The following is a 51,808-nucleotide window of genomic DNA, read 5'->3' on the forward strand; positions in this document are numbered from 1 at the left end:
GCGAACTCGCCCTGCCAGTAGTTCTGGATGCTGTTCACCGTCGCCAGGATCCGGCAGTCCTGCCGCTTGTTTGCGTCCGCGCCGGTCTTGCAGGTCGAGGTCTGTGCCGTGCCGGTGGCCTTCCCCGCCGCCGGCGCACTGCTGCTGTGCGAGTTGCTGAACATGGACGGGTCCAGCCCCAGCACCAGGGCCACTATCAGGCCGACGATGCCGACCGCGCCGCCGCCGATCGCCACGGCGCCCCCGGGGATGCCGCGGCGGTCCTCCACCTGCGAGCCGTCCAGCTGGGCGTCGTCGTCGAATTCCATCCCTGTCTCACCTCTGTAACAGTCCGTCGGCCGGTCGAAGCCGTACCTTAGCGGGCCGTAACGACCGGGAGACGGCCTGCCGACGCAGGTCGCAACCGGTTGTGTCGGAACCGTATAAGGCGTGCGGCGGCGGCGTGGCGCGTTCGAATCCAGCTGAATTCCGTCGGGGCCGGACGGTACGCTCCGGCCGTGTCCTTCAATCCGCTGCGCACTCTGTCGCCCCGATCGGTACTGCCCGCCGCCGCCGCACTGCTGGTCCTCGCGGCAGGCGCGGCGGCCCACGCCAACCGCCCGCAACCGTTCGGGGACAAGGTCCTGCCCGGAGCGGCGGACGCCAGCCCGGTCGGCGCACAGTCGGCCAGCACCGGCGACCTGGACCTGAAGGTCGGCCCCGGCGTGGAGGCCTACTCGAGGGGCACCGGCGAACACCTGTGGTCCTACCGCCGCGACGGCGCCACCGCGCTCTACCTGACCATGGTCGGTGAGGACGCGGCCGTGGTCTGGGACGACGGCATGGTCACCTCCGTCAACCCGGCCGACCACTCCGTCCGCTGGCACCGCAGCGTCCCCGGCCTCGCCGACTGGCTGCGCGCCGACGGCGAACCCGGCGCGGCCGACCGCACCGACGAGCAGCGCCAGGCCCTCGCCGTGCAACGCGCCGCCGCCGCCCTGCACCCCTCCGCCGACTCCAAGGCCGACGCGTTCGTCACCGTGGTCACCCCCGGCCTGCTGATGGGCTTCCGCGACCGCGACGGCGACCTGCGCTTCAACTCCCGCCCCCCGGCGGGCTGCACCTTCGACCCGGCCCGCACCGCCCAGAGCGAGGACGCCGTCCTGGTGCCGCGGGTCTGCGTGCCCACCAACGGCGCCGCCCGCCAACTGCCCGGCGGCGTCATGGTGTTCGCGCTCAACGCGCCAGGCAACTTCCTCAACACCGGCCCCGACGTGAAGATGCGCCCACTGGACCGCCACCGCATCGCGATCGACGACGGCCCGGTGATCGGCACCTGGGTCTACGACACCACCCGCGGCGGCCGGGAGACCAACTGCGGTGCTTCGATGCCGTTCGCGGCGTCGACGCCCACCTGCGAGAAGTGACCCGGTGGGTTCGCGCCCTCCCACGCCCCCGGAAAACGTCTCGCGCGCTCCCGTAGACTGAAGCGAATGGCTGAGTGCCATCCCCACGTCTAGGAGTGACCCCAGCCATGATTACCGCGAACGCCCTGGAGCTTCGTGCCGGCGCCCGCATCCTGATCGAGTCGGCCAGTTTCCGGATCGCCCCGGGCGACCGGATCGGTCTGGTCGGCCGTAACGGTGCGGGCAAGACCACGCTCACCAAGGTGCTCGCGGGCGAGGGTCTGCCGGCGGGCGGTACCGTCACCCGCTCCGGCGAGGTCGGTTACCTGCCGCAGGACCCGCGTACCGGCGACCTCGACGTGCTCGCCCGGGACCGCATCCTGTCCGCCCGTGGCCTCGACACCGTGCTCAAGAAGATGCGCGAGAACGAGGAGCGGATGGCCAACGGCAAGGGCGCCACCCGCGACAACGCGATGAAGAAGTACGCCCGGCTGGAGACCGAGTTCCTCACCAAGGGCGGCTACGCCGCCGAGGCCGAGGCCGCCACCATCGCCGCCGCCCTCGGCCTGCCGGACCGGATCCTCGGCCAGGAGCTGCACACCCTCTCCGGTGGTCAGCGCCGCCGCGTCGAGCTGGCCCGGATCCTGTTCTCGGACGCCGACATCCTGCTGCTCGACGAGCCCACCAACCACCTCGACGCGGACTCGATCGCCTGGCTGCGGGACTTCCTGAAGACCTACAAGGGCGGCTTCATCGTCATCTCGCACGACGTCGACCTGGTCGAGACGGTCGTCAACAAGGTCTTCTACCTGGACGCCAACCGCTCCGCGATCGACGTCTACAACATGGGCTGGAAGCAGTACCAGCAGCAGCGCGAGGACGACGAGAAGCGCCGCAAGCGCGAGCGCGCCAACGCCGAGAAGAAGGCCGCGACCCTCAACTCGCAGGCCGACAAGATGCGCGCCAAGGCCACCAAGACCGTCGCCGCGCAGAACATGGCCCGCCGCGCCGAGAAGCTGCTCTCCGGCCTGGAGCAGGTCCGGGTCTCCGACAAGGTCGCCAAGCTGCGCTTCCCGGACCCGGCCCCGTGCGGCAAGACCCCGCTCACGGCCGAGGGCCTGTCGAAGTCGTACGGCTCGCTGGAGATCTTCACCGACGTGGGCCTGGCGATCGACCGCGGCTCCCGGGTGGTCATCCTCGGCCTCAACGGCGCCGGCAAGACCACCCTGCTGCGGATGCTGGCCGGCGTGGAGAAGCCGGACACCGGCGAGGTGATCCCGGGCCACGGCCTGAAGATCGGCTACTACGCCCAGGAGCACGAGACGCTCGACCCCGAGCGCACCGTGCTGGAGAACATGCGCTCCGCCGCGCCCGACACCGACCTGGTGCAGATCCGGAAGATCCTCGGCTCCTTCCTGTTCTCCGGCGACGACGTCGACAAGCCGGCCGGGGTGCTCTCCGGCGGTGAGAAGACCCGGCTCGCGCTGGCGTCGCTGGTGGTCTCCAGCGCCAACGTGCTGCTGCTCGACGAGCCCACCAACAACCTCGACCCGGCCAGCCGCGAGGAGATCCTCGGCGCGCTGCGCACCTTCACCGGCGCGGTCGTCCTGGTCACCCACGACGAGGGCGCGGTGGACGCGCTCCAGCCCGAGCGGATCATCCTGCTCCCCGACGGCGTCGAGGACCTGTGGAGCCCCGCCTACCACGACCTGGTGTCGCTCGCCTGAACCCCGGAGGTCCGAAGGCAACCGGCGAGTAGACGCCGGGTCGGCCGTCGGTACGAGGGGAACCGGTCGTCCGTCCAATCCGGGAACGCCCGGGCCCGCACAGCCGTTGGCTCTGCAGGCCCGGGCCGTTTCGTGCCCGCCCGGCGGGCTGAGCAGCGGATTCGCTCACCGAAGCGAATCGCGGAGGGGCGCGCACACCCTCCGTGAGCGCCCTGGTGCGCAGCGAACACCACCGGACGAGCCCGCTTTCCGGTGACGGACCTTGTCGAATGGGTGGCCAGGAGCCTTGCAATGGGTGATCATGGGAATCTGACTGATCACCTCTACGAGGAGGCACGGGTGGCCGAGACTCTGAAAAAGGGCAGCCGGGTGACAGGTGCCGCGCGTGAAAAGCTCGCGGCCGATCTCAAGAAGAAGTACGACTCCGGCGCGAGCATTCGCGCCCTCGCGGAGGAGACGGGCCGTTCCTACGGTTTCGTCCACCGGATGCTCAGCGAGTCCGGGGTCAACCTTCGAGGTCGTGGCGGTGCCACGCGCGGCAAGGGCAAAGCCGCTGCGGCCGCCGGTTCCTGACGGTCCATCACCTCAGGCGGGCGGTGCTCGAGCAGCCCCGGCCGCCCATGCTGCACCAGCACGCTGCTCGCCAACGCACGACGTTCCACACGGATCGGCGGCCGGGTTCTCCCGAGCCGCCGACCGCCGTTTCCGGGCCCTTGCGCCTCGTATTCCGCGAGCATTCCACCGGCATTCCTGTACGTGGATCCGGTGCTTTGTTACTCTCCAGTAGCCCGTCGGGGTCGGCGGGCGTCCCCGCCCTGTCGCTGGAGGTAGCACCGCCATGACCACCCACATCCCCGACGCCGACCGCACCGCGTGGGAACAGGCCGGCGTCCGCCTCGACCTGGACGGCGAACTCGCCACCGTCACGCTCTGCGACCCCAAGCGCCGCAACGCCCAGACCCCCGCCATGTGGCGCGCCCTCGCCGCGATCGGCCGCGCCCTGCCCGGCACCGTCCGGGTCGCCCTCCTCCAGGCCGAGGGCACCTCCTTCTCGGCCGGCCTCGACCGCGCCATGTTCACCCCCGAGGGCATCCCCGGCGAAACCGGCTTCCTCCAGCTCGCCGCCTCCCCCGACGCCGAACTCGACGCCACCATCGCCTTCTACCAGGAAGCCTTCACCTGGTGGCGCCGCACCGACCTGATCTCGATCGCCGCCGTGCAGGGCCACGCCGTCGGCGCCGGCTTCCAGCTCGCCCTCGCCTGCGACCTGCGCGTCGTCGCCGAGGACGTCCAGTTCGCCATGAAGGAAACCTCCCTCGGCCTGGTCCCCGACCTCACCGGCACCAAGCCCCTCACCGACCTGGTCGGCTACGCCCGCGCCCTGGAAATCTGCGCCACCGGCCGCCGAGTCGGCGCCGAAGAGGCCGTCGCCACGGGCCTCGCCAACGTCGCCGTCCCGGCCGCGGAGCTCACCGCCACGGCGAAGGACCTGGCGGCGGCGCTGTTGGCTGCGCCGCGGAACGCCGTCATCGAGACGAAGGCGCTGCTGCAAGGTGCGGGCGACCGCACGTACGAGCAGCAGCGGGCGGCGGAGCGAGAGTCGCAGGCGCGACGCCTCCGGGACCTCGCGGGGCTGTAACAACCAGCGGCGCGGGGGACTGCGCGAACCAGGGAGAGCACAACCAGGGGCGCGGGGAACTGCGCGACAAGCGCAAGCCCGTCCGTGAGGTCGCGATCAAGTGCAAGTCATTGCCCTGCGTCGCGATCTTGCGGTTGGGGTCTTCCGCTTCGCGCAGTTCCCCGCGCCCCTGTCTTCCGCACCCGCTAGCGCAGTGCGTGGCGGAATGTCAGGGTTGGGGGTGATTTGGGATATAGCTGGACCCGACCCCAGGAGGCCCGACATGGCGCAGCCACACACCCCCACGCCCGCGGATCTGCAGAAGGGCGCGGTGGAGGCGCAGACGGCGGGTGATGAGCGGGGGCGGACGGCGCTCGCGGTCGGGGTGGTGGAGAAGATCGCGGGGATGGCGGCGCGGGAGGTGGCGGGGATCCATGCGTTGGGGTCGGGGTTCTCGCGGACGTTCGGGGCGATGCGGGACCGGGTGCCGGGGTCGAAGTCGAGTGTGGGGCGGGGGATCAAGGCGGAGGTCGGCGAGAAGCAGACCGCCATCGACATCGCGCTGGTGGTCGAGTACGGGGTGGTGATTCCCCGGCTGGCGAGTGAGGTGCGGGCGAACATCATCGAGGCGGTGGAGCGGATGACCGGCCTGGAGGTGGTCGAGGTGAACATCGCCGTGAACGACGTCCACCTGCCGGACGAGCTGGACGAGGTGGAGGAAGAGGAAGCCTCGTCCTCGGGCCGGCGCCCGCGGGTGCAGTGAGTTTCCGGGACGGACTGCGAAGGAGCGGCGGATGAACCTGGCATTGGTGGGCATGCTGGCCGGCATGGCCCTCGGCTTCGCCGGCTACTTCGGCGGGTTCGCGGCGTTCCTGCTGGTCGCGGCGCTCGGGGCAGTGGGATTCGTGGTGGGCCGGCTGGTCGAGGGGGATCTGGAGCTCGGTGAGCTGGGTGAGTTGCTGCGCGGCCGGGACCGGCGGCGCTGATGGCGTACTCGGGGGCGGTCGCGGGCCCGCCCGCGCAGCGTGGCGGTGAGCGGATCGCCGACCGGGTGTACCGCCGGATCGCGGCCCGGGCCGTCGCCGACGCGCTCGCCCCGGCGTGGCGGGGCCGTCCGGGGCCGGGGCCGCAGCCGAAGGCATCGGCGCTGTACACGCACGGCCGGGTCCGGCTCACCCTGCATGTGGAGCTGCCGTTCCCGTGCGACGTCGCGGCGCTGGCCCGGACGGCGCGGGACGCGGCGTGCGAGCGGGTCGCCGAGCTGACCGGCACCGTCGTCAGCTCGGCCGAGGTGATCGTGGACCGCCTGCACCCGGCGGGCCTGCGATGAGTGCGACGGCGAAGGAGCTGCGCAAGCGCAGTGCCGCCTCGTGGCTGCGGTCCGAGCGCGGAGTGGTGACGGCGCTGGTGGTGGCGGTCGTAGTGGTGGCCGCGGGGACGCTGCTGTACGACGTGATCGCGGTGCGCTCCGGCGGTCAGGCCCGGCCGTGGCGGCGGGAGTTGGCGCACCAGTTGGAGACCCGGCAGCTCGACGACCCGTGGGTGCTGGGCTTCGCCGCCGGGGCCGTCCTGCTCGGGCTGGTGCTGCTGACGCTGGCGTTCCGGCGCGGGCTGCGCGGCTGGCTCGCGCTGGAGCCGCGCGGTACGGCGATCCACCGCAGCGCGGTCGCCGCGCTGATCTCGCTGCGGGCCCAGGAGCACGCGGACCTGCACCACTGGCAGGTGAAGGTGGGGCGGTGGCGCACCCGGGTGACGGTCGCCGGAACCACCGACCCGGCCGCGGTGGAACGCCACCTGCGGGACGAGCTGGGCCGGATCCCGATGGCCGGCCCGCACCGGCTGGACGTCCGCACCCGGGCGGTCCGGGAGCGTCACCACCGCCGTGAACTGGCCGAGTTGGAGCCGCCCCGATGAGTCGACGTGTCGTCAACCGCGCGGTGTTGGTGGTATCGCACCGGCTGGACGTCCGCACCCGGGCGGTCCGGGAGCGTCACCACCGCCGTGAACTGGCCGAGTTGGAGCCGCCCCGATGAGTCGACGTGTCGTCAACCGCGCGGTGTTGGTGGTATCGCACCGGCTGGACGTCCGCACCCGGGCGGTCCGGGAGCGTCACCACCGCCGTGAACTGGCCGAGTTGGAGCCGCCCCGATGAGTCGACGTGTCGTCAACCGCGCGGTGTTGGTGGTATCGCACCGGCTGGACGTCCGCACCCGGGCGGTCCGGGAACGTCACCACCGCCGTGAACTGGCCGAGTTGGAGCCGCCCCGATGAGTCGACGTGTCGTCAACCGCGCGGTGTTGGTGGTATCGCACCGGCTGGACGTCCGCACCCGGGCGGTCCGGGAACGTCACCACCGCCGTGAACTGGCCGAGTTGGAGCCGCCCCGATGAGTCGACGTGTCGTCAACCGCGCGGTGTTGGTGGTATCGCACCGGCTGGACGTCCGCACCCGGGCGGTCCGGGAACGTCACCACCGCCGTGAACTGGCCGAGTTGGAGCCGCCCCGATGAGTCGACGTGCCGTCAACCGGGCCATTCTGGCCGTGGTCGGACTCCTGCTGCTGACCGGCGGAGCACTGGTGTTGCTCGGCGGGCTGGATGTCTACCGGCACCTCGGGATCACCCCGCCGCACTGGTGGCCGCTTACCTCGCCCGACCAGCCGGTGGTCAGCGCCACCAGCCGCACCCGCTGGACCGACCGCGACTGGTGGTGGCCGGTGGCGATCGCGGTGCCCGCGCTGGTGGTGCTTGGCGGGCTGTGGTGGCTGTTCTCGCAGCTGCGCCGCGGCGGCCCGGCCGGCCTCGACCTGCCGTCCCCCGCGGCGCCCGGGCAGCCGCACTTCGCACTGCACGTGCGCAGCCGGGCCGTCGAGGACGCGATCGAGACGGAGCTCATCGCCCATCCGGCGGTCGATCGCGTCACCGTCCGGGTCACCGGCGCCGCCCGCCGCCCCGAGGTGCACACCGCCCTGCGGCTCGTCCCCGGCGCCGACACCGCCGCCTTGATCGACACCTACCGCACCGGCCCGGTCGAACGCGCCCGCCGCTCCCTCGGCCTGGCCGCCCTCCCCGCCGAACTCCGCCTCCGGGTGGCCCGCCCCCGCAAGGCCCGCACGAAGAAGACCCCGCGGGTCCGCTGAGACCGGAGAGATCCGCACCGCTTTGCCGAACGGCCGGTCCGCCGGGTCGAACGGCAGTACGGTGACTGACTGTTCGTGAGTCGGTCGTATGCGTGCGGGGGCAGCAAATGCGGGGGTGGCGGAACGGGCCGCTGGCGGTGCCGGGGTTCCGGCTGCTGGTGGTCGGGCAGTTCGCGTCGATGGTGGGGGACTACTGCTACGCCGTCGCGCTGCCCTGGCTGGTGCTGGGCGGCCGCGGCGGGACGGCCCAACTCGGCACTGTGCTGGCGTGCTACGGCATCGCCCGGGTGGCGACCATTCCGCTCGGCGGCATCCTCGCCGACCGCTACGGGGGCCGCCGCATCATGCTCGGCGCGGACGTCGTCCGGGCCCTCGCGATCGGCGCGCTCGCCGCGGTCGCTGCGGCGGGCGAGCCCGGACTGCTCCAACTCGCGCCGCTGGCCGTGGTGTTGGGGGCCGGCTCCGGGCTGTTCCTGCCCGCCTCGTACACCCTGCTGCCCGCCCTGCTCCCGGCCGAACAGCTCGGCCGCGGCAACGCTCTGTCCTCGATGGCCAACCAGTTCGGCGGCGTGCTCGGCCCGTCCATCGGCGGCATTCTGGTCGCGCTGTGGGGATCGACCCCGGCGCTCGCCGTCGATGCCGGGTCCTTCCTGCTCTCCGCCGCCGTGCTGCTGGGCCTGCGGCCCCGCAAGGCCGATCCAGTTGCCGAGGGCAGCCCGTCGGAGGCGGAGACGGACGGCCCAGGGTTCGCCGACGTGCTGCGGCGCGGCCGGCTGCTGCACGTGGTGATGGTCGTCGCCCTGGTCTGCAACCTCGCCTTCAACGGCACCATGGAGGTCGCCCTCCCCGACTGGGCACACGGCTCGCTCGGCGCCGCGGACTACGGCATCCTGCTGACGGTGCTCAGCATCGGCTCCCTGGTCGGCTCGGCAATCGCCGCGAAGGCCCCGGCCACCCAGCAGCCCGCCCGCCTGTTCGCGCTGCTCGCGGTGGTGATGGGCATCGGCCTGGCCGGCGTCCCGTACGCGGGCGGCGCGATCGGCGCGGGCGCGTGCATAGCCGTCTACAGCGTGGCCAGCGGCTGGCAGAACATCGTCGCCGTGACGATGCTTCAGACCTGGACGCCCACCCGCCTGCTGGGCCGGGTGATGAGCATGGTGATGCTCGCCGTCACCGGCTCCTTCCCCATCTCGGTCGCCGCCGCCGGTCTGATCGTCCACCGCATCGGCCCCGCCCCGTTCTTCCCCGTCGCCGGCCTCACCATCGCCGTCACCGTGGCCCTCGCCCTCGCCCAACCGGCCTTCCGTCGCCACCGGCACGGGCAGGCGTTTGCCGGCTGAGGGAGCGCAACCGTGGGCGTGGGGAACTGCGCGGGGTGGAAGGCTGCCACCGGCAAGATCGCGCCCCAGGGCAATGACTTGCACCTGGGGCGCGACCTTGCTGGCAGTCACTCCCTCTCGCCCTACAGGCCCCGCGTCGCGCCGCCGTCCACCGGCACCATCACGCCCGTCAGGTAGGACGCGGCCGGGGAGAGCAGGAACGCCGCGGTGCGGCCGAATTCCGCCGGGGTGCCGTAGCGGCGGAGGGGGATGTTGACGGTGGCGGCTTCGCGGGCGGCGGCGGGGTCGGGGGTGAGGGAGTCGAGTTCGCGGACGCGGTCGGTGTCGATGCGGCCGGGGAGGAGGCCGAGGACCCGGATGCCGCGGGGGCCGAGTTCGTCGGCGAGGGTCTTGGCGGCCATGGCGAGGCCGGGGCGCAGGCCGTTGGAGATGCCGAGGCCGGGGATCGGCTGGCGGACGGAGGTGGACAGGACGAAGGCGATGACGCCGCCGGAGGGGAGGCGTTCGGCGGCGGCGCGGGCCAGGCGGATGGCGCCGAGGAAGACGGAGTCGAACGCCGCGCCCCAGGCTTCGTCGCTGGCGGTGGCGACCGGCCCGGCGGCGGGGCCGCCGACGCTGATCAGCATGCCGTCGAAGCCGCCGAAGCGGCTGGTCGCGGCGTCGATCAGACGCCCCGGGGTGGCCGGGTCGGCGTTGTCGGCGACCACGCCGTACGCGTGGTCGCCGAGGGCGTGGGCCGCGGCGGCGACCGATTCTTCGGTGCGGCCGGTGACGACGACGCGGGCGCCCTCGGCGATCAGCTGTGCGGCGGTGGCGTGGCCGAGTCCCCGGGTCGAGCCGGTGACCACGTACACCTTGTCCTTGAGTCCGAGATCCATACCGACCATTCTGACCGGTCGTCCTGGCGGGGTGAGGGAGGGTCAGCCCACCGGGATGCCGGGGTTGACCAGGGCGGCGGGGCCGGTGACGGTGTTGTCGGCGGTGACGGTGACGGGGCAGCCGGTCCGGTCGTAGTTCGTGACGTCGATCGCGTACTTGGCGGGGTTGCGGCCGGTCGCGCCGGTGAGGTCGGAGTGGTTGTTGCGGAACACGGTGCCGCAGCCCCAGCCGGGGAGCTGGCTGTGGGTCTGGTAGCCGTCGTTCACGGTGCGGACGCCGGTGTTGTTCTCGATGACGTAGCCGTTGCCCTTCACGTCGACCCAGGAGTCGTCGTAGTTGACGCCGGTCAGGCCGTTGCCGTCGAAGCGGTTGCCGGAGATCAGGCCGCCGGTGGTGCCCTCCTTGAGGTCGATGTTCTCGCCGCCGATGTTCGGGCCGATCACGTTGTTGAGGATCTGCACGTAGTCGCTGCGGTCGGTGAGGGTGTTGGCGGTTCCGACGTACACGCCTTCGCCCTTGCCGTCGTGGGCGGTGCCGGTGTCGTGGACGGTGGAGCCGCGCAGCACGCCGTGGCTGGAGGAGGTGCGGAAGTGCACGCCCTCCATGGTGGTGTGGTGGACGGTGACGCCGTCGAGCACCACCCAGTCGGAGGCGTCCAGCACGATGCCCTTCTGCGCGCCCGTGACGGTGAGTCCCTGGACGGTCCAGTAGGGGGCGCCGTTCAGCGACAGGCCGTAGCCGCCGCCGGTGGGGGTGGTGAGGACGGCGCGCGGGGAGCCGGTGAGGGTGATCCGGGCGGCGGCGGTGCCCGCGGCGGTGATCTTGAAGTTGCCGGTGTAGGTGCCGTCGGCGAGCTGGATGGTCCGGCCGGGGACGGCGGCGTTCAGCGCGGCCTGGAGTTCCTTGCCGGTGGAGACCTTGACGGTGTCGCCGGCCAACGGGGACGGGGCGGCGCCGGCCGGGGCGGGGAGCAGCGCGAGGGCGGCGGCGCCGAGGCAGAGGGCGGTGGCGGCGGCCCGGATGCGGAGGGTGCGGTGCGTCATGACGGTGCGCTCCAGAGGGGGGAAGAGCGGATCAGGACAACGGCATCCGCCAATGTGGACTGGACCAATGCGGGCCGTCAACGGGTGCGTATCGGCCAGCTGCGGTCACCGGGTACCGCGACGGGTGTCAATGGCGCGCGGCCGGGAACCGTCCGAAGATGGGGAGGACCGGACCACCCACCCGAGGTGCTGCGCATGGAAAGTAGGCGGTTGCCGAACATCGACGGCGTCGCGGCCGCCCTGGTCGACGGCGACGGTCGCGTCGTCGGGTGGACCGCCGCCGCCGAGCAGCTGCTCGCGCTGGACGCGGCCCAGGTCACCGGCCGCCCCGCCCGCGAGCTGCTCGCCGACGAGAGCGAGGAGCGCCTGCTCGACCGCGGGTCCGGCGAGGTACGGCTGCGCACCGGCTCCGGGGTTCCGCTGGAGGTCTCGTACCAGGTGCTGCCGCTGGCCGGCGAGGGCAGCGAGGTACGCGCCCTGGTGCTGGCCACCCCCGCCGACACGGTCGCCCAGCGGCGCCAGGACGAGGCGTTCACCCGGGAGCTGTTCCTGCAGGACCAGCTCGGCCTCGCCGTGTTCGACACCGACCTGCGGCTGCTGCGCACCAACAGCCACCTACTGCCCTACACCGGCCTGCCCGACGGTCTGACCGGCTCCAAGCTGCACGACTACCTGCAGCCCGAGGACGCCGACGCCGCCGAGGCGCTGCTGCGGCACGTGGTCACCACCGGGGAGCCGGTGGTGCGCACCGCGCTGCGGATCCGCCCGCTGGACGACCCCCGCAGCGCGGTGGTGATGGAGATCCAGGCGTTCCGGCTGCAGGCCCTGGACGGCAAGGTGATCGGCGTGACCGCGCTGTTCGGCGACGTCACCGAGGTGTACCGGTACCGGCGGCGGGCCGACGTGCTGCACCGGGCCACCGCCGCCGTCGGCAGCTCGCTGTCGGTGGCCGGCACCGCCGAGGACCTGGCCGGGGTGCTGGTCCCCGGGCTCGGCGACCGCGTCGAGGTGGACATCGCCGAGGCCGTGTTCACCGGCGACGAACCGCAGCCCGACACCGAAGGCCGGCTCGCCGTCCGCCGCACCGCCACCGCCGGGCCGCCGCGCACCGACGGCCGGCCGCTCGGTCCGCTGGGCCGGGAGGTGCTCGGCGCCCCGCTCGCGTCGACCCCGGAACCGCCGTCGATGAGCGCCCCGCTACAGGCCCGCAGCGGCCCGCTCGGCCGGGTCACCGTCCACCGCGACCCCGCCGAGGGCGCCTACCAGCGCGAGGACCTGGAGCTGCTCCGGGAGATCGCCGCCCGGTCCTCGCTCGCCCTGGACAACGCCCGCCGCTACACCCGTGAGCACCGGGCCGCCGTCGGACTCCAGCGCAGCCTGCTGCCGCCCGCCGAGACCACCGTGCCCGCCGCCACCACCGCCAGCGTCTACCGGCCCACCGACACCGCGACCGGCGTCGGCGGCGACTGGTTCGACGTCATCCCGCTCTCCTCCGCCCGGGTCGCCCTGGTGGCCGGCGACGTGGTCGGCCACGGACTCCAGGCCAGCGCCACCATGGGCCGGCTGCGCACCGCCGTCCGCACCCTCGCCGACCTGGACCTGGAACCCGACGAACTGCTGGTGCACCTGGACGACCTGGTCTCCCAGCTGGTCGTCGAGGGCAGCGAGGAGGAACGCGAACGCGGCGTCGCCGACCCGTCCGGGGCGACCTGCGTGTACGTCGTCTACGACCCGGTGGCCGGGCTCTGCCAGGCCGCCAGTGCCGGGCACCCGCCGCCCGCGCTGGTCCACCCCGACGGGCAGGTCGAGTACCTGCCGGTCAGCCCGGGGCCGCCGCTGGGCGTCGGCGGGCTGCCGTTCGAGACCGCCGAGTGCGCGCCGCGGGCCGGCAGCGTGCTGGCGCTGTACACCGACGGGCTGATCGAGGGCGGCAACGGCGGCGACGTCGACGAGGGCATGGACCAGCTCGCCACCCAGCTCCGCGAGGCCGACCTGCGCGGCGACCTGGCCGCCGCCGGGCGGGCGATCGTCGCCGAGATGGCCACCGCCGGGCAGAGCGACGACGTCACGCTGCTGCTGGCCCGGCTGCACCCGGTGCCGGCCGAGGACACCGCCGCCTGGACCATCGAGGCCGACCCGGCGGCGGTCGCCGGGGTGCGCGAGTCGGCCAGCCGCACCCTGGAGCAGTGGGGTCTCGGCGAGCTGGTGTTCACCACCGAACTGGTACTCAGCGAACTCGTCACCAACGCGATCCGGTACGCGGGCGGGCCGGTCATGGTGCGCCTGATCCGCTCCTCGGTGCTGACCTGCGAGGTGTCCGACCCGAGCGCCACCCAGCCGCGGATGCGCCGGGCCCGGCTCACCGACGAGGGCGGACGCGGCCTGTACCTGGTCGCCCAGCTCACCGAACGCTGGGGCAGCCGCTACACCCGCAGCGGCAAGACCATCTGGGCCGAGCAACGGCTCGACCCGCCGCCGCTCAGCTGGTAGGTCCTGAGCTGATCAGCCGGCGGCGCCGACCAGTTCGTCCTCGGCCGCCACCGGCTTCGCCGCGTGCTGCTTGGCCTCGCGGCGGGCCAGCACGACCAGGCCGGTCGGGATCAGCGTGGTGAACAGCCACCACTGGATGGCGTACGCCATGTGCGGGCCGATGTCGGTGTGGCCGGGCTCGGTGAGCAGGGTGGGGGAGGCGCCGGCGGCGGGCTGGGAGGAAGCCAGCTCCAGGTAGCCGCCGAGCACGGTGGTGCCGGAGAACTTGGCCTGCTCCTCGGTGTTGATCACCTTGTACATCCGGTCGGGCAGGCCGCCGCGGTTCTTCAGGCCCACCTTGGCGTAGGTCTCGTCGGCGCGCAGCCGCCCGGTCACCGTCACGTCGCCGTCCGGCGGGGCGGGCACGGCGGGGAAGTCGGCGGCGCCCGCGCCGGACTCCACCCAGCCGCGGTTGACCAGCACCGAGCCCTTGCCGTCGGCCAGCACCAGCGGGGTGATCACGAAGTAGCCGATGGAGCTGCCGCCCGGCTCGGTGCGGCCGCGGATGACCACCTCGTGCGCGGTGTCGTAGTGCCCCTGCGCGGTGACGGTGCGCCACACCTCGCCGCCCGGGACCGACCAGCCCGGCGAGGACAGCGAGTCGAAGGCGACCGGCGGGCTGCCCAGGTTCCGGGCCACCAGGTCGTTGCGGGCCACCCGCGCCTCGTGGCGGTGGTACTGCCAGAAACCCAACCGGATCATGGTCGGGATCAGCACCAGCGCCAGCAGGACGATGACCGCCCAGCGCGCGGACAGCAGGAATCGGTACACACCCGGCACGCTAATCCTCCTTACCGTCGCGTCACGCACCGGGGTGCGGCGCGACCTCCCGCAGCAGCTGCAGGAACGCGTCCTCACCGACCACCGGGGTGCCGTACTCGCGGGCCTTGCGGGCCTTGCCGCTCCACGAGGTGGGCTCGTTGGTGACCAGCAGGCTGGTGAGCCGGCTCACCGAGGAGGCGATGTGCAGGCCCGCCTCGATCATCCGGTCCTCCAGCAGTTCACGATCGGTGGCGGTGTCGCCGGTGATCGCCACCCGCATGCCCTGCATCAGCGGCGAGCCGTCCACCCAGCGCCCCGGGTTCGGGTACGGGCAGGCCGGGCGCTTGCGGGAGGGCCGGTACGAGCTGCTCCAGGAGCCGCGGGACGGCCCGGCCGGGGCGCTCTCGCCGAGGTCGGTGACGGCCACGCAGGTGGTCAGCGGCAGCGGCACCCCGCCGCTGCGGGCCAGCGCCAGCGAGGGGCGGAACACCTCGGCGAGCACCCGGGCGTCGTCCAGCGCGTGGTGTGCCTGGCGCTGGCTGACCCCGAAGTGGGCGGCCAGCGAGGAGAGTTTGCCGTTCGGCAGGGGCAGCCGCAGGTCGCGGGCCAGCACCATGGTGCACAGCCGCTGCTCGACGGGGGCACGCAGGCCGGCCCGGGAGAACTCGCGGGAGATCATGTTCCAGTCGAACAGCGCGTTGTGCGCGACCATCACCCGGTCGCGCAGCCGCTCGGCGAACTCGTCGGCGACCTCCGGGAAGGTCGGCGCGCCCTCCAGGACCTCGCTGGTCAGGCCGTGGATCCAGACCGGGCCGGGATCCCGCTCCGGGTTGACCAGGGTGTACCAGTGGTCGGTGACCTCACCGTCCGGGTCGAGCTGGTAGATGCCCGCCGAGATCACCCGGTCCGAGCGCCCGAGTCCGGTGGTCTCCACGTCGACCACCGCGAAGCCGCGCCCGGCGTCCCCGCCGGGGCCGGTGCGCTGTGCCGGGAGCGGCGAGGTGGGGAATGGCGCGTACATAGCGCACCACTTTACGGGGAACGGGGGACGGCTCAGGCCGGAACGGTCGCCCGGACGGCCGTTCTAGAGTGGCAAGTGGGTGCGAACCAGGCACCCGACCTCTGCAACGAAGGACAACCCTCATGCGCGCCACCGTGATCCACGGCCCCCAGGACATCCGGATCGAGGAGGTGCCCGACCCCCGGATCCAGCGGCCCACCGACGCCGTGGTGCGGGTGCTGAACGCCTGCATCTGCGGCAGCGACCTGTGGGCGTACCGCGGTGTGGCCAAGCGCCAGGCCGGGCAGCGGATCGGGCACGAGTTCCTCGGCTTCGTCGAGGAGGTCGGTTCCGAGGTGCGCGATCTCACAGTCGGCGACCTGGTGGTGGCCCCGTTCGTCTGGTCGGACGGCGTGTGCGAGTACTGCCGCGAGGGCCTGCAGACCTCCTGCCCGCACGGCGGGTTCTGGGGCATCCCCGGCTCGGACGGCGGGCAGGGCGAGGCGGTCCGGGTGCCGTTCGCGGACGGCACGCTGGTGAAGCTGCCCAAGGAGGCCGCCGGCGACGAGAAGCTGCTGCCGGCCCTGCTGGCGCTGTCCGACGTGATGGCGACCGGGCACCACGCCGCGGTGTCGGCGGGCGTGCGGCCCGGCGCGACCGTCGCGGTGGTCGGCGACGGCGCGGTCGGCCTGTGCGGCGTGCTGGCCGCGCACCGGCTCGGCGCCGGCCGGATCATCGCGCTCGGCCGCCACGAGGGCCGCACCGCGATCGCCCGCACCTTCGGCGCCACCGACGTGGTGCCGGAGCGCGGCGAGGCGGCGATCGAGGCGGTGCGCGAGCTGACCGGCGGTTTCGGCGCGCATGCCGTGCTGGAGGCCGTCGGCACCGAGGAGTCGATGCGCACCGCCATCTCGATCGCCCGCGACGGCGGCGCGGTCGGCTACGTCGGCGTGCCGCACGGCGGCAGCGCGGGCGTGGACATCGGCCAGATGTTCAACCGGAACGTCTCGGTGCGCGGCGGCGTCGCGCCCGCCCGGGCGTACATCCCCGAGCTGCTGCCCGACGTGCTGTCCGGGGCGATCGACCCGGGCATCGTGTTCGACCGGACGGTGGACCTGGACGGGGTGCCCGAGGGTTACCGGGCGATGGACGAGCGGACGGCGCTGAAGGTGCGCATCGCCTTCTGAGCCTTTCTCTGCGCCTTCTCAGCGGGCGTTGATTGACTGATTGTCAGACCGGGGCGGCCGAGACGGGCCGCCCCGGTCCTGCGTTCCGGTCAGATTTCGACCGGATCGTGCACGGGATCTTCTCGCGGCCGCACCCCGGATCTACCATGCTCCGCACTCCGCACTCCGCACGACACGACCCATGCCCATCCGATCGTCCGTCGCACCGAAGACGTCAGGAGGCACCGCCGTGACACCCCCGCACGACACCGTCCCGGAACCGTTCACCCGCATCGAGGAATCACCGGAGTTCGGCCAACTGCGCAGCTCCTTCCGGAACTTCGCCTTCCCCGTCACGGCCGGATTCGTCCTCTGGTACCTGCTGTACGTCCTGCTCTCCTGCTACGCGCCCGGGCTGATGAACACCAAGGTGGCCGGCAACATCAACCTGGCCCTGGTGCTCGGCCTGCTCCAGTTCGCCAGCACCTTCGCCATCGCCGCCTGGTACGCCCGCCACGCCGGCCGCCGGCTCGACCCGGCCGCCGCCGCCATACGCGACCGCGCCACCGCCGCTGTCGTCGGGGAGAGTGCCGAATGATCCAGCTGGCCGGCTCCGCGAGCGAGCACCGCACCCTGATCATGTCGCTGTTCGGGGTCTTCGTGATCGTCACCCTCGGCATCACGCTGTGGGCCGGACGCCAGACCAAGGACGCCGCCGACTTCTACGCCGGCGGCCGTGCCTTCACCGGCTTCCAGAACGGCCTGGCGATCTCCGGTGACTACATGTCCGCCGCGTCCTTCCTCGGTATCGCCGGACTCATCGCGCTGTACGGCTACGACGGCTTCCTCTACTCCATCGGCTTCCTGGTCGCCTGGCTGGTCGCGCTGCTGCTGGTCGCCGAACCGCTGCGCAACTCCGGCCGCTACACCATGGCCGACGCGCTCGCCTTCCGGATGCGCCAGCGGCCCGTGCGCACCGCCGCCGGCATCTCCACCATCGTGGTGTCGATCTTCTACCTGCTCGCCCAGATGGTCGGCGCCGGCACCCTGGTCGCCCTGCTGCTCGGCGTCAGCGGCGACGGCGCCAAACGCTGGACCATCGTGGCGGTCGGCGCGCTGATGGTGGTCTACGTGACCGTCGGCGGCATGAAGGGCACCACCTGGGTGCAGATCGTCAAAGCCGTGCTGCTGATCGCCGGCGCCGCGACGATGACCTTCATGGTGCTGGCCAAGTACCACTTCAACCTGTCCGGCCTGCTCGGCGCCGCCGCCGACGCCAGCGGCAAGGGCCACGCCTTCCTCGAACCGGGACTCAAATACGGCGTCACCGGCACCACCAAACTCGACTTCCTCAGCCTCGGCATCGCCCTCGTCCTCGGTACCGCCGGACTGCCGCACATCCTGGTCCGCTTCTACACCGTCCCCACCGCGAAAGCCGCCCGGAAGTCCGTGCTCTGGGCGATCGGCATCATCGGCGTCTTCTACCTGATGACGCTCGCCCTCGGCTTCGGCGCCGCCGCCCTGGTCGGCCCCAAGACCATCAAGGCCTCCAACGCGGCCGGCAACACCGCCGCCCCGCTGCTCGCCGAACAACTCGGCGGCGGGGCCGGCTCCACCGGCGGTGCCGTGCTGCTCGCGGTGATCTCCGCCGTCGCCTTCGCCACCATCCTCGCCGTGGTCGCCGGACTCACCCTGGCCTCCTCCTCGTCCTTCGCCCACGACCTCTGGGCCAACGTGATCCGGCGCGGGAAGGCGAGCGAGAAGGAGGAGGTGGCCAGCGCCAAGCTCGCCGCCGTCGCGATCGGCGCCATCGCCATCGTGCTGTCGATCTTCGCCGACAAGCTGAACGCCGCCGCCCTGGTCGCGCTGGCCTTCGCGGTCGCCGCCTCGGCCAACCTGCCCACGCTGCTGTACTCGCTGTTCTGGAAGCGGTTCAACACCGTCGGCGCGGTCTCCGCCACCTACGCGGGCCTGATCACCTCCGTCACCCTGGTGATCTTCTCGCCGGTGGTCTCAGGCAACCCCAAGACCTCGCTCTTCCCGCACAGCGACTTCCACTGGTTCCCGCTGGAGAACCCCGGCTTGATCTCCATCCCGGTCGGCTTCCTGGCCGGCGCGATCGGCACCTGGCTGGCCCGCGAGCAGGCCGACCCCGCGAAGTACGCCGAACTGGAAGTCCGTTCACTCACCGGGCTGGGCGCGGACTAGGTCGTGTCCCGCGCCCGGTTAAGCTGGCCCGGCCGCTGGGTGGCGGCCGGGCCGGTGCGGCTCTTCGAGGAAGGGCGGGACCGGGATGCTCCTCGACACCTACGGTCGACAGGCCGTCGACCTGCGGGTCTCCCTCACCGACCGGTGCAACCTGCGCTGCACCTACTGCATGCCCGAAGAGGGCCTGGACTGGCTCGGAAAGTCCGACCTGCTCACCGACGAGGAGATCGTCCGGCTGATCGGACTCGCCGTCGGGACCCTCGGCGTCCGCGAAGTCCGCTTCACCGGCGGCGAACCGCTGCTGCGGCCCGGGCTGGTCTCCATCATCGCCGCGTGTGCCGAGCTGGAGCCCCGCCCCGAGATCTCCCTCACCACCAACGGCATCGGCCTCGCCCGGGTGGCAACCGCCTTGCGGGACGCCGGAGTCGACCGGGTCAACGTCTCGATCGACACCCTGAACCCCGACACCTTCGCGAAGCTGACGCGCCGCCGCCGCCACCAGGACGTCCTGGACGGGCTGCTCGCCGCCGAGGCCGCCGGGCTGCGGCCGGTCAAGCTCAACGCCGTCCTGATGCGCGGCGTCAACGACCACGAGGCCGCCGACCTGCTCGCCTGGGCGATCGAGCACCGCTACCAGCTGCGGTTCATCGAACAGATGCCGCTGGACGCCCAACACGGCTGGGACCGCTCGCAGATGGTCACCGCCGAGGAGATCCTCGCCCTGCTGCGCACGCGTTTTTCGTTGACTCCCGAACCGTCCTCGGTGCGCGGCGCGGCCCCCGCCGAGCGCTGGCTGGTCGACGGCGGTCCCGCGACGGTCGGCGTCATCGCCTCCGTCACCCGCCCGTTCTGCCGCGCCTGCGACCGCACCCGGCTCACCGCCGACGGCCAGGTCCGCAACTGCCTCTTCGCGACCGGCGAGACCGACCTGCGTGGCGCGCTGCGGGCGGGCGCGAGCGACGCGGAGCTGGCCGAGCTGTGGCGGGCGGCGATGTGGGGCAAGAAGGCCGGCGCGGGCATCGACGCTCCGGAGTTCCTCCAGCCCGAACGGCCGATGTCGGCGATCGGCGGTTAGCTTCGGAGGTGGCGGCTCACGTCGCCGACCAGCGTGGCGCGGAAGCGCCGCTCCACGAACCGCCACTGCCCGTCGCGGCGCTCGAAGCGGTCGTGGTACCGGCCGCAGACGATGGCCTGCAACGGCAGCTCCGGGAGCGACTGGAACACCGTGACGTAGGAGCGGGCCGACGCCGTACCCGCCTCCTCGTCGACCTCGACGGCGAGGTTGGTGGTCACGTGCTGGGTGCGCGGGGTGCCGTCGGCGTACACGATCAGCATGCCCCGGAACATCCGCTCGATCGCGTCCCGCCCGCGCACCGGGTCGCCGCTGCCGGTGAAGGCGGCGTCCGCGAGGAGGGCGCCGAGGCCGGCGAAGTCCCCGTCGTCCACCAGCTCGGCGTACCGGGCGATCAGGTTCTCGACCGCGTGGCGGCCGGATGCCGCGCCGGGCGCGGGAAGATCATTCACGGACCTCACTGTAGGCGCACCGCCTGACGTGCCGTCATTCGGCGCCGTTCCCCGACGGCTTCGCGAACCTCTTCCCGTGCCAACTCGGGTTCGACGGCGGGTGGCTGGAACCGGTGGCCGGCCAACCGGACGTGCTCCTCCCAGCGGTCCTGCCAGAACTCGACTGTCCACCCCGGCCACCGCTTCGGCATCTCGTACGCCTCCGCAGTCGCCGCCAGCGTCCACCAGCCCACCCGGCGCCGCGCCGGATCGATGTGCACCCCCGCATCGGCCGCCACCCGGCACACCCCGTGCTCGGGGGCGCCCGCCAGCCAGTTGAGCAGTGCGGCCCCCTCGCCGATCGGATGGTCGTCGACGTGCGCCACCATGAAGCACTGGTCGGAGCCGACCGTCACCACCGCGGCCAGCGGCGCCGGGTGGGCAAGGTCCTCGTCGTCGGGTTCCAGCAACGCAACGGGCCAGATGGTGCGTTCGCGATCCCGGACGAACTCCGGGTCCAGGCCCAGGTAGGCCCGCACCTCCGCGTTCCCGTCGTACAGCCAGCGCACCTCCCAGCCCGCCCACGCCTCCCGCAGCAGCTCCAACGTGGCGGCACGGTGGCGGAGTTCGGTGCTCGGGCCCTCCCAGGCGAACAGCAGCAGTACCTTCCGGCCCAGATCGATCAGCGCCGCGCCCATGCAGATCACGTCGTCCAGCCACCAATCGGTCACCCGCAGCCCCTCGACCATCGCGAGGGTCGCCTCGGGCCCCGCCAGCAGGTCGACGTCGAGCCACACGGCGCCGAAGCGGGACAGGTACAGCTCGTGCTCGCCGCTCTCGCGGACCACGACGAAGTTTGCTCGATCGGCCATGGGGTGAGGATGACTGCCGCCCGGTGGCGGCCGCCAGCGAATTAGGGTGCCTGACCGAGCAGGCCGAGTGCGGTGGCGGCGCGGGCGGCGGCGGGGGAGGTGGTCAGTTCGTGGAGGTATTCGCGGAGGGTGTCGTGGGTGTCGGGGGCGTTCGGGACGGCGAGGAACTCGGCTATCGGGGGGCCGAGCTCGCCGTCCTGGACTGCCACCGCGTGCAGCACCGCCAGGGCCGCCCGGGAGGCCGCGAGGGTGGGGGGGACTGCGGCCAGCAGCGCGTCCCAGGCCGGGGTGGAGGCCTCGCGGCCGTGCTCGTACAGCTGCGTGACGGCCTCTTCGCGGAGCACGCCGGGGGCGGTCGGTTCCAGCCGGGCGGCCTGGTCCAGGGCTTCCCGGGCGGGTTGCCACTTGCCCTGCCGGCGGAGCACCGCGACGAGTGCGCAGTGGGTGCCGATCTCGTAGGGGGAGAGTGCGAGGGACGCCCTGAGATCGGTGACGGCTGCGTCGAGGCGGCCCGCACGCCGGTGGAGTTCGGCGCGGTCGCGCAGCAGCCAGGGGGAGTCGGGCTCGATGGTGAGGGCGGCGTCGAAGTCGGTGAGGGCCAAGTCGTGGCGGCCGGTCTGTTGGTGCAGGTGGGCGCGTTCGAGGAGGGCCCAGTGGAAGCCGGGGTCGATGGCGAGGGCGGCGTCGAGGTCGGCGGACGCCTGGTCGGGGCAGCCGGTTCGCCGGTGCGACTTCGCGCGGTGCAGCAGCGCCCAGATGTGCTGCGGGTCGATGGCGACGGCGGCGCTGAAGTTGGCGATCGCCTCCGGGTGGCGGGTCGCGTCCTGATGGATCTCGCCGCGGTAGAAGTGGGCCCAGGGATCGGCGGGGTTGATGGCGAGCGCCGCGTCGAGGTCGGCGAGGGCCAGGTCGAGACGGCCCTCCCGGCAGTGGGTGCGGCCTCGCCAGACCAGGGCGATGAAGTCGTTGGGGTTGAGGGCGATGGCGGAGGTGAAATCGGCGACGGCCTGGCCGTACCGTCCCGCCCGGCTGTGCGCCTCGCCGCGGTCGCGCAGAACGACGGGGTTGTCCGGGTCGAGCGCGAGGGCGGCGTCCAGGTCGGCGACCGCGTGGGAGAGCCGGCCTGATTGGTAGTGCGTCTTGCCGCGTTCGCCCAGGGCCCAGACGTAGCCGGGGTTGACGGAGAGCGCGGCGGTGAAGTCGCTGATCGCCTGTTCCGGGCGGTCGGCGAGTCGGTGGGCGATGCCGCGTTCGCACAGGGCCCAGGCGTTGAAGGGATCGAGGGCGAGGGCGGCGTCGAAGTCGCCGATGGCGAGGTCGATCCGGTGCGCCGCGCCTTGGGCCAGGCCTCGGCGGATCAGGGCCGAGCCGTGCTCGGGTTCGAGGGCGAGGGCGGCGGTGAAGTCGGCGATCGCGCGGTCGAACCGGCCTGCCGTGTGGTGCACCTGGCCGCGTTCGGACAGTGCCCAACTGTCCTCCGGGTCGAGGACCACCGCGGCGTCGAGGTCGGCCAGCGCCTCGTCCAGCCGGCCGACCAGGCGCAGGACCCAGCCCCGGTAGTAGAACGCGTCGGAGTGTTCCTGCCTGGTGGCCACGGTCGTCGCGCGGTCGGAGACGGCGGCCGCCAGGCGGTCCGGGTGCTCGCGGGCCGCGAGCACCTCGGCGGCGAACGGGGTGCGGGCGAGCGCCGCGTCCAGGTCGGCCAGTGCCAGGTCGCGGTGGCCGAGGTAGCAGCGCACGCGGCCGCGCTGGATCAGTGCGGGCAGCAGGTCGGGGGCGAGCAGCAGGGCCTGGTCCAGCAGGACGAGCGCCGCGGGGTCCTCGTTCTGCTGGATCGACCGGTGGCCCTGCCCGGTCAGCGCCCGGGCCCGGAGGCGGGCGGGCAGGCCGGGGGCGGCCAGGGCGGTGAGAACGGTCTCGGCCGGGTCGGGGGTGGTGAGGGCGGTGTGCAGCAGCTCGGACCAGCGGGTGAGGTCGGCGTCGGCGGTGTCGCGGGCGGCCAGGGTGAGGAGTTCGGCCCAGGCGGTGAGAGAGTCGGGGGAGTGGTCGGCGGCCTCCGCGAGGCGGTGGAGCGCCGGCGGCAGCTGGGTGGTCGGGGCGGCGCAGAGCAGGTGGTAGGTCTCGTCGAGGAGGTGGCGGAGCCAGCGGGCGTTGCTGCGGAGCCGGGACGGCGGGAGCTCGGCCTGGAGGGCTTCGCAGGCAGCCGCGTGGTGCCGGGCGAGGCGGGTGTGCCCGCTTCGCCAGGCGTGCGGGGCGCGGATGCGGTGGTGGCGCAGGAGGCTGGCGCGGACGACGGCGTGGTACTGGTGGGCGTCGCCGTGGGCGGTGACGAAGGGCTGGTCGAGGAGCCAGTCCCAGCCGGGGGCGGTCGGGTCGTCCACGGCGAGGCAGAAGAGGTCGCGGTCGAGGCGGGGCGGGAGGGCGGCGGCGAGGACGGTCTCGCGCAGGGCGGGTTCGGGGATCCACTGGAGGAAGCGCTGAACTGCCTTGTCGACGGCGTCCGTTCCGGCGTCGGCGACCTCCTCGGCGGAGTGCGGGTCGGTGCCCGCGAGCAGGGCCAGCAGCAGCGGCAGGCCGAGGGACATCCGGACGATGGCGTCGATCGCGTCGGGGGAGTGCACGCCGCGGCTCGCCAGCAGGTCGCGGGCCTCCTGCTCGGTGAAGGCTTCGAGGGCGACGTCCACCACGGCGGAGCGCAGGCGGGCCCAGTCGCGTTCGGCGAGTTCGTCGCGGCCGGCCAGCACGACGATCACGTCGAGCGGGAGATCGCCATAGGTACCGTCGATCAACTCGCGCAGCCAGCCGTCCAGGTGGCGGCCGGTGATCTCCCAGGTGTCGAGGAAGAGCACCACCCAGGGGACGGGTTCGCGGTCGCAGAGGTGGGCGAGTTCGGTGACGAACGCCCGGCTGAGGGTGGCGAGTTCGGAGTCGCCGGTGGGTCGGCGGCGGCGGACGGCGGCGATCAGGCGGTCGGTGCTCTCGGCGACGGTCTCGGGGGTGGTGAAGGCGGCGGAGCCGGGAACGAAGGTGTTGGCCGCGCCGAGAGCGGCGTGGGCGACCACCCGGGCGGGCAGCGAAGGCAGGTCGGCCGGGGTGGCCTGGGCCCGCCGGTACTGTTCCAGGGCCTTGTCGAAGTCCTTGAACGGGGCCTCCGGCGAGGCGAGTTGGGCGGCGAGCGCGGCCAGCGCGGTGTCGACGCCCTGCACGTCGGTGTCGTCGATCAGCGCGGTGCGCCCGCCCGCCCGGCCGGCCGTCTCCCGCCACTGGGCGATCAGGGTGGACTTGCCGATGCCGCCGACGCCCCGGACGTGGAACAGGAAGTCGGCGGGGTCGGGCCCGGCCTCCGGGTCGGGGTTCTTGCGCAGGTTGTCGGCGAACAGGGCGAGTTGGGCCCGGCGTCCGACGAACTGGGAGTCGACGCGGCGGCGCAGCGCCTCCGCCCGGGACATTCGCCTTGCACCACGAGACACCGCATCCCCCCAAGCACCGAAACGCAGACCACGCTACTGGGTGCGGGGGAGCGGGCGGCGCGTTACGCGGAGAAGGGCTCGGTGTCCTTCAGGAAGCCCCGGACGGCGAGGAACTGGCTGAGGGAGTCGCGGTGTTCGTCGCAGGCCAGCCAGGTTTTGCGGCGGTCGGGGGTGTGGAGCTTGGGGTTGTTCCACAGCAGGGTCCAGGTGGCGAGTGCGCGGCAGCCCTTGGCGGAGCACTTCGGGGGGCCGGCCGGGCTTTCGGGGCCGGTGGGGGTGCCGAAGAGGGGGTGCGCGGTGTCCATGGGTCCGATCCTATGCCCGGGCATGACGACGCCGGGCAGCCACGGGGGGAGCTGCCCGGCGTCGGTCCGTCGCTCCGACGGGGGATGCGGAGCGCTCTGGAAGTATGGCACGGCAACGGGCTCGGAAGCTCGTCCGTCCAGTGATTAATTTGAGGATCGTCTGAGCTTTCAGACGGTCAGACCGTCGCATGAACGGTCATATCGGACAGCGGAATTGAGGGATTCTCAATCCTGTGGCCGGTTCTCGGTGGCGGCGGCCGCCGCCCCGCCGCCGCCCGTCCCGCCGGGGCCGAGCATCAGCTGGGTGTCGGGGGCGAAGTCGAACGTCGAGGGCAGGCCGGGGGCGCGCTCGCGGCCCGCGTTGGCGATCAGGACCGCGAAGTACGGGAGCAGCACGCCGCCGGCCAGCGCGGCGAAGGCGAGCCAGCGCTGGACGTCCCAGAGGATGACGGCGAGCAGGACGCACACGGTGCGGATCAGCATGGAGATCACGTAGCGGCGCTGCCGGCCCCGGACGTCCTCGCTGAGGCTGCTGCGGGCACCGGTGATCCGGAAGACCTGGTCGTCGTCCGCGCTCTTGCGCATGGGTCCATCCATCCATCGGTTCCGGGCTCCCTACGGTCGTCCACGGTAACCCCGCTGATGCCGGACGGACCCACGTGGGGTCCGTCCGGTGGTCAGGCGGTGCGGCGCAGGTACTGGACGGGTACGGCGTCGGTGAGCCAGACACCGTTCGCAGACACCCGGAATTCGTGGCCGGCGGCGGCCATCGCCGCCGCATCGACCTCCAGCACCACGGGGCGGCCGTGCCGGGAGCCGACCTTGACGGCCGTCCCGGTGTCGGCGGAGAGGTGGACGTCCTGCCGGGCCATCGGGCGCAGGCCCTCGGCCAGGATGTACGGGAGGTTGCGCTCGGCGGTGCCGTGGAACAGCACGTCGGGCGGGGTGGTGGCGGGCAGGCCGAGGTCGACGTCGACGGTGTGGCCCTGGCTGGCCCGGATGGAGCGGCCGTCCTCGGAGTAGGCGAAGCGGCGCTTGTTGTTGGTGGCGACCACGTGGTCGAGCTGGGCGCGGCTGAGCCGCCGGCCGTGCCGGCCGAGCGCGGCGAGCAGGGTGTCGATCTCCACCCAGCCCGCCGCGTCCAGGGTGACCCCGATGGCGCCCGGGTCGTGTCGCAGGATGCGGCTGAGCATCTTCGACGTCTTGACGGTGTGCTTTTCGTCCATCGGGATCCCCCCAGGGGTTCGGCCGGCCGGTCAGGAGGCCTGACTGACCGAGCTCATGTTGAAGTCGGGCACGCGCACCGGCGGCATCGCGGCCCGGGTGAACCAGTCGCCCCACTCGCGGGGCAGGCAGCGTTCGGTGCGGCCGGCCTCGGTGATCCGGCCGAGCAGGTCGACCGGGGACTCGTTGAAGCGGAAGTTGTTGACCGCGCCGACCACTTCGCCGTTCTCGACCAGGTAGACGCCGTCCCGGGTGAGGCCGGTGAGCAGCAGGGTGGCCGGGTCGACCTCGCGGATGTACCAGAGGCAGGTGAGCAGCAGGCCGCGCTCGGTGCTGGCGACCATCTCCTCCAGCGTCGGCGCGTCGGGCGCGGAGGTCTCCAGCACCAGGTTGTCGATCGGCGGGGTGAGCGGGAGGCCGGCCAGGCCCGCGGAGTGGCGGGTGGTCAGCAGGTGGGTGAGCTTGCCGTCGCGCAGCCAGTCGGTGCCGGTCAGCGGCGCGCCGTTGTCGAACACCGAGTCGTTCTCGCCGGAGGAGTGGGTGAGCACGAACGGGGCGGCCTGGATACCGGGTTCGGCCGGGTCGGAGCGCAGGGTGAGCGGCAGCGGGCTGAGCTGCTCGCCGATCCGGGTGCCTCCGCCGGGCTTGGAGAACACCGAGCGGCCCTCGACGGCGTCCCGCGCGCCGGACGACCAGGACATGTAGACCAGCAGGTCGGCGACGGCGGACGGCGACAGCAGCGTCTCGTAGCGGCCGGCCGGCAGGTCGATCTTCTTGCGGCCCCAGCCGAGGCGGCGGGTCAGGTCGGTGTGCAGGGCGGTGACGTCGACGTCCGTGAAGTCCTGGGTGGCGGCGCCGGCCCAGGCGGAGCCGGTCAGGTCGGCGGTCTTGGCGTTCAGCTCGACGGTGCCGGTGGGCTGGTCGTGGCGCAGCCGCAGGCCGGTGGAGCTGCCCAGGTAGGAGGAGACCATCTCGTGCCGGGCGAAGCCGTACAGCAGCTCGCCATTGGCGCGGGCGCGGCCGAAGGCCTCGCCGAGGGCGGGCGCGAACGCGTCGAACACGCCGATGTCGGTGACCTGCGGGGCCTCGGTGAAGCGCGGGTCGGCCGGTCGGGCGGTGATCAGCGGTTGGGCGTCCTCGGCGGGTTCGGCGGCCCGGGCGGCGGCCTCGGAGGCGCGCACCAGCTGCTCGACCTCGTCGAGCGTGACGGCCTCCTGGGCGACCACGCCGGCGGCGGTGCCCTGCGCGCCGTTCACGGTGGAGATCACGGTGAGCCGCCGGCCGCGGGTGACGCCGTTGGTGGTGAGCGCGTTGCCGGCCCAGCGCAGGTTGGCGGTGGACTCCTCGTCGGCGATCACCACGCAGCCGTCGGCGCGGGACAGTTCGAGGGCGCGTTCCACCAGCTCGTGGGGGTGCGTGAGGGACATCAGTGACCCGCCTCCTGCTGGGTGTTGAGCACGTTGACCTGACGGAACAGCGCGGACGGGCAGCCGTGGCTGACCGCGGCGACCTGGCCCGGCTGGGCCTTGCCGCAGTTGAAGGCCCCGCCGAGCACGTACGTCTGCGGGCCGCCGACGGCGCTCATCGAGCCCCAGAAGTCGGTGGTGGTGGCCTGGTAGGCGAAGTCCTTGACCTGCCCGGCGAGTTCGCCGCCCCGGATGGCGTAGGCGCGCTGCCCGGTGAACTGGAAGTTGTAGCGCTGCATGTCGATCGACCAGGAGCGGTCGCCGACGATGAACAGGCCGTTCTCCACCTGGGAGATCAGGCCGGCGGTGTCGGGGCCGTCGGCGGCGGGCTGGAGCGAGACGTTGGCCATCCGCTGCACCGGCACGTGCGCCGGGGAGTCCGCGTAGGCGCAGCCGTTGGAGCGCTCGAAACCCTTCAACTTGGCCATCGGACGGTCGAGTTGGTATCCGACCAGGACGCCGTCGCGGATCAGGTCCCAGGACTGGGTGGCCACGCCCTCGTCATCGTACCCGATGGTGGCCAGGCCGTTCTCGGCCGTCCGGTCGCCCGTGACGTGCATCAGCTCGGAGCCGTACTTCAGGCTGCCGAGCTGGTCGAAGGTGGCGAACGAGGTGCCCGCATAGGCGGCCTCGTAGCCCAGCGCGCGGTCCAGCTCGGTGGCGTGGCCGATCGACTCGTGGATGGTCAGCCACAGGTTGGACGGGTCGATCACCAGGTCGTAGCGGCCCGCGGTGACGCTCGGCGCGCGCATCTTCTGCGCCAGCAGCTCGGGCAGCTCGGCCAGTTCGGCGTCCCAGTCCCAGCCCCTGCCCCGCAGGTACTCCCAACCGCGCCCGGCCGGTGGCGCGATGGTGCGCATCGAGTCGAACGCGCCCGTGCGCTCGTCCACGCTGGTGGCCTCCAGCCACGGGTGCAGGCGCACCCGCTGCTGGGTCGTCACGGTGCCCGCGGTGTCCGCGTAGAACTTGTTCTCCTGCACCGTCAGCACCGTCGCCGACACGTGCGAGACGCCGTCCGCCGCCAGCAGCCGGGAGGACCACTCGGCCAGCAGGCCGGTCTTCTCCGCGTCCGGCACCTCGAACGGGTTCACCTCGTACGCGGAGACCCACTCCACGTCGGGGTACACCGGCTCCGGGGCCAGCTCCACCCGCTCGTCCGAGCCCGCCGCCCGGCTGATCCCGCCCGCCAGCCGGGCCACCGCCACCGCCTGCTCGGCAACCGCCGCCGCCGAGGCGGGCGTCAGGTCCACGCCCGCGGCGAAGCCCCAGGCGCCGTCCAGCAGGACGCGGACGGCGAAGCCCAGCTGCACGGTGTCCGACGACCCGGACGGCCGGGCGTCACGCAGCCGCCAGGACGCCGAACGGACCCGCTCCAGCCGGAAATCGGCGTGCGAGACGCCCAACTGCCGGGCCCGGGACAGGGCCGCGTCCGCCAGCGGGCGCAACGGGTACGAGAGGAACTGAGGGTCCATCGCGGAGGGGGGCATCGGGCTCCCTGGGTCGAGGGTCAGGTGCGGCGGGCCGCCCCCGGGTCGAGGGCACACCCGCTCGCATCATCCCCGGCCGCAGGGCGTTCTGCCAGCAAATATTCGCCGAACCGCCCTGACGCCCAGTCAGTTCCGGGTCAGGACAGCGCCTCCCACCAGCCGTCCAGCTCCGGCGGATCGGACACCTCGACCCGCTGCCCCGGACGCGGCACCGCCAGCGGCACGCCCTGCGCCTTCGCCTCCGCCAACAGCCGCTCCACCGGCTCCGCCCAGCGGTGCGGCGCCAGGTTGAACGTGCACCAGTGCACCGGCAGCAGCAGACCGCCGCGCAGCTCCAGATGCGCCCGGACCGCGTCCTCCGGGCTCAGGTGGATGTCCGCCCAGGCGTCGTCGTACGCGCCGATCGCCATCAGCGCGGCGTCGAACGGGCCGTGCTGCTCGCCGATCCGGGCGAAACCCTCGAAGTAGCCGGAGTCGCCGGTGAAGAACACCCGCCGCTCCGGCCCCGCCACCACCCACGAACCCCACAGCGTGGTGTTGCGGGTGAAACCACGGCCGGAGAAGTGGTGCGCGGCGGTCAGCGTCAGCGTCAACTCGCCGAGCGTGCACGTCTCGTCCCAGTCCAGCTCGATGATCCGGTGCTCCGGCACACCCCAGCGGCGCAGGTGCCCGCCGATGCCCAGCGGCACCGCGAACGGCGCCGACTGGAGCTCCACCAGGCGGCGCACCGTCGCCATGTCCAGATGGTCGTAGTGGTCGTGCGAGATCAGCACCGCGTCCACCTGCGGCAGCGACGCCAGCTCCACCGGCACCGGGTGCAGCCGCTTCGGGCCCGCCAGGTGGGACGGCGAGCAGCGGTCCGACCACATCGGGTCCACCAGCACCCGGCAGCCGTCCAGCTCCAGCAGCGCCGAGGCGTGGCCGTACCACGTCACCGCCACCTCCTGGGAGGCCGCGGCCGGCTGCACCGGCACCGCCAGCGGCACCGGACCGGCCGGCACCCGCCCGTCCTTCTCGAACAGCATCCGGCGCAGCGTCGCCGCGTCCGGGCTGCCCGGAACGCCCGGCGACACCTGCGAGGGCGCGTTGTGGAACACCCCGTCCCGGTACTGCGGAGACACCCGCACCCGCGGGTCCAACGGGTCCGGCCGGCGCCCGAACTGGGCCGGCAGCTCCCGCAGCGCCCACGCCGCAGCACCCGCCACCGTCAGTGCCGCCGCCGCCACCAGCGCCCGGCGGCCCGCCCGGCCAGGGAGTGCACCACTCATCGCGTCCGCTCCGATCGGCTCGCTCGAAAACGGTGCCCGGACTCTCCGGAGCACCCCCGGGGCAACGGCCATCACCGGCCGGGCGTTCCCCACGCCCGACCCGCACCCGGATTGTCGGGATGCGACAGAACACACCCGGCAATGCCTGTCCAAGGCCGCTTCGCCCGAGCTCGCACCCTACCGATAGCGTCACAGATGGCTACGCGTGCGATCGGCACGCGCACATCGAGTAGGGAAGAGGTGGACCGTTGAGCCGCTCGGTACTGGTCACCGGAGGTAACCGGGGCATCGGCCTCGCCATCGCCCAGAGCTTCGCCGAGGCGGGCGACAAGGTCGCCATCACCAGCCGCAACGGCGAGGTCCCGGCGGAGCTCGCCAAGTACGACGTCCTCGCCGTGCGCGCCGACATTACCGACACCGAGCAGGTCGACGCCGCCTTCACGGAGATCGAGGCCGCCCACGGCCCGGTCGAGGTCCTGGTCGCCAACGCCGGCATCACCAAGGACACCCTGCTGCTGCGCATGTCCGAGGACGACTTCACCTCCGTCCTGGACACCAACCTCACCGGCACCTTCCGGGTCGTGAAGCGCGCCGCCGCCAAGATGCTGCGCGCCCGCAAGGGCCGCGTGGTGCTGATCTCCTCCGTGGTGGGCCTCAGCGGCTCCGCCGGCCAGGCCAACTACGCCGCCTCCAAGGCCGGCCTGGTCGGCTTCGCCCGCTCGCTGGCCCGCGAACTCGGCTCCCGCAACATCACCGTCAACGTGATCGCGCCCGGCTTCGTCGACACCGACATGACCGCGGTGCTCAGCGAGGAGCGCCGCAAGGAGATCGTCTCCGGCGTCCCCCTGGGCCGCTACGCCGCCCCCGCCGAGATCGCCTCGGCCGCGCGGTTCCTGGCCTCCGACGAGGCCGCGTACATCACCGGAGCCGTCATTCCCGTGGACGGCGGATTGGGCATGGGTAACTGACCATGACTGGAATTCTCGAAGGCAAGCGGATCCTGATCACCGGTGTGCTGATGGAGTCCTCCATCGCCTTCCACACCGCGAAGCTCGCCCAGGAACAGGGCGCCGAGATCATCCTCACCGCCTTCCCCCGGCCCAGCCTCACCGAGCGCATCGCCAAGAAGCTGCCCAAGCCGGTCAAGGTCCTGGAGCTCGACGTCTCCAACCCCGAGCAGCTGGCCGGCATCGCCGACCAGGTCCGCGAGCACCTGCCGACCCTGGACGGCATCGTCCACTCCATCGGCTTCGCCCCGCAGGACGCGCTCGGCGGCAACTTCCTGGACACCCCCTGGGAGTCCGTCGCCACCGCCATGCAGGTCTCCGCGTACTCGCTGAAGTCCCTCACCACCGCGCTGCTCCCGCTCATGCAGGACGGCGGCGCCGTGGTCGGCCTGACCTTCGACGCGCAGTTCGCCTGGCCGCAGTACGACTGGATGGGCCCGGCCAAGGCCGCCCTCGAGTCCACCAACCGCTACCTCGCCCGCTACCTCGGCGAGCGCAACATCCGCTGCAACCTGGTCTCGGCGGGCCCGATCGGCTCGATGGCCGCGAAGTCGATCCCCGGCTTCCCGGACCTCGCCGCCACCTGGGACTCCCGCTCCCCGCTCAAGTGGGACCTCACCGACCCGGAGCCGGCCGGCCGCGGCGTCGTCGCGCTGCTCAGCGACTGGTTCCCGAAGACCACCGGCGAGATCGTCCACGTGGACGGCGGGCTGCACGCCATCGGTGCCTGAGGCAGACGAGTAGCACGACCAGGGGCTCGGGAACTGTTAGGCAGCCGAGCATGCACAACCTGGGGCTCGGGAACTGCTTGGCAGACGAGCATGCACAACAGGGGCTCGGGGAACTGCGACGCCGAGCTGCTGGTGGTCAGGGATATCGGTAGGTCGTGACTGCTACCGGTAAAAGACGGGACCCGAAACGACGGGACCAATCCGCGCCCTGTTGATCACCAGCAGTCTCGGCCCCGCCGTTCCCCGGGCCCCTGTTGTGGCTCCCGCCGTTCCCCGCGCAGCTGTTGTGGCTCCCGCCGTTTCCAGGGCTCAGCTCTTGCATCTGCCAATCGCCCGGCCCGCCGCCTCGGCGGCCTTCTCCGCGTCGCCGGACCTGATCGCGTCCAGGATGTCCGAGTGCGAGACCCAGCGGTGGGGGAGCAGGTCGGGGCCGACGTCGTGGCGGAGGTGGGCGAGCAGGACCTCGCCGAGGTCGGCGTAGATCGCGGCGAGGACGTCGTTGTGGGCGGCGGCCACCACCGCGTGGTGGAAGGCGGCGTCGGCCTGGATGAAGTCCTCGGGGATGCCGGCGTGCCAGGCGGCGTCGCGGCGGGCCAGGGCGGCGTCGAGGAGTTCGAGGTCGCGGGCGGTGCGGCGGGTCGCGGCGAAGCCGGCGGCGGAGGTTTCCAGGGTGGCGCGGAGTTCGGCGACCTGGCTCTGGTCGGCGTCGGCGAACCGGCGGTGCATCACGCCGGCGAGTTCGCTGGTGGCGAGGACGTAGGTGCCGGAGCCCTGGCGGATGTCGACCAGCCCGTTGTGGGCGAGGGCGCGGACGGCTTCGCGGATGGTGTTGCGGGCGACGCCGAGCTGGTCGACGAGTTCCGCCTCGGTGGGGATGCGTGATCCCACCGGCCATTCGCCGGAGGTGATCTGGGCCCGGAGTTGGGCGATCACCTGGTCGGAGAGCGGGGTGCGGCGAGTGGTCGACAGCGCCAAGGTCGGGCTCCTTCTGTGGTTTACGTCATCAGGATACCGGGGCGACTTAAGTCATCCCATGATTCTATGATTACGCCATGTCTACCGCAGCAGACCCCTCAGCGACCGGGACCGAGAACCCTCGACCAGCCCCAACGTCCAGCGCCACCGTCACCGCCGCCGGCCCCCCGTCGGTGGTTCGCAACGGCGGAGCCGTCCTGCTCGCCGTCGGTGTGGCCGCCGCCGCCGTCAACCTGCGTCCCGTGGTGACCAGCCTCGGCGCGCTGCTCGACCCGGTCCGCGAGGGCCTCGGGATGAGCGCCACGGTGGCCGGCCTGCTCGCCGCGGTGCCGCCGCTGTGTTTCGCGCTGCTGGGCTTCGCCGCTCCGGGTCTGGCCCGCCGACTGGGCCCGATCACCGTGGTGACGGCCGCGATGGGCGCCATCGCGGCCGGTGTGCTGGCCCGTTCGTTCACCGGTTCCACCGCGGTGTTCCTGCTGCTCACCGCGCTGGCGCTGGCCGGAGTGGCGCTGGCCAACGTGCTGCTGCCGGTGGTGATCAAGCGGTACTTCCCGGACCGGGTCGGTCCGATGATCGGCCTGTACTCGATGGCGCTGTCGGTCGGCACCTCGCTGGCCGCCGCGACCACCGTCCCGCTGGCCCACGCGCTCGGCGGCTCCTGGCGGCTCGGCCTCGGCGTCTGGGCGCTGCCCGCCGTGCTGGCCCTGGCGCTGTGGCTGGTCGTGCTGTTCGTGCGCCGGGACAAGGGCACTGCGGTGGCCCCCGCCGCGCAGGCCCACACCCGGCTGCCGATCCTGCGCAGCGGCACCGCCTGGGCGCTGGGCGCGTTCTTCGGCCTCCAGTCCACCAGCGCGTACAGCACGATGGGCTTCCTGCCGAAGATCTACCACGACGCCGGCGTCTCGGAGTCCGCGGCCGGTGTGCTGCTGGCGGTGGTGATGGCGATCAGCGTGCCGGTCTCGTTCGTGCTGCCCAACCTGGCCGCCCGGGGCGGCGACCAGCGGATGTACGTGGTGGTGCTCGGCCTGTGCGGCATCGCGGGCTACCTGGGCCTGATGCTGGCCGCCGGGACGGTGCCGTGGCTGTGGGCGATCCTGGTCGGCCTGTCGATGTGCGCGTTCCCGCTGGCGCTGACCATGCTCGGCCTGCGCGCCCGCACCCCGGGCGGGGTGGCGCAGCTGTCGGCGTTCGCGCAGAGCCTGGGCTACCTGATCTGCATCCCGGGCCCGATCCTGATGGGCGCCCTGTACGAGAACACCGGCGAGTGGTACCTGCCGCTGGGCCTGCTGGCGCTGCTGCTGGTGCCGCAGATCCTGGTCGGCGTGCGCGCCGCCCGGGCCCGGCACATCGAGGACGAGGTGGTCGGTTAGGCTCGGCGACATGCCAGTTCTCGAACCGAATCCCCAGGGCGGCCAGAAGAAGCTGCTGCAGATGCTCGGCCTGATCGCCGCCATCGTGGTGGTGATCTCGATCGTCGCGTCGATCGCCTCGAACATGGGCTGATCCGACAGGTGCCCGCCGTCCGTGCCGGACCGGTGGAGCTGCCACCCGCAGGGGTGGCAGCTTTCCCGACCCCGCGCCCGGGCGGCGGTTTTCTGCGAAGCTCTAGGGGTATGAGCGCCGACACTCCTCGTAGGATCATCGTTCTTCGTCATGCCCGGGCCGACTGGCCCAACCAGGTCGACGACCACGACCGCCCGCTGGCCGACCGCGGGCGCGGCCAGGCCTCCGAGGCCGGCCGCTGGCTCGCCGACTCCGGCGTCAATCCCGACCACGTCCTGTGCTCCACCGCGCTGCGCACCCGGGAGACCTGGAAGCTGGTCGCCCACGAGCTGCCCAAGCGGCCCCGGAAGACGGTCTACGAGGACCGCGTGTACGAGGCCCAGCCCGGAAAGCTGATCGAGGTGATCCAGGAGACCCCGGAGGAGCACAGCGACCTGCTGCTGGTCGGCCACAACCCCGGCGTGCTGGGCCTGACCCAGGTGCTGGCAGGCGACGAGGGCGACGCCGAGGAACTCAACCGGATGCGGTTGAACGGCTTCCCGCCCGCCGCGGTGGCGGTGCTCAGCTTCGACGGCCCGTGGAAGCTGGTCGAGCCCGGCGTGGCCCGGCTCGAGTCGTACTTCATGCCACAGGACTGAAGGCAGACCGAAGGGGCGGGGTCCGCGGACCCCGCCCCTTCGGTATTGGTCGATCAGTCCCCGGTGGGCGCGCCGTCCAGCTCGTCGGCCGCCTCGACCTCCTCGCGGGTGACGCCCAGCAGGTACAGCACGGTGTCCAGGAACGGCACGTTCACGGCGGTGTCGGCCTGCTCGCGGACCACCGGCTTGGCGTTGAACGCCACGCCCAGGCCCGCCGCGTTCAGCATGTCCAGGTCGTTGGCGCCGTCGCCGATCGCCACCGTCTGCTCCAGCGGCACCCCGGCCTGCTCGGCGAACCGGGCCAGCCAGCGGGCCTTGCCGGCCCGGTCGACGATCTCGCCGGTGACCCGGCCGGTGAACTTGCCGTCCACCACCTCCAGGGTGTTGGCGGCCGCGAAGTCCAGGCCCAGGCGGTCCACCAGGTGCTCGGTGACCTGGGTGAAGCCGCCGGAGACGATCGCCACCTGGTAGCCGAGCCGCTTCAGGGTGCGGATCAGGGTCCGGGCACCCGGGGTGAGCCGGACCTCCGAGCGGACCTTCTCGGTGACGGCCGCGTCCAGGCCCGCCAGCAGCGCCACCCGGGCCCGCAGCGACTCGGCGAAGTCCAGCTCGCCGCGCATCGCCTGCGCCGTCACCTCGGCGACCTGCGCCTCGCAGCCCGCGTGGGCGGCGAACAGCTCGATCACCTCGTCCTGGATCAGCGTGGAGTCGACGTCCATCACCACCAGGCGCTTGGCCCGCCGGTGCAGCCCCGAGCGGACCACCGCGATGTCCACCCGCTGCACGGCGGCCTCCGCCGCCAGCACCGCGCGCAGCTCCTCGGTGGGCACGCCGGAGATGGTCAGCTCCACCGCCGTCACCGGGTACTTGGCCAGGCGGAACACCCGGTCAATGTTGCCGCCGGCCTCCGAGACCCGGGCCGACAGCGCCGCCACCGCGGCCGCGGTCAGCGGGTGGCCGAGCACCGTGACGTGCGAACGGCCCTCGCGGCGCGGACGGTTGTCGCCGGTGCCGGAAATGATCTCGGCCTGAAGCCGGTGCTCCTCCGCCCAGCGGTGCACCGTCACCCGCAGGTCGCCCTCGGCACCCGCCGCGGGCGGGGGAGTGACCAGCGCGCACAGCGTTATCCGGCCACGCGTGACCACCTGCTCGATGTCGATCACCTCGACCCCGAAACCGGCGAGCTGGGTGAACAGGCCCGCGGTGATGCCGGGGCGGTCCTTGCCGAACACCTTGACCAGCAGCGTTCGCTCGGTGTCGGTGCTCACGGGCGGCGCGGCGGAAGGGGCCTGAGCGGCCGGATCTGTTGCGTTCATGGTGCCCCCCACGCTACCCGGAGCGTCCCCGCGCGAGCCGCCCGCGTCCGGGTCGTGGGACACCCGGCGGACACCCCAGCAGGTCCGCGAGCGGTAGCCGGGCGGTCACAGAACCGTGTACCGGGTTTCGGACAGACCGACCCGGCTGGAATGATTCCCCCCGTCAGATGCAACATCCTGGGGGACCGGAGAGCGGGGCGGGCGGAGAGTTGCCGCAACTCGTACTTGAAATCGACGGCCGGCAGCGGGTACTCGAACCCGGCCGTGCCTACACCATCGGGCGTGACCCGGCGTCGGACTTCCTGTTCGACGACGCCAGGGTCTCCTGGCGGCACGCCACCATCAGCTTCGACGGCGCGAGCTGGCAGTTCACCGACCACGGCTCGACCAACGGCACCTTCGTGGCCGGCGCCCGGGTCGAGCAGAGCGCCCTGCACCCCGGCACCGTGGTGCACCTCGGCAACGGGCAGAACGGCCCCCGGCTGGCCTTCACCGCTCCCGCCGCCGCGCCCGCGCAGCCCGGACCGCTGCACGAGGCCGTCACCAGCCGGGCCCCCGGGCCGCAGGCGCAGCCGCCGTACCAGCAGCCGCCCGTCGGCCAGCCGCCGGTCGGACCCGGCCCGGCCGCCCGGCCCGGCCAGTGGCAGCAGCCGGCCGAGCAGCCGATCCCGCAGGGCTGGGACGCACCCACCCCGCGGCCCGGCTTCCCGCAGCAGCAGAGCTTCCCGCCGCCGCAGCAGCAGGCCCCTCACCAGCAGCAGGGCTTCCCGCAGCAGCAACAGGGTTTCCCGCCGCAGCAGGCCTTCCCGCAGCAACAGGGTTTCCCGCAGCAGCAGCAGCCCGTCCCGCAGCCGCCGTTCCCGCACCAGCAGCAGGCCGCGCAGCAGCAGTTCCCGCCGCCGCAGCAGTTCCAGCAGCCGCAGCCGCCCGTGCAGCAGCACCCGGCGGCCCCGCAGCAGGCCGGGCCGGCCGGCGGGCTCGGCAACCCGACCATGGTCCGCAGCCTGAGCGGCGGGCGGACCATCCGGATCGGCCGCGCCCTCGACAACGACATCGTGGTCTCCGACCTCCAGGTCTCCCGGCACCACGCCGAGCTGCGCCAACTGCCGGACAGCCGCTGGGAGATCGTCGACCTCGGCAGCCACAACGGGATCTTCCTGAACGGCCAGCCGACCCGTCGCCAGCTGATGGGCCCGCAGGACCGGCTGACCGTCGGCCACTCCTCCTTCGTGCTGGTCGGCGACCAGCTGCAGGAGTTCGTCGACAACGGCGCCGTCACCTTCTCCGCCCACCACCTGACCGTCGAGGTCGACTTCAAGGGCGGCAAGAAGACCCTGCTCGGCGACGTCTCGTTCTCCGTCCCGGAGAAGTCCCTGGTCGCGGTGATCGGCCCGTCCGGCTCCGGCAAGTCCACCCTGCTGCGCGCCCTCACTGGCTACCGTCCCGCCGACCGCGGCGACGTGCTGTACGACGGCCGCAACCTGTACCGGCAGTTCGCCGAACTGCGCTCCCGGATCGGCCTGGTGCCGCAGTCCGAGATCCTGCACAAGGAACTCACCGTCCGCACCGCCCTCAAGTACGCGGCCCGGCTGCGCTTCCCCGGCGACACCGAGGCCGCCGAGCGCGACCGCCGGATCGACGAGGTGCTGTTCGAACTGCGCCTGGACAAGCGCGCCGACAACCGGATCACCGCTCTCTCCGGCGGCCAGCAGAAGCGCGTCTCGGTGGCGCTGGAACTGCTCACCAAGCCCTCGCTGATCTTCCTGGACGAGCCGACCTCCGGCCTCGACCCGGGCATGGACCGCGAGGTCATGCAGACCCTGCGCGGCCTCGCCGACGACGGCCGCACCGTCCTGGTCGTCACCCACTCGGTGGCCGAACTCGCGCTCTGCGACCGCCTGTTGGTGATGGCCCCCGGCGGCTCGGTGGCCTACTTCGGCCCGCCCGCGGAGGCCCTGCACTTCTTCGGCTACGAGACCTGGGCCGACGTCTTCCAGGCGTTCGAGAACTTCCCCGACCACGACTGGGCCGGCCGCTACCGCAACTCGGTGCACCACCAGAAGTACTCGGCCAACGTGGACGCCGCCGTCACCCAGGCCCAGCCCAACGCGCTCACCCAGCTGCGCCCGCCCAAGGCGCAGAGCTGGGGCTCGCAGCTGTGGACGCTGATCCGCCGCTATCTGGCGGTGATCGCCTCCGACAAGGGCTTCATCGCGCTGTCACTGATCCTGCCACTGGTACTCGGCGCGGTCTCCGCGGTGATCCCCGACAAGTGCGGCCTGGCGCCCTGCAACAACGCGGCCGGCCGCAACGACGTCGCCCGCCTGATCCTGATGGTCGTCGCGTTCTCCGCCTGCCTGTCCGGCTCGGCGAACTCGGTCCGCGAACTCATCAAGGAACGCGCGATCTACGAACGGGAACGCGCCACCGGCCTGTCCCGGTCCGCGTACCTGGCCTCGAAGTTCATCGTGCTCGGCGCGATCAGCTTCCTGCAGGGCGGCATCATCTCCGCGATCGCGTTCAAGGTCCGCAAGCTCCCCGCCGAGGGCCTGATCTTCAAGCACCTGCCCGCGGTCGAGATGTCCATCGGCGTGATCCTGCTCAGCTTCACCTCGATGATGGTCGGTCTGGCGATCTCCTCCCTGGTCAAGACCTCCGAGAAGACCATGCCGCTGCTGGTCATGTTCGCCATCGTCCAGATGGTCTTCACCGGCGCGATCTTCCAGCTGTTCGACAAGCCCGGCCTGGAGCAGCTCGGCTGGCTGATGCCCGCCCGCTGGGGCGTCGCCGCCAGCGGCAACACGCTCGACCTCGCCCACATCTCACCCGTGGTCGTGGCCAAGCCCCCGGAGACCGCCCCGCTCGACAAGCTCTGGGACCACTCCGCCGGCATCATGTTCCTCAACTGGACCGTCATGATCCTCATCTCGGTCGGCCTGGCCTTCGCCATCCAGCGCTTCCAGAAGCGCCACGAGCCCGAGGTCATGCAGAAGGGCTGACCACTCGCACGTCGCGCACAAGGGCTGGGGAAGCACGTTTCCCCGGCCCTTCGACGTAGGTCCCCCGCCCGAGGCGTAGGCCGTGAGCGCGGCGGTAGCGTGGCGGCATGGAGAGTCCCGGGTGCGATCCCTCGCTGGAGGGGATCGAGGCGGTCAGTGCGGCCGTGCTGGCGATGAGCCGACCGCTCGAGGTGCGCGAGGTGCTGCGCCGGATCACCGCCTCGGCGCGCACCCTGCTGGGCGCCGAGTACGCCGCGCTCGGCGTGCCGGACGACCACGGCGGGTTCGCGCAGTTCGTGGTCGACGGCGTCAGCGACGAGACGTGGCGGGCGATCGGCCCGCTGCCGCGTCAGCACGGCGTGCTCGCCTCGATGCTGCACGACCGCGAACCCACCCGGCTGAAGGACGTCCGCACCGCGCCCGCGTTCGGCGGCTGGCCGGAGGCCCACCCGGCCATGACGGACTTCCTCGGCATGCCGATCATGGACGGGGACGAGGTGGCCGGCGCCCTGTTCCTGGCCAACAAGCCCGGCGGCTTCACCGAGCACGACGAGGCGCTGCTGCGGATCCTGGTCGCCCACGCCGCGCTCGCCCTCGGCAACGCCCGGCTGTACGAACGCAGCCGCGAACTCACGCTGTCCGGCGAGCGCGCCAGGATCGCCCACGACCTGCACGACGCCGTCTCGCAGAAGCTCTTCTCGCTGCGCCTCACCGCCCGTGCCGCTGCCAAACTCGTCGACCGCGCCCCGGCCCGGGCCCGCGACAACCTCGCCGAGGTCGCCCGGCTGGCCGCCGAGGCCGCCGACGAACTGCGCGCCGTGGTGATCGAGTTGCGCCCCGCCGCGCTGGAGGAGGACGGCCTGGTCGCCACCCTCGCCTCGCAGATCCAGGTGCTCGACCGGGCGCACAGCGCCACCGTGAACTTCACCGCCACCGGCGTGCGCGCGCTGCCGGCCGGTCAGGAGTCGGCGGTGCTGCGGGTCGCCCAGGAGGCGCTGCACAACGCGCTGCGGCACGCCCAGGCGAAGGCCGTCACCGTGACCCTGACCGGCACCCCCGGTCGCGGCGTCCGGCTGACGGTCGCCGACGACGGCCGCGGCTTCGATCCCGAATCCGTTCGCCGGGCCGGCCGCCACCTGGGCCTGGTGTCGATGCGTGACCGGGCCGCCGCGGTCGGCGGCCGACTGTCCTTGGAGTCCGCCCCTGGCCGGGGCACCCTGGTCGAACTGGAGGTCCCCGGTGCCTGACACCACGTCACCGATCCGCGTCCTGCTGGTGGACGACCACCAGGTGGTCCGGCGCGGTCTGCGCACCTTCCTGGAGGTGCAGGACGACATCGAGGTGGTCGGCGAGGCCGCCGACGGTGCGGAAGCCGTCGAACGGGCCGGCGAGCTCGCCCCCGACGTGGTGCTGATGGACGTCAAGATGCCCCGGGTGGACGGCATCGAGGCACTGCGGCTGCTGCGCGAACAGGACAACCCCGCCAAGGTGCTGATCGTCACCAGCTTCACCGAGCACCGCACCATGGTCCCCGCCCTGCGGGCCGGCGCGGCCGGCTACGTGTACAAGGACGTCGACCCGGAGGCGCTGGCCGGGGCGATCCGTTCGGTGCACGCCGGCCACGTCCTGCTCCAGCCCGAACTCGCCGCCGCGCTGCTCGTCGAGGACGTCCCCGCGCCCGCGCAGGGCCGCGGCGGCAGCCTCACCGACCGCGAGCGCGAGGTGCTCTCGCACCTCGCCGACGGCCGCTCCAACCGGGAGATCGCCCGCGCGCTCCACCTGTCCGAGAAGACCGTGAAGACCCACGTCAGCAACATCCTGATGAAGCTGGACGTCGCCGACCGCACCCAGGCCGCGCTCTGGGCGGTGCGCAACCAGGGCTGAGGACCCGCTCAGCCCCGTTCGTCCACGATCGAGTTGTACGCCGCGACCTGGGCCCGCCTGGCGGTGCGGTCCAGCGGGGCGAGGATCTCCCGGCGGGCCGTCATCTCGGAGGCGGAGACGGCCGCGCCGTGGCCGCCCGCGGCGATCCCCAGCAGCGCCGACACCTGCCGGGCCGACTCCAGCACCCGCACCGCGCGCTGTGGGTAGCCCGGCGCGAGCAGCTTCTGGTGGCCGCGGCGGCGGAACCCCTCCAGGGCGCGCAGCGTCTGCGGCCCGGCCCCCGCCACGTCCAGCCGGGTCAGCATGACGGTGGCCTGCCGCAGGCCGTCCGCGAGTTCGCGCTCCGCCTCGTCCAGCGAGGGCACGTCGGCGGGCAGCGCGTCGTTGACCGGCAGGCACTGCCACAGCACCCGCACGCCCTGGTCGCCCTCCGGGCCGTACACCTCGACCTCCGGCACCAGCCCGTACGGGACGCCCACCGCGAGGACGGCCTCCTGGGCGCCCATCGCCAGCGCGTTGAAGGCCGGCGGCCCGGTCAGCCCGAGCGGGTGCCCGGCCACCGGCAGCGCCAGCCGCAGGCCCTTCGCGCCCAGCACGCGGAGCTTCCCCAGCGCCCAGGTGAGTCCGTGCAGCGAGTCCGGCGGTTCGCCGGGAAGGCCGGTCACCCGGTGGGCGTCGTCGTCGCCCTGGACGGCGGTGGCGGCGTCGTCGGGGGAGCAGGCACCGGCCAGCAGCGCGTTGCCCCAGGCGGTGAGTCGTCCCGAACGAGGCTCTTGGTACGGATTGTCGGCAGGAGTCGCGAGCATCGGACCAGCCTACGGACAACCGGGCGGGGCGGGTGGCGTAGGTTTGGCCTGACACAGGTTGGACCGCACCCCGAGGACCTTCGCGCAGGTTCCACGGACGGCCGGATTCTTGCATTTGGGGAAGGCGTAGGCATGAGCGACGTGCTGGAGCTGGTGGACGTTTCCGTGGTCCGGGAGGGGCGCGCACTCGTCGATCACGTGTCCTGGACGGTCAAGGAGGGCGAGCGCTGGGTGGTGCTCGGCCCCAACGGCGCGGGCAAGACGACGCTGCTCCAGATCGCCGGCGCTTACCTGTTCCCGAGCTCGGGCCAGGCCGTCGTGCTCGGCGAGAAGCTCGACCAGATCGACGTGTTCGAGCAGCGCGCCCGGATCGGTCTGGCGAGCGCCGCCATGTTCGACAAGCTGCCGGGCAACCAGACCGTGCTGGAGTCGGTGCTGACCGCCGCCTGGGGTCTGACCGTGCACGGCAAGGAGACCTACGAGAAGCCCGACGAGGCCCGCGCCCTGGTGCTGCTGGACCGGCTCGGCATGGCCGGCTTCACCGACCGCAAGTTCGGCACCCTCTCCGAGGGCGAGCGCAAGCGCACCCTGATCGCCCGCGCCCTGATGACCGACCCCGAACTGCTGCTGCTGGACGAGCCCGCCGCCGGCCTCGACCTCGGCGGCCGCGAGGACCTGGTGCGCCGCCTCGCCGCGCTCGCCCAGGACGAGTTCGCGCCGTCCATGGTGATGGTCACCCACCACGTGGAGGAGATCGTCCCCGGCATGACCCACGTGCTGATGATCCGTCAAGGCAAGATCATGACGGCCGGCCCGATCGAGACCACCCTCACCGCCCGCAACCTCTCGCACTGCTTCGGCCTGCCGCTGACCCTGGAGCGGCGCGGCGACCGCTGGACCGCGCAGGGCCTGCCGCTCGGCTGACGGCCGGATCCGGTACGTGCCGGGACCGGTCGCACACCTGGCCGGTTTCCGCACCTCCAGCTGCGGGAAGCTACGCCTGAAGAGCTCGAACTTCCCTAGGATGGACGCGTGGACGGCTGGATCTGGTGGCTGCTGCTCGCAGTGGGCCTGGGCATTCCGCTGGTGGTGACCGCGATGCCCGAATTCGCCATGTTCGCGGTCGGCGCCGGGGCGGCCGCCCTGACGGCCGGCCTGGGTGGCGGTGTGGTCCCGCAGTTCCTGGTGTTCGTCGGAGTGTCGGCGGCGCTCCTGGTGTTCGTACGCCCGATCGCCTACCGCCAGCTGAAGCAGGGCCCGGGCTACCGCACGGGCGTGGAGGCGCTGACCGGCGCCACCGCAGTCGTACAGGAAACAGTCGACGGAGGGGAGGGCGGCCGGATCAAGCTCAACGGCGAGATCTGGTCCGCCCGGGCGCTCCACCCGGGCTCGGTCTTCGAGCCCGGCCAGCAGGTCGACGTCGTCGAAATCCAGGGCGCGACCGCCCTGGTCGTCTAGGGGAGAAGCGTTGGAACCCGTCCTCATCGTGCTGATCGTCCTGGTCGTGGTGGCCTTCATCGCCCTGATCAAGACGATCCAGGTGATTCCGCAGGCCAGCGCCGCGATCGTGGAGCGCTTCGGCCGTTACACCCGCACCCTCAGCGCCGGCCTGAACATCGTGGTGCCGTTCATCGACACCATCCGCAACCGGATCGACCTGCGTGAACAGGTCGTCCCGTTCCCGCCGCAGCCGGTCATCACCTCGGACAACCTGGTCGTCAACATCGACACCGTCATCTACTACCAGGTGACCGACCCGCGGGCCGCGACCTACGAGGTGGCCAGCTACATCCAGGCCATCGAGCAGCTCACCGTCACCACGCTGCGCAACATCATCGGCTCCATGGACCTGGAGTCCACCCTGACCTCCCGCGAGGTCATCAACGCCGGTCTGCGCGGCGTCCTCGACGAGGCCACCGGCCGCTGGGGCATCCGGGTCAACCGGGTCGAGCTCAAGGCCATCGAGCCGCCGACCTCCATCCAGGACTCGATGGAGAAGCAGATGCGCGCCGACCGTGACAAGCGCGCCGCCATCCTCACCGCCGAAGGCGCCCGGCAGGCCCAGATCCTGCGCGCCGAAGGTGAGAAGCAGGCCGCCGTCCTCCAGGCCGAAGGTGAGGCCCAGGCCGCGGTGCTGAAGGCCGACGGTGAGGCCGCCGCGATCCGGACGGTCTTCGAGGCCATCCACGAGGGCGACGCCGACCAGAAGCTGCTCGCCTACCAGTACCTGCAGACCCTGCCCGAGCTCGCCAAGGGCGACGCCAACAAGCTGTGGATCATCCCCAGCGAGGTCGGCGACGCGCTCAAGGGCCTCGGCGGCGCGTTCCAGGGCGCCACCGGCGGCGGCAAGGGAGGCCCCGAGGCCACCGCCGTCCCCCCGGCGGCCGCCCGCGTCCCCGTCGACCCGGCCAGCGCCCCGCGCCCCGTGGACACCGACAAGACGCTCCGCCCCCGGGTCGAGCCCACCCGCGAGTACCCGAAGTTCGACGAGTAGTCAGCCGCGCTCCGCAGGCCCCGCCCGATCCAACGGGCGGGGCCTGCGCGCGTGTTGGGGCCGGATCGCGATTCGGACACCCTCTGGCGGAACGCCGAACCGCTCCGGCATGATCAACCGGCCCGACAGCAGCCAACGAGGGGAAAGCGGATGACACTGTGGGAGGCGCTCGCCGTCCTGCTCGCCGGAACCGCCGCCGGCACCATCAACGCCATCGTCGGCTCCGGCACCCTGATCACCTTCCCCGTGCTGCTCGCCATCGGCCTGCCACCCGTCACCGCCAACGTCTCCAACACCCTCGGCCTCGCCCCCGGCTCGCTCGCCGGTGCGATCGGCTACCGCGCCGAACTCGCCGGCCAGGGCCGCCGCCTGATCCGCTACGGCGCCGCCTCGCTGACCGGCGGACTCATCGGCGCAGCGCTGCTGATCGTGGCCCCCGGCGCCTTCGACGCCGTCGTCCCGGTGCTCATCCTCACCGCCCTCGTCCTGGTCGTCCTGCAACCCCGGGTCGCCCGCGCGATGGCCGCCCGCCGCGCCGCCGGCACCCTGCCGCCCGCCACCGACGGCGGACCACTGCTGCTCCTGCTGATCGCCCTCACCGGCGTCTACGGCGGCTACTTCGGCGCCGCCCAGGGCGTCCTGCTGCTCGCCCTGATGGGCATGCTGCTCCCCGACACCCTGCAGACCGTCAACGGCATCAAGAACGTCCTCGCGCTGATCGTCAACGGCGTCGCCGCGATCTTCTTCGTCCTCACCTCCACCGTCGACTGGACCGCCGCCGGCCTGATCGCCGTCGGCTCCACCCTCGGCGGCATGCTCGGCGCCAAGGTCGGCCGCCGCCTCCCGCCGGTCGCGCTGCGCACCCTGATCGTCCTGGTCGGACTCGCCGCCGTCACCAAGCTGCTGTTCTTCTGACAGCTCCCTAGGCTTGCCCCGACAACCACTCGGACGGAGACCGCACATGAGCCGCACCCGCCTCAGCGAGGACCAGATCACCGCCGCCCTCGCCGACCTTCCGCACTGGACCCGCACCGGCGAGGCCCTCACCCGCACCGCCGAGACCGCGAGCTTCCCCACCGCGATCAAGGTCGTCGACGCCGTCGCCGAGCAGGCCGAGGCGCTCGACCACCACCCCGACATCGACATCCGCTGGCGCACCCTCACCTTCGTCCTCAGCACCCACAGCGCGGGCGGCCTGACCGGCCTCGACTTCACCCTCGCCCACCTGATCGACCAGGCCCTCGACACCACCTCCTGACCCACCGTCCCGTCCCCGGGCAAAGCCCCGGCCAAAACCCGTCCGCCGGGCGTGAGATGCTGGCTGCTTGCCAGACCGCAGTCGGGACGGACGGAACGCATGGCTCAGGAACCCTCCACGACCCCCGGGTACGACCAGCAGCAGCCCTGGTACCCGCAGCCGCAGCCGTCCTACGGCGAGCAGCAGGCGTACGGGCAGCAGCCGGTCCACGGCGAGCAGCCGGCCTACACCGAGCAGCAGCAGGCCTACGGCGGCTACCCGCAGCCCGGGGGACAGCTGGACGCGGCCGCCCAGGAGCAGCTCTACGGCCGGCCCGACCAGGCGTACCAGCCGCAGGGCTACGACCAGGCGTACGGGCAGCAGCAGGGCTACCCCGAGGGCTACGTCGACCAGCAGACCTACGGTCAGCAGCAGCTCTACGCAGGGCAGCAGCAGGACTTCGGCGGCTACCAGCAGCCCGGCGTGTACGCCGACCCGGCCGCCCAGCACTACGCCCCGGCCGACCCGTTCACGCAGCAGGAGACTCCGGCGCCGGGCGCGTTCGCCGAGCCCGCCGCCGAGCCCGGCCCGGTCACCGCCAGCGACTACCCGCAGACCAGCGCCGCCGACCCGTTCGCGCCCGGCGCCGACGGCACGTCAACTCCGCCGATGCACGCTGCCGATGACGCCGAGCCGCCGGCCGGCGGGCTGGTCTCCCGGGCCCGCGCCGCCGTCACCGCCGGCCCGGGCGCGCCCAGCAAGCGCGGCCTCGCCATCCGGATAGGCGCCGGCGTCGCCGCGCTCGCCGTGCTGGCCACCGCGGCCGTGCTGGCCACCTCCGACAGCGACAGCGGCAAGTCCGGCGCCGACAAGGGCACCCAGGGCACCACCCAGAACATCGCGGTCGCCCACACCAAGGCCTGGACCGCCAACACCGATCCGGCCGCCGCCGGAGCCCAGGGCGCCGACGACACCCTGGTCGGCAGCTGGCTGCTCGCCGACGCCGTGGTCCGCGCCGACGCCACCGGCGTGCACGCCTACAACCTCGCCGACGGCAAGCCGACCTGGACGCTCGCCCCGCCCGCCGACGGAGCCGTCCCCTGCGGACTGTCCCCGAGTGTCAACTCCGGCGGCATCGGCGCCGTGGTCTACCGACCCGCCGCCGACCCGAAGAGCCCGTGCAGCACCGCCGCCGCCGTTGACACCAAGGCCGGGAAGATCACCTGGTCCAAGACGCTGTCCGACGCCAAGGAGAAGTACGCCGCCCACGTCGCCGTCACCGACGACAAGGTGATCGCGGTCGGCTACGACAAGGCCGCCGCCTGGGCCGCCAACGACGGCTCCGAAGCCTGGCAGTACACCGGCCAGGGCAAGTTCTGCACCCTCTCCGGCAGCGCCGGCCCCACCACCGTCCTGCTGCACAGCCGCTGCGCCGACTCCACCCCCGGCGACCAGGCCGTCGCGCTGAACGTCTCCGACGGCAAGGTGAAGTACTGGCGGGGCCTCAACAACCAGCCCACGACCGTCACCGTGCTCTCCGCCGAGCCCGCCGTGGTGCTCACCACCGGCGGCCAGCCCGCCGACGACCGGGTCTTCGCCTGGGGCGCCAACGGCGACCCCGGCGTCGAGATCCAGCTCGGCGTCGAGGGCGGCGGCCGCCTGGACGTCGCCCGCGGCAGCTTCGCCGCCGTCCCCGGCGTCCACTTCCAGGGCAGCACCATGTTCGCCGCGGTCGTCCCCGACGGCGGTGGCAACCCCACCGCGATCGCCGCCTACGACCTCGGCACCGGCAAGCAGCAGTGGCGCACCCCCATCGCCGAGAAGGGCAAGGCGCACCCCGCCGGCGTCGACAACAGCGGCCTGCTGGTCGCCGTCGACGAGCGCGCCGACCAGCCCGCCCACCTCAGCCGCTTCGCGGTGGCCGGTGGCCAGGAGACCCAGGGCGGCGCCTTCCCGCAGGGCACCGGCTCGCTGCTCTCCGCGGGCCGGGTGTTCACCACCTCCGGGCACGTGGTCGCCGTCCCCGAGCACGCCGCCAACTTCGGTATCGCGACCGGCTTCACCAGCAAGAGCTGACCCGCAGCCGATCTTTCGCCCGCATGCCGACGGGCCCGACCTGTCCCCTGATCAGGTCGGGCCCGTCGGCCTTTCACGCGCCCGCAGGCAGCCAGGCGGCCAGCTCTCCGAGCTCACCCGCCCGCAGCCCGAGCGCGAGCATCAACGTCGCCTCCGGCGTCGGTTCGAACGGCCGCCGCAGCAGCCGCATCCCGGCCTGCTCCGGCGTCCGGTCCGCCTTGTGCTGGTTGTCCTCCGCGCAGGCCGCGACGGTGTTCAGCCAGCTGTCCGCACCGCCGCGCGACCGGGGCACCAGGTGGTCCACGGTGGTGGCCCGCCGCCCGCAGTACGCGCACCGGTGCTGGTCCCGCGCCAGCACACCCCGCCTCGACCACGGAGCCTGTTGTCGGAACGGCACCCGCACGTACCTGGTCAGCCGGATCACCCGCGGCACCGGCACCTGAACCCCCGAGCCGCGCACCACCCGCAGCGGATGGGCCTGCTCGACCACCGCCTTGTCCTGCAGGACCAGCACCACCGCACGGCGCAGTGGCACCGTGGTCAGCGGTTCGTAGCTCGCGTTCAGGACAAGGGTGTTGCGCATGACGGGCCACCTCCGGTGCTCGCGGCCGCCGGTCGGCGGTGGCACAACTGTGGCCGCCCGCCACGTCTCGAACAACGGAATTTCCGTCCCGCCCGGTGACCTGTCCCCGAACCCCCGGGTCACGACCGCGTAGGCTCTACCCCGCTGGAACTGTCCAGGCGCGCAGCCCACCCGGGCCGCACCGCGCCGGACCCACGACCGAAGGAGACGCGGACCGTGACCGACATCGTCGACGAGCTCCAGTGGCGAGGGCTGATCGCCCTGTCCACTGACGAGGACGCACTGCGCAAGGCGTTCGCGGACGGCCCGGTCACGTTCTATTGCGGCTTCGACCCGACCGCGCCCAGCCTGCACCTCGGCAACCTGGTCCAGATCCTGACCATGCGCCGCATCCAGCAGGCCGGAAACCTCCCGCTCGGCCTGGTCGGCGGCGCCACCGGCCTGATCGGCGACCCCAAGCCCACCGCCGAGCGCGTCCTCAACGACCCCGAGACGGTGGCCGGCTGGGTCGAGCGCCTGCGCGGCCAGATCTCCCGCTTCCTCGACTTCGAGGGCCAGTACGCCGCGCGCATGGTCAACAACCTGGACTGGACGTCCGGCATGTCGGCGATCAGCCTGCTGCGCGACGTCGGCAAGTACTTCCGGGTCAACAACATGATCGCCAAGGAAGCGGTGGCCCGCCGCCTCAACTCCGACGCGGGCATCAGCTACACCGAGTTCAGCTACCAGATCCTGCAGGGCATGGACTACCTGGAGCTCAACCGCCGCTACGGCTGCACCCTGCAGACCGGCGGCAGCGACCAGTGGGGCAACCTCACCGCCGGCACCGACCTGATCCGCAAGGCCGAGAGCCGCTCCGTGCACGCCCTCGCCACCCCGCTGATCACCAAGGCCGACGGCACCAAGTTCGGCAAGACCGAGTCCGGCACCGTCTGGCTCGACCCCGAACTCACTACCCCCTACGCCTTCTACCAGTTCTGGCTGAACGCGGACGACCGGGACGTCGCCAAGTTCCTGCGCATCTTCTCCTTCCGCTCCCGCGAGGAGATCGAGCAGCTGGAACGCGACACCGCGGAACGCCCCGCCGCCCGCCTCGCCCAGCGCGCCCTCGCCGAGGAACTCACCACCCTCGTCCACGGCGCCGAGCAGTACGAGCGCGCCGTCGCCGCCTCCAAGGCCCTGTTCGGCCAGGGCGACCTCGCCGACCTCGAACCCGCCACCCTGGCCGCCGCCCTCGCCGAGGTCCCCAAGGCCACCGTCACCGAACTCGGCCAGCTCGTCGACCTCCTGGTCGAATCCGGCCTGGCCCCCAGCCGCTCCGGTGCCCGCCGCACCATCAAGGAAGGCGGCGCCTACCTCAACAACGCCAAGGTCACCGACGAGGAGGCCGTCGCCACCACCGACGACCTGCTGCACGGCCGCTGGCTGGTCCTCCGCCGCGGAAAGCGGAACCTGGCCGCGGTCGAACTGGCCGGCGCCTGATCGCTCCGCGGCAGGTGCTCTCCGGCTCCTTCGAGTAGTCGGATGGCCTGAAACAGACCGTAGTTGACCTGTGGCGCACACTTCGAGGGGCCGGATCCAGCCAGATCCGGCCCCTCGAGGTTTGACTCGTCCGTCCTAGTGACCTAACGTAGTCCGAGTCGCCTGAACCGGACGTGACCGGGAGGCGGCCCCCCAAACCCTCGCTGAGCGACTCGTCGCGCGCCCATTCGAAAATTCGAGTGGAAATGCGGAACGAATAACTCTGCTAGAGTTCGGGAGCGCCGAAAGGCAAAAGCGAATCGGATCGAATGAAACTCCGGAAAACGGAGCGGAAAACATCTGATAAGCTGGAAACACGAAAGAACGAAGCGCCCGGAGGGTCGGTCGGAAGGCCGCCTGAAGGAAGTGTCCGTTCCTTGAGAACTCAACAGCGTGCCAAAAGTCAACGCCAGATATGTTGACATCCCCGGCCGGTCCTACTGGATCGGTTGGAGATTCCTTTATGAAGTAACACTAGCGAGGACGCAGTGCGCAGGACCGCCCTATTCCGGTGGTTGCTGTGCCGCTCTTTCGTGAAAGCATTCACGGAGAGTTTGATCCTGGCTCAGGACGAACGCTGGCGGCGTGCTTAACACATGCAAGTCGAACGGTGAAGCCCTTCGGGGTGGATCAGTGGCGAACGGGTGAGTAACACGTGGGAAATCTGCCCTGCACTCTGGGACAAGCCTTGGAAACGAGGTCTAATACCGGATATGACCTGCTCCTGCATGGGAGTGGGTGGAAAGCTCCGGCGGTGCAGGATGATCCCGCGGCCTATCAGCTTGTTGGTGGGGTAATGGCCTACCAAGGCGACGACGGGTAGCCGGCCTGAGAGGGCGACCGGCCACACTGGGACTGAGACACGGCCCAGACTCCTACGGGAGGCAGCAGTGGGGAATATTGCACAATGGGCGAAAGCCTGATGCAGCGACGCCGCGTGAGGGATGACGGCCTTCGGGTTGTAAACCTCTTTCAGCAGGGAAGAAGCGCAAGTGACGGTACCTGCAGAAGAAGCACCGGCTAACTACGTGCCAGCAGCCGCGGTAATACGTAGGGTGCGAGCGTTGTCCGGAATTATTGGGCGTAAAGAGCTCGTAGGCGGCCTGTCGCGTCGGATGTGAAAGCCCGGGGCTTAACCCCGGGTCTGCATTCGATACGGGCAGGCTAGAGTGTGGTAGGGGAGATCGGAATTCCTGGTGTAGCGGTGAAATGCGCAGATATCAGGAGGAACACCGGTGGCGAAGGCGGATCTCTGGGCCATTACTGACGCTGAGGAGCGAAAGCGTGGGGAGCGAACAGGATTAGATACCCTGGTAGTCCACGCCGTAAACGTTGGGAACTAGGTGTTGGCGACATTCCACGTCGTCGGTGCCGCAGCTAACGCATTAAGTTCCCCGCCTGGGGAGTACGGCCGCAAGGCTAAAACTCAAAGGAATTGACGGGGGCCCGCACAAGCAGCGGAGCATGTGGCTTAATTCGACGCAACGCGAAGAACCTTACCAAGGCTTGACATACACCGGAAACTGGTAGAGATATCAGCCCCCTTGTGGTCGGTGTACAGGTGGTGCATGGTTGTCGTCAGCTCGTGTCGTGAGATGTTGGGTTAAGTCCCGCAACGAGCGCAACCCTTGTTCTGTGTTGCCAGCGA

Annotated in this window: 53 protein-coding genes and 1 rRNA gene (1 of these 54 cut by a window edge); 36 read left to right on the forward strand and 18 right to left on the reverse strand. The window is 72.0% G+C overall.

Annotation, left to right across the window (positions count from 1 at the left end):
• Nucleotides 1-308, reverse strand: the beginning of a protein-coding gene (locus tag ACFYST_RS16715; RefSeq protein WP_387646105.1) for a neutral zinc metallopeptidase. 571 nt of this gene lie to the left of the window's left edge; only the first 308 of its 879 coding nucleotides appear in the window; its start codon is at nt 306-308; the stop codon falls past the left edge of the window.
• 189 nt (nt 309-497) lie between these two features.
• Here ACFYST_RS16715 and ACFYST_RS16720 point away from each other — a divergent pair, with 189 nt between their 5' ends.
• The 15 genes from ACFYST_RS16720 (at nt 498) to ACFYST_RS16790 (ending at nt 9,208) form a co-directional block, all read left to right on the forward strand.
• Nucleotides 498-1,406, forward strand: coding sequence for a hypothetical protein (locus ACFYST_RS16720; protein ID WP_387646103.1), 909 nt, complete (start codon nt 498-500; stop codon nt 1,404-1,406).
• Between the two features lie 107 nt (nt 1,407-1,513).
• Entirely contained in the window at nt 1,514-3,112 is a 1,599-nt protein-coding gene (locus ACFYST_RS16725) for an ABC-F family ATP-binding cassette domain-containing protein (protein ID WP_387862980.1), read from the forward strand.
• A 339-nt stretch (nt 3,113-3,451) separates the two neighbouring features.
• Nucleotides 3,452-3,685 (forward strand): helix-turn-helix domain-containing protein, encoded by a 234-nt coding sequence (locus tag ACFYST_RS16730; protein WP_014138756.1) that lies wholly within the window; start codon nt 3,452-3,454, stop codon nt 3,683-3,685.
• A gap of 265 nt (nt 3,686-3,950) precedes the next feature.
• Nucleotides 3,951-4,751: an enoyl-CoA hydratase/isomerase family protein gene (locus ACFYST_RS16735; protein ID WP_387646097.1), complete on the forward strand. Its 801-nt coding sequence runs from the start codon at nt 3,951-3,953 to the stop codon at nt 4,749-4,751.
• A gap of 262 nt (nt 4,752-5,013) precedes the next feature.
• Complete coding sequence (locus ACFYST_RS16740; protein ID WP_387646094.1) at nt 5,014-5,493, forward strand: Asp23/Gls24 family envelope stress response protein; 480 nt, start codon at nt 5,014-5,016, stop codon at nt 5,491-5,493.
• Nucleotides 5,494-5,524: 31 nt separating this feature from the next.
• Complete coding sequence (locus tag ACFYST_RS16745; RefSeq protein ID WP_387646091.1) at nt 5,525-5,716, forward strand: hypothetical protein; 192 nt, start codon at nt 5,525-5,527, stop codon at nt 5,714-5,716.
• Nucleotides 5,716-6,060 carry a hypothetical protein gene (locus tag ACFYST_RS16750; RefSeq protein WP_387862981.1) on the forward strand — a complete coding sequence of 115 codons (345 nt, stop codon included), beginning with the start codon at nt 5,716-5,718 and terminating at the stop codon, nt 6,058-6,060. The genes ACFYST_RS16745 and ACFYST_RS16750 overlap by 1 nt, the downstream gene beginning before the upstream one ends.
• On the forward strand, nt 6,057-6,644 hold the full coding sequence (locus ACFYST_RS16755; RefSeq protein WP_387862983.1) for a hypothetical protein: 588 nt from the start codon (nt 6,057-6,059) through the stop codon (nt 6,642-6,644). The genes ACFYST_RS16750 and ACFYST_RS16755 overlap by 4 nt, the downstream gene beginning before the upstream one ends.
• The gene (locus ACFYST_RS16760; RefSeq protein WP_387646080.1) at nt 6,641-6,763 is read left to right on the forward strand and encodes a hypothetical protein; all 123 of its coding nucleotides are present in this window, start codon (nt 6,641-6,643) and stop codon (nt 6,761-6,763) included. Before ACFYST_RS16755 ends, ACFYST_RS16760 begins: the two co-directional genes overlap by 4 nt.
• Nucleotides 6,760-6,882, forward strand: coding sequence for a hypothetical protein (locus ACFYST_RS16765; RefSeq protein WP_387646080.1), 123 nt, complete (start codon nt 6,760-6,762; stop codon nt 6,880-6,882). The genes ACFYST_RS16760 and ACFYST_RS16765 overlap by 4 nt, the downstream gene beginning before the upstream one ends.
• Nucleotides 6,879-7,001, forward strand: a complete 123-nt coding sequence (locus tag ACFYST_RS16770; RefSeq protein WP_387646080.1) for a hypothetical protein — start codon at nt 6,879-6,881, stop codon at nt 6,999-7,001. The genes ACFYST_RS16765 and ACFYST_RS16770 overlap by 4 nt, the downstream gene beginning before the upstream one ends.
• Nucleotides 6,998-7,120 (forward strand): hypothetical protein, encoded by a 123-nt coding sequence (locus tag ACFYST_RS16775; protein WP_387646080.1) that lies wholly within the window; start codon nt 6,998-7,000, stop codon nt 7,118-7,120. The genes ACFYST_RS16770 and ACFYST_RS16775 overlap by 4 nt, the downstream gene beginning before the upstream one ends.
• On the forward strand, nt 7,117-7,239 hold the full coding sequence (locus ACFYST_RS16780) for a hypothetical protein (protein WP_387646080.1): 123 nt from the start codon (nt 7,117-7,119) through the stop codon (nt 7,237-7,239). The genes ACFYST_RS16775 and ACFYST_RS16780 overlap by 4 nt, the downstream gene beginning before the upstream one ends.
• Nucleotides 7,236-7,868 carry an alkaline shock response membrane anchor protein AmaP gene (locus ACFYST_RS16785; RefSeq protein WP_387862984.1) on the forward strand — a complete coding sequence of 211 codons (633 nt, stop codon included), beginning with the start codon at nt 7,236-7,238 and terminating at the stop codon, nt 7,866-7,868. The genes ACFYST_RS16780 and ACFYST_RS16785 overlap by 4 nt, the downstream gene beginning before the upstream one ends.
• 107 nt (nt 7,869-7,975) lie before the next feature.
• Complete coding sequence (locus ACFYST_RS16790; protein WP_387862987.1) at nt 7,976-9,208, forward strand: MFS transporter; 1,233 nt, start codon at nt 7,976-7,978, stop codon at nt 9,206-9,208.
• Between the two features lie 122 nt (nt 9,209-9,330).
• On the opposite strand, the gene ACFYST_RS16795 is transcribed toward ACFYST_RS16790, so the two are convergent.
• Nucleotides 9,331-10,086: an SDR family oxidoreductase gene (locus ACFYST_RS16795; RefSeq protein ID WP_387862990.1), complete on the reverse strand. Its 756-nt coding sequence runs from the start codon at nt 10,084-10,086 to the stop codon at nt 9,331-9,333.
• Nucleotides 10,087-10,128: 42 nt separating this feature from the next.
• Nucleotides 10,129-11,130: a right-handed parallel beta-helix repeat-containing protein gene (locus tag ACFYST_RS16800; RefSeq protein ID WP_387862992.1), complete on the reverse strand. Its 1,002-nt coding sequence runs from the start codon at nt 11,128-11,130 to the stop codon at nt 10,129-10,131.
• A 210-nt stretch (nt 11,131-11,340) separates the two neighbouring features.
• Between ACFYST_RS16800 and ACFYST_RS16805 the strand changes: the two genes are divergently transcribed.
• Complete coding sequence (locus ACFYST_RS16805) at nt 11,341-13,620, forward strand: SpoIIE family protein phosphatase (protein WP_387862994.1); 2,280 nt, start codon at nt 11,341-11,343, stop codon at nt 13,618-13,620.
• Nucleotides 13,621-13,632: 12 nt separating this feature from the next.
• Here ACFYST_RS16805 and ACFYST_RS16810 read toward each other — a convergent pair whose 3' ends face one another.
• Both ACFYST_RS16810 and ACFYST_RS16815 read right to left on the reverse strand, forming a co-directional pair.
• Nucleotides 13,633-14,439: an SURF1 family protein gene (locus ACFYST_RS16810; protein WP_387646069.1), complete on the reverse strand. Its 807-nt coding sequence runs from the start codon at nt 14,437-14,439 to the stop codon at nt 13,633-13,635.
• Nucleotides 14,440-14,461: 22 nt separating this feature from the next.
• On the reverse strand, nt 14,462-15,442 hold the full coding sequence (locus ACFYST_RS16815; RefSeq protein ID WP_387646067.1) for a DEDDh family exonuclease: 981 nt from the start codon (nt 15,440-15,442) through the stop codon (nt 14,462-14,464).
• A gap of 122 nt (nt 15,443-15,564) precedes the next feature.
• Between ACFYST_RS16815 and ACFYST_RS16820 the strand changes: the two genes are divergently transcribed.
• The 4 genes from ACFYST_RS16820 to moaA all read left to right on the forward strand — a co-directional run bounded on the left by ACFYST_RS16820 (nt 15,565) and on the right by moaA (nt 19,870).
• The gene (locus tag ACFYST_RS16820) at nt 15,565-16,608 is read left to right on the forward strand and encodes a zinc-dependent alcohol dehydrogenase family protein (RefSeq protein ID WP_387862997.1); all 1,044 of its coding nucleotides are present in this window, start codon (nt 15,565-15,567) and stop codon (nt 16,606-16,608) included.
• A gap of 181 nt (nt 16,609-16,789) precedes the next feature.
• Nucleotides 16,790-17,185: a DUF485 domain-containing protein gene (locus ACFYST_RS16825; RefSeq protein WP_387646064.1), complete on the forward strand. Its 396-nt coding sequence runs from the start codon at nt 16,790-16,792 to the stop codon at nt 17,183-17,185.
• Nucleotides 17,182-18,795 (forward strand): cation acetate symporter, encoded by a 1,614-nt coding sequence (locus ACFYST_RS16830; protein ID WP_387646062.1) that lies wholly within the window; start codon nt 17,182-17,184, stop codon nt 18,793-18,795. The genes ACFYST_RS16825 and ACFYST_RS16830 overlap by 4 nt, the downstream gene beginning before the upstream one ends.
• An 85-nt stretch (nt 18,796-18,880) precedes the next feature.
• Nucleotides 18,881-19,870: a GTP 3',8-cyclase MoaA gene (moaA, locus tag ACFYST_RS16835; RefSeq protein ID WP_387863000.1), complete on the forward strand. Its 990-nt coding sequence runs from the start codon at nt 18,881-18,883 to the stop codon at nt 19,868-19,870.
• Here the strand turns inward: moaA and ACFYST_RS16840 are convergent.
• The 9 genes from ACFYST_RS16840 to ACFYST_RS16880 form a co-directional block, all read right to left on the reverse strand.
• A complete protein-coding gene (locus tag ACFYST_RS16840; protein WP_387863001.1) occupies nt 19,867-20,319 on the reverse strand; it encodes a nuclear transport factor 2 family protein in 453 nt (150 codons plus the stop codon). The genes moaA and ACFYST_RS16840 overlap by 4 nt on opposite strands.
• Nucleotides 20,320-20,324: 5 nt before the next feature.
• Nucleotides 20,325-21,170: a hypothetical protein gene (locus tag ACFYST_RS16845; RefSeq protein ID WP_387863003.1), complete on the reverse strand. Its 846-nt coding sequence runs from the start codon at nt 21,168-21,170 to the stop codon at nt 20,325-20,327.
• Nucleotides 21,171-21,211: 41 nt separating this feature from the next.
• Nucleotides 21,212-24,619: a tetratricopeptide repeat protein gene (locus tag ACFYST_RS16850; protein WP_387863006.1), complete on the reverse strand. Its 3,408-nt coding sequence runs from the start codon at nt 24,617-24,619 to the stop codon at nt 21,212-21,214.
• An 83-nt stretch (nt 24,620-24,702) separates the two neighbouring features.
• Nucleotides 24,703-24,945, reverse strand: coding sequence for a hypothetical protein (locus ACFYST_RS16855; RefSeq protein WP_387863009.1), 243 nt, complete (start codon nt 24,943-24,945; stop codon nt 24,703-24,705).
• A 225-nt stretch (nt 24,946-25,170) separates the two neighbouring features.
• Nucleotides 25,171-25,530 carry a DUF3099 domain-containing protein gene (locus ACFYST_RS16860; protein WP_387646051.1) on the reverse strand — a complete coding sequence of 120 codons (360 nt, stop codon included), beginning with the start codon at nt 25,528-25,530 and terminating at the stop codon, nt 25,171-25,173.
• 92 nt (nt 25,531-25,622) lie between these two features.
• Nucleotides 25,623-26,171 carry an RNA 2'-phosphotransferase gene (locus tag ACFYST_RS16865; protein WP_387863011.1) on the reverse strand — a complete coding sequence of 183 codons (549 nt, stop codon included), beginning with the start codon at nt 26,169-26,171 and terminating at the stop codon, nt 25,623-25,625.
• Between the two features lie 30 nt (nt 26,172-26,201).
• Entirely contained in the window at nt 26,202-27,596 is a 1,395-nt protein-coding gene (locus ACFYST_RS16870; protein WP_387646047.1) for a metallopeptidase TldD-related protein, read from the reverse strand.
• Complete coding sequence (locus ACFYST_RS16875; RefSeq protein WP_387863014.1) at nt 27,596-29,122, reverse strand: TldD/PmbA family protein; 1,527 nt, start codon at nt 29,120-29,122, stop codon at nt 27,596-27,598. The genes ACFYST_RS16870 and ACFYST_RS16875 overlap by 1 nt, the downstream gene beginning before the upstream one ends.
• 137 nt (nt 29,123-29,259) lie before the next feature.
• Complete coding sequence (locus tag ACFYST_RS16880) at nt 29,260-30,390, reverse strand: MBL fold metallo-hydrolase (RefSeq protein WP_387646041.1); 1,131 nt, start codon at nt 30,388-30,390, stop codon at nt 29,260-29,262.
• A gap of 248 nt (nt 30,391-30,638) precedes the next feature.
• Between ACFYST_RS16880 and fabG the strand changes: the two genes are divergently transcribed.
• Nucleotides 30,639-31,358 carry a 3-oxoacyl-[acyl-carrier-protein] reductase gene (fabG, locus tag ACFYST_RS16885; RefSeq protein WP_387646039.1) on the forward strand — a complete coding sequence of 240 codons (720 nt, stop codon included), beginning with the start codon at nt 30,639-30,641 and terminating at the stop codon, nt 31,356-31,358.
• A 2-nt stretch (nt 31,359-31,360) separates the two neighbouring features.
• Nucleotides 31,361-32,128, forward strand: coding sequence for an enoyl-ACP reductase FabI (fabI, locus tag ACFYST_RS16890; RefSeq protein ID WP_387646037.1), 768 nt, complete (start codon nt 31,361-31,363; stop codon nt 32,126-32,128).
• 309 nt (nt 32,129-32,437) lie between these two features.
• On the opposite strand, the gene ACFYST_RS16895 is transcribed toward fabI, so the two are convergent.
• Nucleotides 32,438-33,103, reverse strand: coding sequence for a FadR/GntR family transcriptional regulator (locus tag ACFYST_RS16895; RefSeq protein ID WP_387646035.1), 666 nt, complete (start codon nt 33,101-33,103; stop codon nt 32,438-32,440).
• Between the two features lie 77 nt (nt 33,104-33,180).
• Here ACFYST_RS16895 and ACFYST_RS16900 point away from each other — a divergent pair, with 77 nt between their 5' ends.
• From ACFYST_RS16900 to ACFYST_RS16910, 3 genes are all read left to right on the forward strand, one after another.
• Nucleotides 33,181-34,473 (forward strand): MFS transporter, encoded by a 1,293-nt coding sequence (locus ACFYST_RS16900; RefSeq protein ID WP_387646033.1) that lies wholly within the window; start codon nt 33,181-33,183, stop codon nt 34,471-34,473.
• Between the two features lie 10 nt (nt 34,474-34,483).
• Nucleotides 34,484-34,606 carry an SGM_5486 family transporter-associated protein gene (locus ACFYST_RS16905; protein ID WP_387646030.1) on the forward strand — a complete coding sequence of 41 codons (123 nt, stop codon included), beginning with the start codon at nt 34,484-34,486 and terminating at the stop codon, nt 34,604-34,606.
• A gap of 110 nt (nt 34,607-34,716) precedes the next feature.
• Complete coding sequence (locus ACFYST_RS16910) at nt 34,717-35,244, forward strand: SixA phosphatase family protein (RefSeq protein WP_387646029.1); 528 nt, start codon at nt 34,717-34,719, stop codon at nt 35,242-35,244.
• Between the two features lie 53 nt (nt 35,245-35,297).
• Here the strand turns inward: ACFYST_RS16910 and serB are convergent, their stop codons facing one another.
• On the reverse strand, nt 35,298-36,560 hold the full coding sequence (gene serB / locus ACFYST_RS16915) for a phosphoserine phosphatase SerB (RefSeq protein WP_387646027.1): 1,263 nt from the start codon (nt 36,558-36,560) through the stop codon (nt 35,298-35,300).
• A gap of 167 nt (nt 36,561-36,727) precedes the next feature.
• Between serB and ACFYST_RS16920 the strand changes: the two genes are divergently transcribed.
• The 3 genes from ACFYST_RS16920 (at nt 36,728) to ACFYST_RS16930 (ending at nt 41,443) form a co-directional block, all read left to right on the forward strand.
• Nucleotides 36,728-39,559 carry an FHA domain-containing protein gene (locus tag ACFYST_RS16920; RefSeq protein WP_387863017.1) on the forward strand — a complete coding sequence of 944 codons (2,832 nt, stop codon included), beginning with the start codon at nt 36,728-36,730 and terminating at the stop codon, nt 39,557-39,559.
• Nucleotides 39,560-39,666: 107 nt separating this feature from the next.
• Nucleotides 39,667-40,806 carry a GAF domain-containing sensor histidine kinase gene (locus ACFYST_RS16925; protein WP_387646022.1) on the forward strand — a complete coding sequence of 380 codons (1,140 nt, stop codon included), beginning with the start codon at nt 39,667-39,669 and terminating at the stop codon, nt 40,804-40,806.
• Nucleotides 40,799-41,443, forward strand: coding sequence for a response regulator (locus ACFYST_RS16930; RefSeq protein ID WP_387646019.1), 645 nt, complete (start codon nt 40,799-40,801; stop codon nt 41,441-41,443). Before ACFYST_RS16925 ends, ACFYST_RS16930 begins: the two co-directional genes overlap by 8 nt.
• An 8-nt stretch (nt 41,444-41,451) precedes the next feature.
• Here ACFYST_RS16930 and ACFYST_RS16935 read toward each other — a convergent pair whose 3' ends face one another.
• Nucleotides 41,452-42,249 carry a hypothetical protein gene (locus ACFYST_RS16935; protein ID WP_387646017.1) on the reverse strand — a complete coding sequence of 266 codons (798 nt, stop codon included), beginning with the start codon at nt 42,247-42,249 and terminating at the stop codon, nt 41,452-41,454.
• Between the two features lie 132 nt (nt 42,250-42,381).
• Between ACFYST_RS16935 and ACFYST_RS16940 the strand changes: the two genes are divergently transcribed.
• From ACFYST_RS16940 to ACFYST_RS16965, 6 genes are all read left to right on the forward strand, one after another.
• The gene (locus ACFYST_RS16940) at nt 42,382-43,173 is read left to right on the forward strand and encodes an ABC transporter ATP-binding protein (RefSeq protein WP_387646015.1); all 792 of its coding nucleotides are present in this window, start codon (nt 42,382-42,384) and stop codon (nt 43,171-43,173) included.
• A gap of 120 nt (nt 43,174-43,293) precedes the next feature.
• Nucleotides 43,294-43,707, forward strand: coding sequence for an NfeD family protein (locus tag ACFYST_RS16945; protein ID WP_387646651.1), 414 nt, complete (start codon nt 43,294-43,296; stop codon nt 43,705-43,707).
• Between the two features lie 10 nt (nt 43,708-43,717).
• A complete protein-coding gene (locus ACFYST_RS16950; protein WP_387646012.1) occupies nt 43,718-44,743 on the forward strand; it encodes an SPFH domain-containing protein in 1,026 nt (341 codons plus the stop codon).
• A gap of 150 nt (nt 44,744-44,893) precedes the next feature.
• Complete coding sequence (locus ACFYST_RS16955; protein ID WP_387646009.1) at nt 44,894-45,658, forward strand: sulfite exporter TauE/SafE family protein; 765 nt, start codon at nt 44,894-44,896, stop codon at nt 45,656-45,658.
• A gap of 46 nt (nt 45,659-45,704) precedes the next feature.
• A complete protein-coding gene (locus ACFYST_RS16960) occupies nt 45,705-46,001 on the forward strand; it encodes a 4a-hydroxytetrahydrobiopterin dehydratase (protein WP_380486166.1) in 297 nt (98 codons plus the stop codon).
• Between the two features lie 99 nt (nt 46,002-46,100).
• Complete coding sequence (locus ACFYST_RS16965) at nt 46,101-48,056, forward strand: PQQ-binding-like beta-propeller repeat protein (protein WP_387863020.1); 1,956 nt, start codon at nt 46,101-46,103, stop codon at nt 48,054-48,056.
• A 73-nt stretch (nt 48,057-48,129) separates the two neighbouring features.
• On the opposite strand, the gene ACFYST_RS16970 is transcribed toward ACFYST_RS16965, so the two are convergent.
• Nucleotides 48,130-48,639: an HNH endonuclease gene (locus tag ACFYST_RS16970; protein WP_387646002.1), complete on the reverse strand. Its 510-nt coding sequence runs from the start codon at nt 48,637-48,639 to the stop codon at nt 48,130-48,132.
• A 216-nt stretch (nt 48,640-48,855) separates the two neighbouring features.
• Here ACFYST_RS16970 and tyrS point away from each other — a divergent pair, with 216 nt between their 5' ends.
• A complete protein-coding gene (tyrS, locus tag ACFYST_RS16975; RefSeq protein ID WP_387863023.1) occupies nt 48,856-50,121 on the forward strand; it encodes a tyrosine--tRNA ligase in 1,266 nt (421 codons plus the stop codon).
• 581 nt (nt 50,122-50,702) lie between these two features.
• A 16S ribosomal RNA gene (locus ACFYST_RS16980) occupies nt 50,703-51,808 on the forward strand; the annotation flags it as partial.

Source organism: Kitasatospora sp. NPDC004614 (assembly GCF_042873675.1).
In the GTDB taxonomy this organism is placed as follows: Bacteria; Actinomycetota; Actinomycetes; order Streptomycetales; family Streptomycetaceae; genus Kitasatospora.

Bases quoted from the DNA above. Each gene is read 5' to 3' on its own strand.
- ACFYST_RS16850 (WP_387863006.1), bottom strand. From the start codon at position 24,619: ATGTCCCGGGCGGAGGCGCTGCGCCGCCGCGTCGACTCCCAGTTCGTC.
- fabI (WP_387646037.1), top strand. From the start codon at position 31,361: ATGACTGGAATTCTCGAAGGCAAGCGGATCCTGATCACCGGTGTGCTG.
- ACFYST_RS16960 (WP_380486166.1), top strand. From the start codon at position 45,705: ATGAGCCGCACCCGCCTCAGCGAGGACCAGATCACCGCCGCCCTCGCC.
- ACFYST_RS16735 (WP_387646097.1), top strand. From the start codon at position 3,951: ATGACCACCCACATCCCCGACGCCGACCGCACCGCGTGGGAACAGGCC.
- ACFYST_RS16820 (WP_387862997.1), top strand. From the start codon at position 15,565: ATGCGCGCCACCGTGATCCACGGCCCCCAGGACATCCGGATCGAGGAG.
- ACFYST_RS16740 (WP_387646094.1), top strand. From the start codon at position 5,014: ATGGCGCAGCCACACACCCCCACGCCCGCGGATCTGCAGAAGGGCGCG.
- ACFYST_RS16785 (WP_387862984.1), top strand. From the start codon at position 7,236: ATGAGTCGACGTGCCGTCAACCGGGCCATTCTGGCCGTGGTCGGACTC.
- ACFYST_RS16750 (WP_387862981.1), top strand. From the start codon at position 5,716: ATGGCGTACTCGGGGGCGGTCGCGGGCCCGCCCGCGCAGCGTGGCGGT.
- ACFYST_RS16920 (WP_387863017.1), top strand. From the start codon at position 36,728: ATGCAACATCCTGGGGGACCGGAGAGCGGGGCGGGCGGAGAGTTGCCG.
- ACFYST_RS16870 (WP_387646047.1), bottom strand. From the start codon at position 27,596: ATGTCCCTCACGCACCCCCACGAGCTGGTGGAACGCGCCCTCGAACTG.
- ACFYST_RS16865 (WP_387863011.1), bottom strand. From the start codon at position 26,171: ATGGACGAAAAGCACACCGTCAAGACGTCGAAGATGCTCAGCCGCATC.
- ACFYST_RS16725 (WP_387862980.1), top strand. From the start codon at position 1,514: ATGATTACCGCGAACGCCCTGGAGCTTCGTGCCGGCGCCCGCATCCTG.
- ACFYST_RS16795 (WP_387862990.1), bottom strand. From the start codon at position 10,086: ATGGATCTCGGACTCAAGGACAAGGTGTACGTGGTCACCGGCTCGACC.
- ACFYST_RS16765 (WP_387646080.1), top strand. From the start codon at position 6,760: ATGAGTCGACGTGTCGTCAACCGCGCGGTGTTGGTGGTATCGCACCGG.
- ACFYST_RS16970 (WP_387646002.1), bottom strand. From the start codon at position 48,639: ATGCGCAACACCCTTGTCCTGAACGCGAGCTACGAACCGCTGACCACG.
- ACFYST_RS16910 (WP_387646029.1), top strand. From the start codon at position 34,717: ATGAGCGCCGACACTCCTCGTAGGATCATCGTTCTTCGTCATGCCCGG.
- ACFYST_RS16825 (WP_387646064.1), top strand. From the start codon at position 16,790: ATGCCCATCCGATCGTCCGTCGCACCGAAGACGTCAGGAGGCACCGCC.
- ACFYST_RS16780 (WP_387646080.1), top strand. From the start codon at position 7,117: ATGAGTCGACGTGTCGTCAACCGCGCGGTGTTGGTGGTATCGCACCGG.
- ACFYST_RS16855 (WP_387863009.1), bottom strand. From the start codon at position 24,945: ATGGACACCGCGCACCCCCTCTTCGGCACCCCCACCGGCCCCGAAAGC.
- ACFYST_RS16745 (WP_387646091.1), top strand. From the start codon at position 5,525: ATGAACCTGGCATTGGTGGGCATGCTGGCCGGCATGGCCCTCGGCTTC.
- ACFYST_RS16860 (WP_387646051.1), bottom strand. From the start codon at position 25,530: ATGCGCAAGAGCGCGGACGACGACCAGGTCTTCCGGATCACCGGTGCC.
- ACFYST_RS16845 (WP_387863003.1), bottom strand. From the start codon at position 21,170: ATGGCCGATCGAGCAAACTTCGTCGTGGTCCGCGAGAGCGGCGAGCAC.
- ACFYST_RS16925 (WP_387646022.1), top strand. From the start codon at position 39,667: ATGGAGAGTCCCGGGTGCGATCCCTCGCTGGAGGGGATCGAGGCGGTC.
- ACFYST_RS16830 (WP_387646062.1), top strand. From the start codon at position 17,182: ATGATCCAGCTGGCCGGCTCCGCGAGCGAGCACCGCACCCTGATCATG.
- ACFYST_RS16760 (WP_387646080.1), top strand. From the start codon at position 6,641: ATGAGTCGACGTGTCGTCAACCGCGCGGTGTTGGTGGTATCGCACCGG.
- ACFYST_RS16815 (WP_387646067.1), bottom strand. From the start codon at position 15,442: ATGTACGCGCCATTCCCCACCTCGCCGCTCCCGGCACAGCGCACCGGC.
- ACFYST_RS16875 (WP_387863014.1), bottom strand. From the start codon at position 29,122: ATGCCCCCCTCCGCGATGGACCCTCAGTTCCTCTCGTACCCGTTGCGC.
- ACFYST_RS16800 (WP_387862992.1), bottom strand. From the start codon at position 11,130: ATGACGCACCGCACCCTCCGCATCCGGGCCGCCGCCACCGCCCTCTGC.
- ACFYST_RS16940 (WP_387646015.1), top strand. From the start codon at position 42,382: ATGAGCGACGTGCTGGAGCTGGTGGACGTTTCCGTGGTCCGGGAGGGG.
- ACFYST_RS16935 (WP_387646017.1), bottom strand. From the start codon at position 42,249: ATGCTCGCGACTCCTGCCGACAATCCGTACCAAGAGCCTCGTTCGGGA.
- ACFYST_RS16955 (WP_387646009.1), top strand. From the start codon at position 44,894: ATGACACTGTGGGAGGCGCTCGCCGTCCTGCTCGCCGGAACCGCCGCC.
- ACFYST_RS16755 (WP_387862983.1), top strand. From the start codon at position 6,057: ATGAGTGCGACGGCGAAGGAGCTGCGCAAGCGCAGTGCCGCCTCGTGG.
- ACFYST_RS16965 (WP_387863020.1), top strand. From the start codon at position 46,101: ATGGCTCAGGAACCCTCCACGACCCCCGGGTACGACCAGCAGCAGCCC.
- ACFYST_RS16775 (WP_387646080.1), top strand. From the start codon at position 6,998: ATGAGTCGACGTGTCGTCAACCGCGCGGTGTTGGTGGTATCGCACCGG.
- ACFYST_RS16790 (WP_387862987.1), top strand. From the start codon at position 7,976: ATGCGGGGGTGGCGGAACGGGCCGCTGGCGGTGCCGGGGTTCCGGCTG.
- serB (WP_387646027.1), bottom strand. From the start codon at position 36,560: ATGAACGCAACAGATCCGGCCGCTCAGGCCCCTTCCGCCGCGCCGCCC.
- ACFYST_RS16900 (WP_387646033.1), top strand. From the start codon at position 33,181: ATGTCTACCGCAGCAGACCCCTCAGCGACCGGGACCGAGAACCCTCGA.
- ACFYST_RS16905 (WP_387646030.1), top strand. From the start codon at position 34,484: ATGCCAGTTCTCGAACCGAATCCCCAGGGCGGCCAGAAGAAGCTGCTG.
- ACFYST_RS16880 (WP_387646041.1), bottom strand. From the start codon at position 30,390: ATGAGTGGTGCACTCCCTGGCCGGGCGGGCCGCCGGGCGCTGGTGGCG.
- moaA (WP_387863000.1), top strand. From the start codon at position 18,881: ATGCTCCTCGACACCTACGGTCGACAGGCCGTCGACCTGCGGGTCTCC.
- ACFYST_RS16770 (WP_387646080.1), top strand. From the start codon at position 6,879: ATGAGTCGACGTGTCGTCAACCGCGCGGTGTTGGTGGTATCGCACCGG.